Annotated in this window: 54 protein-coding genes and 1 riboswitch (1 of these 55 running past the window's edge); of the genes, 43 read left to right on the top strand and 11 right to left on the bottom strand. The window is 40.7% G+C overall.

The window, feature by feature from the left end; genetic code table 11:
* Positions 1 to 321, bottom strand: the 5' portion of a protein-coding gene (locus ACTU7M_RS05820; protein ID WP_443473445.1) for a transporter substrate-binding domain-containing protein. The gene continues 465 nt to the left of window position 1, outside the view; only the first 321 of its 786 coding nucleotides appear in the window; the start codon lies at positions 319 to 321; its stop codon lies off the left edge, out of view.
* A gap of 258 nt (positions 322 to 579) precedes the next feature.
* Here ACTU7M_RS05820 and ACTU7M_RS05815 point away from each other — a divergent pair, with 258 nt between their 5' ends.
* Positions 580 to 2,307 carry a phospho-sugar mutase gene (locus ACTU7M_RS05815; protein ID WP_443473444.1) on the top strand — a complete coding sequence of 576 codons (1,728 nt, stop codon included), beginning with the start codon at positions 580 to 582 and terminating at the stop codon, positions 2,305 to 2,307.
* Positions 2,308 to 2,352: 45 nt separating this feature from the next.
* Here the strand turns inward: ACTU7M_RS05815 and ACTU7M_RS05810 are convergent, their stop codons facing one another.
* From ACTU7M_RS05810 to ACTU7M_RS05795, 4 genes are read right to left on the bottom strand one after another with little or no spacing between them, the layout of a single operon-like run.
* On the bottom strand, positions 2,353 to 3,018 hold the full coding sequence (locus ACTU7M_RS05810; RefSeq protein WP_443473592.1) for an ABC transporter permease: 666 nt from the start codon (positions 3,016 to 3,018) through the stop codon (positions 2,353 to 2,355).
* Entirely contained in the window at positions 3,015 to 3,971 is a 957-nt protein-coding gene (locus tag ACTU7M_RS05805; protein ID WP_443473443.1) for an osmoprotectant ABC transporter substrate-binding protein, read from the bottom strand. The genes ACTU7M_RS05810 and ACTU7M_RS05805 overlap by 4 nt, the downstream gene beginning before the upstream one ends.
* Positions 3,968 to 4,609, bottom strand: coding sequence for an ABC transporter permease (locus tag ACTU7M_RS05800; RefSeq protein ID WP_443473442.1), 642 nt, complete (start codon positions 4,607 to 4,609; stop codon positions 3,968 to 3,970). The genes ACTU7M_RS05805 and ACTU7M_RS05800 overlap by 4 nt, the downstream gene beginning before the upstream one ends.
* Complete coding sequence (locus ACTU7M_RS05795; RefSeq protein WP_443473441.1) at positions 4,609 to 5,808, bottom strand: betaine/proline/choline family ABC transporter ATP-binding protein; 1,200 nt, start codon at positions 5,806 to 5,808, stop codon at positions 4,609 to 4,611. The genes ACTU7M_RS05800 and ACTU7M_RS05795 overlap by 1 nt, the downstream gene beginning before the upstream one ends.
* A 312-nt stretch (positions 5,809 to 6,120) precedes the next feature.
* Here ACTU7M_RS05795 and rapZ point away from each other — a divergent pair, with 312 nt between their 5' ends.
* The 3 genes from rapZ to whiA are packed head-to-tail and all read left to right on the top strand — an operon-like array spanning position 6,121 to position 8,991.
* On the top strand, positions 6,121 to 7,011 hold the full coding sequence (gene rapZ / locus ACTU7M_RS05790) for an RNase adapter RapZ (protein WP_443473440.1): 891 nt from the start codon (positions 6,121 to 6,123) through the stop codon (positions 7,009 to 7,011).
* Positions 7,008 to 8,015, top strand: coding sequence for a gluconeogenesis factor YvcK family protein (locus ACTU7M_RS05785; protein WP_443473439.1), 1,008 nt, complete (start codon positions 7,008 to 7,010; stop codon positions 8,013 to 8,015). Before rapZ ends, ACTU7M_RS05785 begins: the two co-directional genes overlap by 4 nt.
* Positions 8,016 to 8,049: 34 nt before the next feature.
* Positions 8,050 to 8,991 carry a DNA-binding protein WhiA gene (gene whiA / locus ACTU7M_RS05780; protein WP_443473438.1) on the top strand — a complete coding sequence of 314 codons (942 nt, stop codon included), beginning with the start codon at positions 8,050 to 8,052 and terminating at the stop codon, positions 8,989 to 8,991.
* A 141-nt stretch (positions 8,992 to 9,132) separates the two neighbouring features.
* Here whiA and ACTU7M_RS05775 read toward each other — a convergent pair whose 3' ends face one another.
* A complete protein-coding gene (locus ACTU7M_RS05775) occupies positions 9,133 to 9,519 on the bottom strand; it encodes a single-stranded DNA-binding protein (RefSeq protein ID WP_443473437.1) in 387 nt (128 codons plus the stop codon).
* A gap of 159 nt (positions 9,520 to 9,678) precedes the next feature.
* Between ACTU7M_RS05775 and ACTU7M_RS05770 the strand changes: the two genes are divergently transcribed.
* On the top strand, positions 9,679 to 10,407 hold the full coding sequence (locus ACTU7M_RS05770) for a response regulator transcription factor (RefSeq protein ID WP_443473436.1): 729 nt from the start codon (positions 9,679 to 9,681) through the stop codon (positions 10,405 to 10,407).
* Positions 10,404 to 11,813: an ATP-binding protein gene (locus tag ACTU7M_RS05765; protein ID WP_443473435.1), complete on the top strand. Its 1,410-nt coding sequence runs from the start codon at positions 10,404 to 10,406 to the stop codon at positions 11,811 to 11,813. Before ACTU7M_RS05770 ends, ACTU7M_RS05765 begins: the two co-directional genes overlap by 4 nt.
* Positions 11,814 to 11,861: 48 nt before the next feature.
* On the opposite strand, the gene ACTU7M_RS05760 is transcribed toward ACTU7M_RS05765, so the two are convergent.
* The gene (locus ACTU7M_RS05760; protein WP_443473591.1) at positions 11,862 to 14,045 is read right to left on the bottom strand and encodes an LTA synthase family protein; all 2,184 of its coding nucleotides are present in this window, start codon (positions 14,043 to 14,045) and stop codon (positions 11,862 to 11,864) included.
* 192 nt (positions 14,046 to 14,237) lie between these two features.
* Here ACTU7M_RS05760 and ACTU7M_RS05755 point away from each other — a divergent pair, with 192 nt between their 5' ends.
* Positions 14,238 to 15,425, top strand: coding sequence for a class I SAM-dependent methyltransferase (locus ACTU7M_RS05755; protein WP_443473434.1), 1,188 nt, complete (start codon positions 14,238 to 14,240; stop codon positions 15,423 to 15,425).
* Here ACTU7M_RS05755 and ACTU7M_RS05750 read toward each other — a convergent pair.
* Positions 15,422 to 16,678 (bottom strand): NAD(P)/FAD-dependent oxidoreductase, encoded by a 1,257-nt coding sequence (locus ACTU7M_RS05750; RefSeq protein WP_443473433.1) that lies wholly within the window; start codon positions 16,676 to 16,678, stop codon positions 15,422 to 15,424. The two genes, ACTU7M_RS05755 and ACTU7M_RS05750, sit on opposite strands and share 4 nt — an antisense overlap.
* Before the next feature lie 111 nt (positions 16,679 to 16,789).
* Between ACTU7M_RS05750 and ACTU7M_RS05745 the strand changes: the two genes are divergently transcribed.
* The 28 genes from ACTU7M_RS05745 to ACTU7M_RS05610 all read left to right on the top strand — a co-directional run bounded on the left by ACTU7M_RS05745 (position 16,790) and on the right by ACTU7M_RS05610 (position 47,203).
* On the top strand, positions 16,790 to 17,263 hold the full coding sequence (locus ACTU7M_RS05745; RefSeq protein ID WP_443473432.1) for a hypothetical protein: 474 nt from the start codon (positions 16,790 to 16,792) through the stop codon (positions 17,261 to 17,263).
* 80 nt (positions 17,264 to 17,343) lie between these two features.
* A complete protein-coding gene (locus tag ACTU7M_RS05740; RefSeq protein ID WP_443473431.1) occupies positions 17,344 to 18,045 on the top strand; it encodes an ABC transporter ATP-binding protein in 702 nt (233 codons plus the stop codon).
* A 13-nt stretch (positions 18,046 to 18,058) separates the two neighbouring features.
* Positions 18,059 to 21,832: an FtsX-like permease family protein gene (locus ACTU7M_RS05735; protein WP_443473430.1), complete on the top strand. Its 3,774-nt coding sequence runs from the start codon at positions 18,059 to 18,061 to the stop codon at positions 21,830 to 21,832.
* A gap of 266 nt (positions 21,833 to 22,098) precedes the next feature.
* Positions 22,099 to 23,274, top strand: a complete 1,176-nt coding sequence (locus ACTU7M_RS05730) for an ABC transporter substrate-binding protein (RefSeq protein WP_443473429.1) — start codon at positions 22,099 to 22,101, stop codon at positions 23,272 to 23,274.
* A 68-nt stretch (positions 23,275 to 23,342) separates the two neighbouring features.
* Positions 23,343 to 24,221 carry a branched-chain amino acid ABC transporter permease gene (locus tag ACTU7M_RS05725; protein ID WP_443473428.1) on the top strand — a complete coding sequence of 293 codons (879 nt, stop codon included), beginning with the start codon at positions 23,343 to 23,345 and terminating at the stop codon, positions 24,219 to 24,221.
* Positions 24,222 to 24,230: 9 nt separating this feature from the next.
* A complete protein-coding gene (locus ACTU7M_RS05720) occupies positions 24,231 to 25,199 on the top strand; it encodes a branched-chain amino acid ABC transporter permease (RefSeq protein WP_443473590.1) in 969 nt (322 codons plus the stop codon).
* Complete coding sequence (locus ACTU7M_RS05715) at positions 25,196 to 25,969, top strand: ABC transporter ATP-binding protein (protein WP_443473427.1); 774 nt, start codon at positions 25,196 to 25,198, stop codon at positions 25,967 to 25,969. The genes ACTU7M_RS05720 and ACTU7M_RS05715 overlap by 4 nt, the downstream gene beginning before the upstream one ends.
* A gap of 2 nt (positions 25,970 to 25,971) precedes the next feature.
* A complete protein-coding gene (locus ACTU7M_RS05710) occupies positions 25,972 to 26,676 on the top strand; it encodes an ABC transporter ATP-binding protein (protein WP_443473426.1) in 705 nt (234 codons plus the stop codon).
* A gap of 3 nt (positions 26,677 to 26,679) precedes the next feature.
* Positions 26,680 to 27,333, top strand: coding sequence for a CBS and ACT domain-containing protein (locus tag ACTU7M_RS05705; RefSeq protein ID WP_443473425.1), 654 nt, complete (start codon positions 26,680 to 26,682; stop codon positions 27,331 to 27,333).
* 146 nt (positions 27,334 to 27,479) lie between these two features.
* Positions 27,480 to 28,031: a hypothetical protein gene (locus ACTU7M_RS05700; protein ID WP_443473424.1), complete on the top strand. Its 552-nt coding sequence runs from the start codon at positions 27,480 to 27,482 to the stop codon at positions 28,029 to 28,031.
* Between the two features lie 153 nt (positions 28,032 to 28,184).
* Positions 28,185 to 28,718: a hypothetical protein gene (locus ACTU7M_RS05695; protein ID WP_443473423.1), complete on the top strand. Its 534-nt coding sequence runs from the start codon at positions 28,185 to 28,187 to the stop codon at positions 28,716 to 28,718.
* An 81-nt stretch (positions 28,719 to 28,799) separates the two neighbouring features.
* On the top strand, positions 28,800 to 29,678 hold the full coding sequence (locus tag ACTU7M_RS05690; RefSeq protein WP_443473422.1) for a M15 family metallopeptidase: 879 nt from the start codon (positions 28,800 to 28,802) through the stop codon (positions 29,676 to 29,678).
* Between the two features lie 22 nt (positions 29,679 to 29,700).
* The gene (locus ACTU7M_RS05685; RefSeq protein ID WP_443473421.1) at positions 29,701 to 30,336 is read left to right on the top strand and encodes a glycoside hydrolase family 73 protein; all 636 of its coding nucleotides are present in this window, start codon (positions 29,701 to 29,703) and stop codon (positions 30,334 to 30,336) included.
* 30 nt (positions 30,337 to 30,366) lie between these two features.
* The gene (locus ACTU7M_RS05680; RefSeq protein ID WP_443473420.1) at positions 30,367 to 31,398 is read left to right on the top strand and encodes an ATP-grasp domain-containing protein; all 1,032 of its coding nucleotides are present in this window, start codon (positions 30,367 to 30,369) and stop codon (positions 31,396 to 31,398) included.
* 255 nt (positions 31,399 to 31,653) lie between these two features.
* Positions 31,654 to 33,930: a DNA helicase PcrA gene (pcrA, locus tag ACTU7M_RS05675; protein WP_443473419.1), complete on the top strand. Its 2,277-nt coding sequence runs from the start codon at positions 31,654 to 31,656 to the stop codon at positions 33,928 to 33,930.
* Between the two features lie 15 nt (positions 33,931 to 33,945).
* Positions 33,946 to 35,982 (top strand): NAD-dependent DNA ligase LigA, encoded by a 2,037-nt coding sequence (ligA, locus tag ACTU7M_RS05670; RefSeq protein ID WP_443473418.1) that lies wholly within the window; start codon positions 33,946 to 33,948, stop codon positions 35,980 to 35,982.
* On the top strand, positions 35,969 to 37,105 hold the full coding sequence (locus tag ACTU7M_RS05665) for a CamS family sex pheromone protein (protein WP_443473417.1): 1,137 nt from the start codon (positions 35,969 to 35,971) through the stop codon (positions 37,103 to 37,105). The genes ligA and ACTU7M_RS05665 overlap by 14 nt, the downstream gene beginning before the upstream one ends.
* 75 nt (positions 37,106 to 37,180) lie before the next feature.
* Entirely contained in the window at positions 37,181 to 37,486 is a 306-nt protein-coding gene (gene gatC, locus ACTU7M_RS05660) for an Asp-tRNA(Asn)/Glu-tRNA(Gln) amidotransferase subunit GatC (protein WP_443473416.1), read from the top strand.
* Positions 37,483 to 38,937: an Asp-tRNA(Asn)/Glu-tRNA(Gln) amidotransferase subunit GatA gene (gene gatA / locus ACTU7M_RS05655; RefSeq protein ID WP_443473415.1), complete on the top strand. Its 1,455-nt coding sequence runs from the start codon at positions 37,483 to 37,485 to the stop codon at positions 38,935 to 38,937. Before gatC ends, gatA begins: the two co-directional genes overlap by 4 nt.
* 12 nt (positions 38,938 to 38,949) lie before the next feature.
* A complete protein-coding gene (gatB, locus tag ACTU7M_RS05650) occupies positions 38,950 to 40,380 on the top strand; it encodes an Asp-tRNA(Asn)/Glu-tRNA(Gln) amidotransferase subunit GatB (protein ID WP_443473414.1) in 1,431 nt (476 codons plus the stop codon).
* Between the two features lie 475 nt (positions 40,381 to 40,855).
* A complete protein-coding gene (locus ACTU7M_RS05645; RefSeq protein ID WP_443473413.1) occupies positions 40,856 to 41,839 on the top strand; it encodes a diacylglycerol kinase family lipid kinase in 984 nt (327 codons plus the stop codon).
* 468 nt (positions 41,840 to 42,307) lie between these two features.
* Entirely contained in the window at positions 42,308 to 43,174 is an 867-nt protein-coding gene (locus ACTU7M_RS05640; protein ID WP_443473412.1) for an AraC family transcriptional regulator, read from the top strand.
* The gene (locus tag ACTU7M_RS05635) at positions 43,164 to 44,342 is read left to right on the top strand and encodes a Gfo/Idh/MocA family protein (RefSeq protein ID WP_443473411.1); all 1,179 of its coding nucleotides are present in this window, start codon (positions 43,164 to 43,166) and stop codon (positions 44,340 to 44,342) included. Before ACTU7M_RS05640 ends, ACTU7M_RS05635 begins: the two co-directional genes overlap by 11 nt.
* A gap of 24 nt (positions 44,343 to 44,366) precedes the next feature.
* The gene (locus ACTU7M_RS05630) at positions 44,367 to 45,224 is read left to right on the top strand and encodes a sugar phosphate isomerase/epimerase family protein (protein WP_443473410.1); all 858 of its coding nucleotides are present in this window, start codon (positions 44,367 to 44,369) and stop codon (positions 45,222 to 45,224) included.
* 170 nt (positions 45,225 to 45,394) lie between these two features.
* The gene (locus ACTU7M_RS05625; protein WP_443473409.1) at positions 45,395 to 45,910 is read left to right on the top strand and encodes a CarD family transcriptional regulator; all 516 of its coding nucleotides are present in this window, start codon (positions 45,395 to 45,397) and stop codon (positions 45,908 to 45,910) included.
* A gap of 92 nt (positions 45,911 to 46,002) precedes the next feature.
* On the top strand, positions 46,003 to 46,428 hold the full coding sequence (locus tag ACTU7M_RS05620; RefSeq protein WP_443473408.1) for a hypothetical protein: 426 nt from the start codon (positions 46,003 to 46,005) through the stop codon (positions 46,426 to 46,428).
* The gene (locus ACTU7M_RS05615; protein WP_443473407.1) at positions 46,425 to 46,901 is read left to right on the top strand and encodes a ribonuclease domain-containing protein; all 477 of its coding nucleotides are present in this window, start codon (positions 46,425 to 46,427) and stop codon (positions 46,899 to 46,901) included. The genes ACTU7M_RS05620 and ACTU7M_RS05615 overlap by 4 nt, the downstream gene beginning before the upstream one ends.
* A 2-nt stretch (positions 46,902 to 46,903) precedes the next feature.
* The gene (locus ACTU7M_RS05610) at positions 46,904 to 47,203 is read left to right on the top strand and encodes a barstar family protein (RefSeq protein WP_443473406.1); all 300 of its coding nucleotides are present in this window, start codon (positions 46,904 to 46,906) and stop codon (positions 47,201 to 47,203) included.
* Here the strand turns inward: ACTU7M_RS05610 and ACTU7M_RS05605 are convergent.
* The gene (locus ACTU7M_RS05605; RefSeq protein ID WP_443473405.1) at positions 47,200 to 47,631 is read right to left on the bottom strand and encodes a DUF2188 domain-containing protein; all 432 of its coding nucleotides are present in this window, start codon (positions 47,629 to 47,631) and stop codon (positions 47,200 to 47,202) included. The two genes, ACTU7M_RS05610 and ACTU7M_RS05605, sit on opposite strands and share 4 nt — an antisense overlap.
* 231 nt (positions 47,632 to 47,862) lie before the next feature.
* On the opposite strand from ACTU7M_RS05605, the gene argS reads away from it, so the two are divergent.
* From argS to ACTU7M_RS05590, 3 genes are all read left to right on the top strand, one after another.
* A complete protein-coding gene (argS, locus tag ACTU7M_RS05600; RefSeq protein WP_443473404.1) occupies positions 47,863 to 49,554 on the top strand; it encodes an arginine--tRNA ligase in 1,692 nt (563 codons plus the stop codon).
* A 64-nt stretch (positions 49,555 to 49,618) separates the two neighbouring features.
* Entirely contained in the window at positions 49,619 to 50,656 is a 1,038-nt protein-coding gene (locus tag ACTU7M_RS05595; RefSeq protein WP_443473403.1) for a D-alanyl-D-alanine carboxypeptidase family protein, read from the top strand.
* The gene (locus ACTU7M_RS05590) at positions 50,640 to 50,870 is read left to right on the top strand and encodes a helix-turn-helix domain-containing protein (RefSeq protein WP_443473402.1); all 231 of its coding nucleotides are present in this window, start codon (positions 50,640 to 50,642) and stop codon (positions 50,868 to 50,870) included. The genes ACTU7M_RS05595 and ACTU7M_RS05590 overlap by 17 nt, the downstream gene beginning before the upstream one ends.
* A 49-nt stretch (positions 50,871 to 50,919) precedes the next feature.
* Here ACTU7M_RS05590 and ACTU7M_RS05585 read toward each other — a convergent pair whose 3' ends face one another.
* Complete coding sequence (locus ACTU7M_RS05585) at positions 50,920 to 51,516, bottom strand: CAP domain-containing protein (RefSeq protein WP_443473401.1); 597 nt, start codon at positions 51,514 to 51,516, stop codon at positions 50,920 to 50,922.
* 130 nt (positions 51,517 to 51,646) lie between these two features.
* Between ACTU7M_RS05585 and ACTU7M_RS05580 the strand changes: the two genes are divergently transcribed.
* From ACTU7M_RS05580 to ACTU7M_RS05560, 5 genes are all read left to right on the top strand, one after another.
* Positions 51,647 to 52,129, top strand: a complete 483-nt coding sequence (locus ACTU7M_RS05580; protein WP_443473400.1) for a GyrI-like domain-containing protein — start codon at positions 51,647 to 51,649, stop codon at positions 52,127 to 52,129.
* On the top strand, positions 52,113 to 53,477 hold the full coding sequence (locus tag ACTU7M_RS05575; RefSeq protein ID WP_443473399.1) for an MATE family efflux transporter: 1,365 nt from the start codon (positions 52,113 to 52,115) through the stop codon (positions 53,475 to 53,477). Before ACTU7M_RS05580 ends, ACTU7M_RS05575 begins: the two co-directional genes overlap by 17 nt.
* On the top strand, positions 53,458 to 54,510 hold the full coding sequence (locus ACTU7M_RS05570; protein ID WP_443473398.1) for a YeiH family protein: 1,053 nt from the start codon (positions 53,458 to 53,460) through the stop codon (positions 54,508 to 54,510). Before ACTU7M_RS05575 ends, ACTU7M_RS05570 begins: the two co-directional genes overlap by 20 nt.
* Positions 54,511 to 54,607: 97 nt before the next feature.
* On the top strand, positions 54,608 to 55,330 hold the full coding sequence (locus ACTU7M_RS05565; RefSeq protein WP_443473397.1) for a hypothetical protein: 723 nt from the start codon (positions 54,608 to 54,610) through the stop codon (positions 55,328 to 55,330).
* 46 nt (positions 55,331 to 55,376) lie between these two features.
* Positions 55,377 to 55,522, top strand: a riboswitch (Lysine riboswitch).
* An 85-nt stretch (positions 55,523 to 55,607) separates the two neighbouring features.
* A complete protein-coding gene (locus tag ACTU7M_RS05560) occupies positions 55,608 to 56,999 on the top strand; it encodes a YfcC family protein (protein WP_443473396.1) in 1,392 nt (463 codons plus the stop codon).
* Between the two features lie 222 nt (positions 57,000 to 57,221).
* Here ACTU7M_RS05560 and ACTU7M_RS05555 read toward each other — a convergent pair whose 3' ends face one another.
* Positions 57,222 to 57,614, bottom strand: coding sequence for an RNA-guided endonuclease InsQ/TnpB family protein (locus tag ACTU7M_RS05555; RefSeq protein WP_443473589.1), 393 nt, complete (start codon positions 57,612 to 57,614; stop codon positions 57,222 to 57,224).
* Positions 57,615 to 57,671 lie beyond the last annotated feature (57 nt).

Below are 57,671 nucleotides of genomic sequence, written 5' to 3'. Positions count from 1 at the left end.
CGACATACCTGCGATAACGCCATCCACTTGGCCAGCTTCCAAAGCAGTCACAGAAGCGTTAAAGCCTAGTGTCCGTAATTCGTAATCAAAACCTTGATCTTCAGCAATAGCTGCCAAAAGATCGATATCGATCCCTACGAAATCACCATTGTCGTCCTCAAACTCAAATGGCGCAAAAGTTGTGTCTGTTCCAATAACGTATGTTTGGGAATCAGCATTCGATCCAGATTCATCAGTGGCAGTATCGTCAGAACCACATGCGACTAAAAACGAAGTTGTTAGTGCAAAGGCAGCAAGTCCAAATATTTTTTTATGTTTCATAAAATCCCTCCTGAAGGTAAGGTGTGTCACCTATTGTTACACGTTCAAGACGCTCGAAATAGGTGTTTTCTTGTTTCTAAAGAATACCACCGCATTTTCACCGTGTCAATGTAATGAGAGGCTGGAACGAAAATTATTTTAATGTAATTCTAACATACAATGTAACAAAATGTAACATATGCGATTTTGGAACTGCCTATCGAAGAATATAAAAAGAATGATATAATATAAGAAAAGTGAATTGATGGGGGTATTGAAATGAGTTACATGCAAACTTATGAAGTATGGAAATCACATAAAGATTTGGATTCACAATTACGAATAGACTTAACCCGACTTGATGGCAATGATGACGAAATAAAGGATGCTTTTTATTCGCCGCTGGAATTTGGCACAGCAGGGATGCGTGGCGTTCTCGGTGCTGGAATCAATCGCATGAATATTTACACAGTGCGCCAAGCAACTGAAGGGTTAGCACGCTTGATGGAATCAAAGGGTGAAGAAGAAAAAAAACGTGGGGTAGCAATTGCCTATGATTCAAGACGGATGTCCCCTGAGTTCGCTATGGAATCTGCAAAAACATTGGCAGCCCATGGTATTCCAGCTTATGTTTTCGAATCATTACGTCCCACTCCTGAATTATCTTTCGCAGTACGTCATCTTAACACCTTAACAGGAATTATGATTACTGCTAGTCACAACCCAGCGGAATATAATGGTTATAAAGTTTACGGTGAAGACGGTGGGCAAATGCCACCGGATGATGCAGCAGCATTGACAGACTACATCCGCGCTATTGAATCACCATTGGATGTTGCGGTTATGAGTGATGAAGAATTAGAAGCGTCTGGTTTATTGCATATGATTGGCGAAGAAGTCGATCACGTTTATTTGGAAGAAGTTAAAGCTGTTACGGTGAACCCTGAACTTATCGCTGAGATGAGTAAAGAGATGTCATTGGTGTTTACACCTCTACATGGTACAGGAAAAATGTTGGGCGAACGTGCCTTGAAAAACGCTGGTTTTGAAAACTTTACTTTAGTCCCTGAACAAGCGGATCCAGATTCAGATTTCCCAACTGTAAAATCACCTAACCCTGAAGATGCGGGAGCGTTTGAATATGCAGAAAAATTAGGAAAAGAAATCGGTGCTGATATTTTGGTAGCGACGGATCCGGATGCAGACCGTCTAGGAGCAGCTGTCCGCAAGAGCGATGGAACGTATGAAGTGCTTACAGGAAATCAAATCGCTTCCTTAATGGTCAACTACCTATTATTGGCTAAAAAAGAAGCAAACCAATTACCGGAAAATTCAGTTGTGTTGAAATCCATCGTATCCAGTGAATTCCCAACGGTTATTGCTGAATCATATGGCGTAAAGATGATTGATGTCCTGACTGGATTCAAATTTATTGCTGAGAAGATTAAACAGTATGAAGAAGATGGAAGCCAAACCTTCCAATTTGGTTTTGAAGAAAGCTATGGCTATTTGGTAAAACCATTTGTACGTGATAAAGACGCGATTCAAGCATTGGTACTGTTGGCTGAAGTAGCAGCCTATTATAAGAAAAAAGGCCAAACACTTTATGATGGCCTTGTGGAATTATTTGAACAGCATGGTTTCTACAAAGAAAATACTATTTCTGTCACAATGAGTGGTATAACAGGTGCTGAAAAAATTAAAGCATTGATGGCAAAATTCCGCGAAAATCCACCAACGGAATTCGCTGGTTTCCACGTGACGCAAACAGAAGACTTCCAAATGCGTACAACAACATTCCAGGATGGCTCTACTGAAGCAATTGAGATGCCAAGTTCAAACGTATTGAAATATACCTTGGAGGACGGCAGTTGGATAGCAATACGTCCAAGTGGAACAGAACCGAAAATCAAGTTCTACATCGGAGCGAAGGCAACGGACCAAGGAGCGGTTGACACGAAGGTAGGTCAATTCGAAGCAACGATTAAGGAACTTACACAAGTATAAAAAAGAAAAATCCATTACGGCCGATTGAGGTCGTAATGGATTTTTTTATCTATTCGATAGACGTCTGGAAGGATCTAAACGTTTTTCTAAATATTCTAAAACCAAGTCCGTAATAATTGCCATTAAAGCTGTTGGAATGGCGCCGGCTAATATAATCGCACCACCATCAGTTGCATTGACACCACGCGTAATGATGTCACCAAGTCCACCGGCACCGATAAAAGTTCCGATTGAGGTGACTCCGATACCAACGACCAGGGCATTCCGAATGCCAGCCATGATGACTGAAAGAGAAAGTGGTAATTCAACCATCGTGGTCAGTTGCATACGTGTCATGCCCATCCCTTTACCTGTATCAAGTAAGGATGCATCCACACTACGAACCCCGGTATATGTGTTTTTGATGATAGGTAAAAGAGAATATAAAAATACCGTGGCTATGACTGTATCGGCACCTAAACCCAAACCCAACATTAAAATTGAGAGTAAAGCCAAAGATGGAATCGTTTGGATAACATTGGCAATTCCAACAACCCATTCAGCCAGCTTACCTCGCTTCGATATAACAAATCCAAGCGGGATACCGATCAACGCAGCAAAAAGTACCCCATAAATGGAGATTAAGAAGTGGCGCCAAAATTGACTAAGCACATACATCCCATTTTCGGAAAAATAAAAAATGAGTTGCTCTAAAGTATTCATTTCATTCATTGCCATAATTCTCGCTCCTTCAGGGGTGTGATGTCTTTTTCTTCGAAGTAATTATTTTCTTCCAAGAATTGATAGGCCGCTCTTTGGGGCTCGATTAAGTTATTATCCACTTCGTAATTCAGTTGTTGCATTGTTTCGTCCGTCAGGATATCTTGCATGCGTAATAGAACAGTTTCAAGTTCTGGATACTGCTCCAGAATATCTTGGGATGCAACGGGGCTAGCGTCGTATGGTGGAAACAAATGCAAGTCGTCCTCCAGTACAACGAGGTCATAACTCGCAATCCGGCCGTCAGTGGAGTAACCAAGAACCACATCCATCGAGCCTGCCTCTAATGCGTCGTACACCAACCCAATTTGCATGGGGTAAACCGTACCGAAATCGAAACCGTACAAATCCCGGAAGGCATCGTACCCGTCGCCTTCACGTTCCATCCATGAGTTATCAACTCCAGCGGTTAAACTTTCTGCATGTTGTGCTAAATCACTTACTTTCGTTACGTTATATTCTTTTGAAAAATCCTTTGTTACCAAAAATGCGTAAGTATTCGCAAAGCCAAAACTTGGGAACCATACTTGATTAAATTTTTCATCAAAGCCTTTTACAACTGTTTCGAAAGCAAGGTCAGGGTCTGTAATGGGGTCCATTCCAAGTTCGCCAGTTAAAGACGTGCCCGTGTATCTTACAGCCGAAACATTAGCATCACCGCCCATGAGAGCTTGATGATTCAGGGTTGATGAACCTAGATTGTTAACAAGGCCAATGGAGGCATCAGGGATATAATGTGTGACCATTCCTTCAACTAAATAAGCCAATAGTTGCATTTCTGTCGTGGACCCACCTGTTATGATAATTCCTTCATCGGAGTAGGTTGCACCAAGACCGGGCAAAGTACATGCCGATAGAAAAAGGACCAACAAAGGCACTAAAAAATATTTTTTTATTTTATTCATGCTGCCGCTCCTTTCGTTGATGTTGTCTTAGGAGAGACGACTGTTTCAAGTTTTCCAAGAATAAAATCAGTAAGAAGAGCAAGAAGAGTAACGGGAATCGTTCCCCAAATAATCATTTCTTGATCATATACATTAAGTCCGTTAAAAATAAAATCTCCCAGTCCTCCCGCACCAATATATGAAGCAAGTGTAGCCCATGCTACAACATACACACCCGACAAACGAATACCGGACATAATAACTGGAGCCGAGAGAGGTAACTTCACATTGAAAGTTTGCTGTCTTTGTGTCATCCCCATACCTTTTGCGGCATCCACAATATTCGCATTGACATTGTTTATACCAATAAAGGTATTACGTAAAATCGGAAGCAGAGAATAAATAAATAAAGCCACGATAGCCGGTAACTTCCCAACGCCAAAAATTGGAATCATTAGCGCAAGTAGTGCTAGAGAAGGAACCGTTTGAAGAATTGATACAAAACCTATGACATAACGCGAGGCTTTCTCAAACCGTGTCAGCAAAATTCCTAAAGGAACTGCTACGATAGTCCCTAAAATCAAAGCAACAAACGAAATGAGAAAATGTTCGCCAATTTTAAAAAGTAGTTCAGAGCCATTACTTTGTAAAAATGCCATTACCTGTTCAACTCCTTCGTATCAGTTTCTGTAGTAGCGCTGATAGAAGTTGTTTCCATTACTTCTTCGATTTCTTCGAGATTGGCATCACGCCAAATGGAATCGTAAACCATATCTACAGTTGATGCCCGGGTAATTAAACCAAGTAGATGATCGTCTTCATCCACAACGGGAATGTTTTTGTAACCAAGAATCAAAATTCTTTGCAAGGCATCACGTACGAGCGTACCCGCGCGCACGAACATGACTTCTTCCATAACCTCACCAATTGTTACATCACGACGACGGTTACTTTCAATATTTTCAACGGTCAGCATACCTAAGAGACGATTATCTTCGTCAACGATGAATAGGGTGTCCACGCGGGCTGTCCGCATCACTCTTATCGCCTGTCCTAATGATTCTTCCGGTGTTATCGTGATGACACGCGGGTTCATAATTTGTTCGACCGTACGTAAATTTGTTTGTGCTTGTGTGAGTCGTGTTTCACCAATGAAGTCTTCGACAAATTCATTTGCTGGATGTGCCAAAATATTATCCGGCGTATCAAACTGAACGACCTTGCCATCTTGCATAACAACGATACGATCGGCTAATTTCAATGCCTCATCCATGTCGTGTGTTACGAAAACAACGGTTTTACCCATTTCTTGTTGGAGATGTTTGACTAATTCTTGTAAGGCATCACGTGTAATAGGGTCTAATGCGCCAAATGGTTCGTCCATCAGAATAATATCTTGATTAGCAGCTAAAGCCCGAATAACGCCAATCCGTTGTTGTTGACCGCCCGAAAGTTCAGAGGGATAACGATTCAGGAAATCACGCGGTAAGTCTACCTTGTCGATCAAGTTTTCCGCTGTTTCGCGCTGCTTCTCTACTGGCCATTCTAGCAATTTGGGAACCAAAACAATATTCTCGTAAATGGTCATGTGTGGCATCAAACCGATTTGTTGGATGACATACCCAATTTTCCGGCGCAATTCTACAGCGTTCATTTTTTGTATGTTTTCCCCGTTAATAAGAATTTCTCCCGAGGTAGGGTTGATCATTCGGTTAATCATCCGCATAGAGGTTGTCTTCCCACTACCGCTTGTACCGATAAAGACAATAAATTCACCTTTTTTAAAAGACAGAGAAATATCATCAACGGCTTTCTTCCCGTTCGGGTATAGTTTAGTTACATTTCTAAATTCAATCATATGTATCCCCCTGTAATTTTATTTTGAACAATTCGCTTTTATTAGTATTGCAATTATAATGTGAGATTGCAAAATAACAGGTTGGAAATAGAGTAGAGATAGGCGCTTCCAATCTTGTTACAGTTAGGTTCTCGCAAAATTATAAAAAACATTCCTCTGCTATAACATAATTTTAAAACGGTTATCAATATAGTTACTCGGTTTACATATTTGGACAAAGAACTCTATGCGTGTGCGCTTTCTTTAGTAGCTTGTATTCGATACGCCCGGCATGTTATAATAAGTCGAATATATAAAAGGGGGGGCGCATATATGGCTGATACATTAGAACTTGTAATTATTACAGGCATGAGTGGTGCTGGGAAAACTGTTGTTTTACAAACGTTTGAGGATTTGGGGTATTTCTGTGTTGATAATATGCCACCGAGTTTGCTGCCAAAATTTTGGGAGCTGGTAAAAGAGTCTGGCAAAATTACAAAAGTCTGTTTAGTCATTGATTTGCGGTCCAGGGCATTCTTTGATGAGATTTTATCGGGAATAGGCAATCTGGATAATACCTCGTTTGTGACAACGAAGACGATTTACCTGGATGCTTCCGACGATGCACTTGTTTCACGTTACAAAGAAACGCGCCGGAATCATCCACTATCCCAAGAATCCGGAACGGTCATGGAAGGGATCCAGAAAGAACGGGAATTATTGGCGAATATACGCAGTCGTGCCCAATGGGTTGTGGACACCAGTCGAACAACACCGCGCCAACTTCGCGAATTAATCCTGGAACGATTCCAAAACGAGGAGCAACAACTCTTCCATATTGAAGTGGTATCTTTCGGATTTAAATATAGTGCACCTATTGATGCGGATATTATCATGGATGTGCGGTTCTTGCCGAACCCACACTATATTGATGAATTACGACCTTTGACGGGATTGGATAAACCCGTTTATGATTACGTGATGCAACAACCTGAAACTGAAGCTTTTTATCGCAAGTTTATTGATTTACTGGATACTATTACGCCGGGATATAAGCGTGAAGGGAAATCCAGCTTGACAATCGCAATCGGATGTACCGGTGGACAACACCGTTCAGTCGCATTGTCTGAACGTGTCGCTGCTCATTTGAAAAATGATGGTTATCCAGTGAATATCTCCCATCGAGATAAGGATAAACGGAAAGAGACGGTCAATCGCTCATGAGTACAAACACAAAAACAAAAAAACGGCAAAAGAAAATCGTTGTTATCGGTGGTGGGACCGGTTTGCCGGTTATTTTGAAAAACCTTAAACAATATAATGTTGATTTGACTGCTATTGTAACAGTGGCGGATGATGGCGGAAGTAGTGGGGTGATTCGAGATTACGTCAACATTATCCCGCCTGGTGATATTCGTAACTGTATGATTGCTTTATCAGATGCACCGGATATTTACAAAGACATCTTCCAGTATCGTTTTGACTCAAATGATGACTTCTTCTCAGGGCATGCGATTGGAAACTTGATCATCGCTGCTTTGGCTGAAATGAAGGGCAATGTTTTTGATGCAGTTCGCTTATTGTCGGTGATGATGCATGTAAAAGGCAGAATTTATGCAGCGGCAGAAGAGCCACTGACACTATACGCACAGTATGAAGATGGCACTTCCGCCAAAGGTGAATCCGTAATTGGCAGAAATCGAAAACCAATCGATTATGTCTATGTGAAACCTTTAGATGAGACCCAGGAAGCACACGCTGCAAGAGATGTTATTAAAAGTATTGAAGAAGCAGATATAATCTTGATTGGTCCTGGTAGCCTCTATACCAGTATTTTACCTAACTTAATGATTAAAGATTTGGGACAGGCTGTCTTGAATTCAACGGCTGAAATTGTATATATTTGTAACATTATGACCCAGCTCGGAGAGACAGAAAACTTTTCTGATGCTGATCACGTTAAAGTACTCCATAAACATCTTGGGAAATCTTTCATCAATACTGTTTTGGTGAATACAGAACGCGTTCCCGACGCTGTATTAAATCAGCAAGCAGATGAGGAATACTTACTGCAGGTTACCCACGACTTTAAAGCATTGCGAGAGGAAAGTTGCCGGGTTATTTCTGCCGATTTTCTTAACTTAAAAGAAGGCGGCGTGTACCATGATGGTGATAAAGTGGCCCGCGAAATCATGAATTTAAGTTCTAGTATGCCCTCACAAAATTAAAAAATACGCTCATCAGAAGAAAGGAGGATGTTTCATGTCATATGCTTCTGATGTCAAAAAAGAATTGACCCAGTTAGAAGTCCACCGTGAACATGCCAAGGCAGAATTAACAGCCTTAATTCGGATGAGTGGTTCAGTAAGTATCTATAATCAGAAAATGATTTTGAATATTCAGTCTGAGAATGCGGCAATAGCCAGACGAATGTACTCTTTACTAAAAGACCACTATCGTGTGGAAGGGGAACTATTGGTTCGCCGGAAGATGAAACTAAAGAAAAATAATATTTACATCGTTCGCTTAAAACAAAATGTCCAGGAACTGCTAAAGGATTTAGATATTTTTGACGGTCTATCCTTTACCACAAAGGTTTCTGAAGAAATCATAAATAATGAGCAAAAAGAACGCTCTTATTTGCGTGGTGCTTTTCTGGCAGGTGGTTCTGTGAATAGTCCGGAAACAAGCCGCTATCATTTAGAGATTTATTCTAACTATGAGGATCACAATAAAGACATATGCGAAATGATGAACCATTTCGATTTAAATGCACGAACCATTGATCGTCGAAATGGATTTATCACGTATTTGAAGGAAGCCGAAAAGATAGCAGATTTCTTGGCGATGGTCGGGGCGCATAACGCCATGATGAAATTCGAGGATGTCCGGATAATTCGTGATATGCGGAATTCAGTTAACCGTTTGGTGAATTGTGAAAATGCAAATATGAATAAAACCATCGATGCGGCATCTAAACAAATTCAAAACATCGAATTTATCGAACAAACGGTAGGTCTTGATAAATTGCCTGGAAAGCTGCAAGAAATTGCGCTCTTAAGACTGGAAAATCCTGATGTGAGCTTGAAGGAACTTGGCGAAATGGTTCCGAGTGGAGTAATATCCAAATCAGGAATCAACCATCGTATCCGTAAAATTAATGAATACGCGGATAAACTCAGAAATAAAGAAGTCATGATTTAATACATAATAAAACGAGTCGGTGAGGTAACCGACTCGTTTTTGTATGCCCTGTTGTATTGAAAGGAGGTTTGGACACACAGATTGAATATATTTGGTTCACTTGCTAGGAGGATGATAAAGAAACGGAATAGTACTGGAAAGCTAAAAGGGCATGTCGGCGGGTTCGGCAGAGTTTGTGACAAGGGGCGAGTTTGTCACGTTTTCGACCGTTTTTTTGGCTTCCATGAAATATAAATCTTCGACCAACATTTCGACTACGTAAACAGTTTGGTCTTGTTTGTTTACGTATGAACGGGAAACCATTCGACCGGTGACGCCGAGTTGATTTCCTTTGGCACAATAATCGCGCAGTAACAGTGCTGTTTTGTCCCAGAATACAACAGGGATGAAGTCGGCAATCACTTGGCCATTTTCACTTTTACGTGGATTTTTGACGGCAAGGGTATTGTTACACACAATGCTGCCGTGACCAATTTCCTGTAGCTCAACATTCCGGACAAGACGTCCTATCAAAGATACTTGATTCATGCTATCTCTCCTTTCTATATATATATAAGCAAAAAAAGTGAAAAAGCTTTTTTTTCATTAATAAAATTCATAATAAATTCAAAATAATTTGCTATTATGACATAAAATGGTCACAATTAAATAAAAATACCCATGGAAGTGAAGAAGGAAGGTGCCACCATGAAGATACTGATGATTGAAGATAATGAATCAGTCTGCGAAATGATGAGTATGTTTTTTGAAAAAGAGAATTGGAAACCTGCATTCAGTGGGGATGGAAAAGAAGGGTTGGATCTTTTTCTGGCCTCTAAAGATTATTGGGATATGATTATTCTCGATTTGAATCTACCAAGTATGGATGGTATGCAAGTTTGTCGTGAAATTCGAAAAATTTCTATGCATGTGCCTATTATTATGCTAACGGCTCGTGATTCTGAAAGTGACCAAGTAATCGGTCTGGAAATTGGAGCGGATGAATATGTGACAAAGCCATTCAGTCCCTTGACCCTGATGGCACGAATCAAAGCCCTTTATCGTCGTTCGCGATTGGGTAGTTCTTTGGATTCTCAAGGAGACGAGCGTTTTGATATTCATACGGGTCATATCAAAATCAGCACGCGTACACGCGAGGCTTTTTACAATGGAAATGAAATAGAAAGTTTGACTCCTAAAGAGTTTGAAATATTTGCTTTATTGGCCGGCCATCCACGTCAAGTATTTTCCAGAGACCACTTGTTGACCAGTATCTGGGAAGATCCGTTTTTTGGCGATGAGCGCACCATCGATGCGCACATAAAAAAACTACGGCAAAAAATAGAAGCCGTCGGACCACAAGTTATTCATACTGTTTGGGGCGTAGGTTATAAATTTGACGATAACCTCTCCAGCCAAGAGGAGAAAAAACAGTGAAATATCTATATAAACAGATGCTGGCTTTTTTTCTGGTTATACTGGTTACCATTCTGACCGCTGGTATGATATTTGTGCGTTTTTTAGTAACGAACATTTACGAAGAAAAAGAAGAACAACTTTTTGGTTATGCTGAAGCGGTTATTGATGAAAATATGACACTAAGGGAAGTCGAAAATGGCATTGATATGATTTCGAATCAAGATGTTATTCTGGCAATGTACAATAGTAAAGATGAATTAATTTATCCAGTGGGAGAAAGAAACTATTCCAGTGGATTAGGCGAAGAGGAATTGCTGAGGCTACAAAAAGGCGAACGTATTTCTCTGTCAGAACGGGATCGGGGTTTCATGAATGAAGACATGTCAATTGTGACAGTATATTTGCCTTTATTTAAATCAATCACGGGTGAGTTTTCTGGATTTGTCGCCGTGGCTTCTCCAATCAGCGGTATTCAAAAGGATATTACAAATGTCCGTCAAGGAATCCAATGGGCCATTCTTTTATCGGGAGCAATTGCAATCTTGTTCAGTATCGGGTTTGCTAATTATTTATCCAGACGTATTATCCGGATGCGAAGAGCAACCAAGGAAATCACGCAAGGTAATTTCGAGATTCATCTGGATGATTTTGGCCGTGATGAATTCGATTCTTTATCAGGTGACTTTAACACCATGGTTGATTCCTTGAAAGCTTCACAAATCGAAATAGAGCGACAGGAAAATCTACGCCGCCAATTTATGATGGATGTCGCGCATGAGATGCGGACGCCCCTGACAACGATAAACGGCATTCTTGAAGGCTGGGAGCATGATATGATTCCGGAGCATAGCCGCAAACGCAGTATCGAAATTATGCACAATGAGAGCCGTCGAATGATTCGAATGGTAAACGAGAATTTGGATTATGAAAAAATACGTTCTGAACAAGTGATGTTGGTGAAGCAACAGATTCCATGTCTGGAAACACTAAAAGCCATCAAGGACCAACTCTCAGCTAAAGCAGCTACCAAAGGGAACACAATCCATGTTTCAGTCTCCTCTGCGACCTTAACCGTCTATGCAGATTACGATCGTTTTATTCAAATTGTTGTGAATTTAACGAACAATGCCATTCAATTTACCGAAAATGGTGAGATTAGCCTGACAGCCAACGCTGGATATGACTGCACAATCATCAAAGTGAGCGATACTGGAATGGGTATGGCAAAAGAAGAAATTCCCGCTATCTGGGAAAGGTTTTATAAAGCTGATCAATCCCGTAAAAATAATAAATATGGTGAATCGGGGATAGGTTTGGCAATTGTGAAATCTTTGGTTGATAATCATGAGGGAGAAATTACGGTTGAGAGTGAACTGGGGATTGGCACAGTTTTCACCATCAAATTGCCGAATAAAAATGACTAAACTAAAAAAGTGACTTGCGGCGGAAAAATCCTAAGCAAGTCACTTTTTTTAGTTTTGTTGTTTTGTATCTTCAGCTGCTGCTTCATTTTCACGGGACTCCGCCAGAGGCTCATCAACGAGTTGGTTGCCCGGTAACTCCGGTGCATCCGTTTGATAAAGCGGCACGGTCGAAACATTATCCTTTTCAGAAATCAAAGAAGTACTTTTAATGCCCATTTCAGCTAAATCTGCTTGTAGTTGAGCTGGTGAATTGAGATAACTAATCTGACTCTTATCCACGCGTTCAAAGTTAGCGGGGGTGTAAAAACGTAATAAATCGCCATTTAAAATTTGATCGGAAATATAAAGTTGCTGTTGACCGGCTTCCCGGATTGCTGCAATTTCGTTATACAGTTCTGGTGTTAATTCTTCATCAACAAAAATATTTCTACCTGTAACAGTTTCATATACATTTGTACCGAGGCTAACATACTCAGGTGTAATAACATTGCCATTTCTGAACACAACTACGTCGTCGCGTTCTTTTGACAATAAATCTTGACCGACCTGGATATGAGATTTTGTATCGATGCCCAACAAATGCAAGACTGTTGGCAAGACATCCACTTGACCGCCATAAGTATCATTGATGCCGCCAGTTCCAATTCCTGGAACATGGACAATGAATGGCACGCGTTGAACCATGGCATTATGATAATCACCCCACAGATTTGGATTTCTGCCAATAAGGGGTGCTAGGGTCCGATTACGCGAATTTGAAATTCCGAAATGATCGCCGTAAAGCACGAAAACTGTATTGTCATAGAGGCCGCTGTCCTTCATGTACTGGAAGAATTCAGCCAGTGCCTCATCGGCATAATGAACAGTATTGAAATAACCGTTGATGGTGTCGTCACTTGTATCCGGAATGTCGAATACGGTATTCATCTCGTCTGCCGGGAACGGGAAGTGATTAGAAACAGTAATGAATTTTGAGTAAAAAGGTTGTTCCATTTGTTCCAAGTATTGAACGGATTCCTGGAAGAATAATTTATCCTTCAAGCCATATTCAAGCGAATTTTCCGGAGTCAGTGTATAACTTGTTTCAGAACTGAAGAAATAATCATAACCCATTGATTTATAAACATTATCACGGTCCCAGAATGAACCAACGTTACCGTGGAAAACGGCACTCGAATAGCCTAAACTTTTAAGGATTTGTGGACCGGCCTGGAAGGTATTATCAGATCCAAGCTGTGTAAATGCAGAACCTTGTGGTAACCCAAATAGGGAGTTATCCAGTAAAAGTTCGGCATCGCTCGTTTTACCTTGAGCGGTTTGGTGGAAAAAGTTAGAGAAACTATATGAATCAGCGCTATGATAGAGTTCATTCAAGAAAGGCGTTACCGCACTCACTTCGCCACTTTCTTCGCGCATTTCCAAATCAATCAAAAACTGTTGCATACTTTCAAGATGAATGTAAACAACATTACGTCCCTCAGCTTGACCGAAAGTATCAGGATTGGGACTGGCAAAATGTGAATCCACATAATCCAGTACCGGTGCCATATCAGAACTATCAGCGCTGGCGCGAACAGAGTTCGCTTTAGCTGTTTGTACACCATCATAGAGGGTATACACATTAACACCCAAATACTTTACAATGTAATTACGGTCAAAAGTCCGTGTCAAGAGTTGTGGTCGGTCAATCTCCGCTAGGCTAAGATTGGCAAAAAATATTAACAGGGCAGTAACCAAGGTACCAACAGCCAGCCGTTTCTTGATTTGCGGTTCCTGGGTCAGTATGGAACGTTTTTTACGGTAGAGATAAGTAACAGCAAAGAAATCTACCCAATAAAAAATATCATGCCATGAAAACATTTCGAAAACACCAGGTCCTAAACCATTCATCATGGCGGAAGAACCCATAATCGTCTTCACGGTGATGAAATCAGAAAACTCACGGTAATACAAGATATTGGAAAAAAGTAAGAGTGAGTTTAGGAAGTATAGTACCAATAAAGCCCTATAACGGCTTTTAGAATTTGAGAAAAAGAGCGATAAACCAAAAATAAATAGGGTACTGGCAATAGGATTTATTAATAGTAGGAAGTGTTGATAGACGCCTTCCACACCTAATGAAAATTCAATATTGTATGCGAGATATGTTTTTAGCCAAAATAGAACGACGGCAATTGATAAGAAACCAAAATTTTCTCGTATGGTCTCTTTTATTTTTTGAAACAAAGAGATCCCTCCTTAAGGGGTTTTCGTGGTAAGATATCCTTTTCATTTGGATATGTAAATTTGTAGGTTTAATTGTAAAATATATGTAAATTCGTATACGTATTATACGCATACCGTTTTTTATAGTCAAATGAATTCAGTATAAATGAAGAGAAATTTAATCATTATTCGAACAAAAAAATGAAAGTAGGAATAAACATGGATAAAAAACGTATCCTTACCGTTTCAGAGAAAGCAGTGCCCCATATCAAGAAAGGTGATCCACTATTATCACCGATCAGCTTTGAAGAAGAATTAGAATTTACCGAAGGTGAACAAGTTCAGATTGTTTCACCTGTGGGCCAATTTTTAGGTGAAGCTTATTTGGCGAAACAAAACAAAGGAATAGGCTGGATTTATTCATTTGAACAAGGGACAGATTTTGATTCTGCTTTTTTCCTGAATCAATTTAATCAAGCGCTCAAAAAACGCCAGGCATTACTTGATAGTGATGACACGGATGCGTTCCGTTTGTTCAACGCAGAAGGGGATGGCATCCCGGGATTATCTATTGATTATTATGCCGGTTTTGCGGTTATATCTTGGTACAGTGAAGGTATCTACCATTATAAAGAACAAATTATTTCAGCTTTCCAGGAAATCTTCCTGTTTGTAAAAGGGGTTTATGAAAAACGTCGTTACCAACAGGATGACGCCAAAGCGAGCGGCTTTGTTTATGGTGAAAAAGCGCCTTCCCCACATTATGTAAGAGAAAATAATGTTTTGTATGCTACATATTTGGATGAAGGATGGATGACTGGTATCTTCCTGGATCAACGTCATGTGCGCCGCGATTTAATGCAAACATACGCACCGGGAAAAACCGTTTTAAATACCTTCAGTTATACCGGCGCTTTTTCCGTCGCTGCTGCGATGGGTGGCGCATCCCACACGACAAGTGTAGATGTGGCTAATCGATCATTGGAAAAAACCCGTGAACAATTTGAAATAAATGGCATGGATCCAGCTGAGCATAAAATCCATGTTATGGACGTTTTTGATTACATCCAATACGCAAAACGAAAAGCCATGACTTTTGATGTCATCGTTGTGGACCCGCCAAGTTTTGCGCGTACAAAAAAACGTACTTTCTCTGTGTTGAAAGATTATGGCACTATGATTGAAGACTTGATTGATATATCTGCTGATAAGGGAATATTCATCCTTTCAAGTAACGCTGCCACTTACAAACGCAAAAAATTCCGGAGCGACCTGGAGAAGGCCTTCCGGAACAAAGGAATCGATTATTCTATTGTAAAAGAGTACGGTTTGCCGGAAGACTTTGCAACTGCAACAGGAAGTCCGACAAGTAACTATTTAAAAGTATTCGTTATTCAAAAACATTAATCGGTAGCCGCGTGCATGCCGGCAGCATGGCCGGTTACAAAAGCACCGGTAATGTTATAGCCACCTGTATAGCCGTTGTAATCCAGTAATTCACCGCAGAAGTAGAGACCTTGCTGGCATTTACTTTCCATTGTTTTTGGATTTACTTCTTTTGTTGAAACACCGCCGCCGGTTACAAAGGCTTTATCAAGAGGCAACGTTCCGTCCGCCATGAAGGTGAATGCTTTACTAAATTGTGCAAATGCTTTAATATCTTTTGGCTGGAGTGACTTTAATGTCTGATCTGGATCGATGCCTGCCTGTTCAAGACCGAACAGCAAGTACCGTTCAGGCATTAAGTCTTTCCAGCCATTTTTTACGTTCTTGTCTGGCGTTTCGCGGATTAACCGCTGCAAATCCTGTTCGACTTGGCCGAGGCTGCTATTTGGAAAAACATCCAATGCCATCATTACTTCGTCTACCTTGTCGCGCTTTTTAGTTTGATGGATAAACATTGAACACCGTAATGCCGCCGGGCCCGATACGCCAAAATGCGTGAAAATCATATCCATTTGGTGGCTGACTACGGTCTTGCCTTTTTTATTCCGAACGCTTAAAGCCACATCACGTAAGGATAGTCCTTTCAAAACACGTGAGACAATAAATGGTTCCGAAGACGTAATCGGTGCTTCCGTCGGGTAAAGCTCTGTGATTGTATGACCAACCTGTTTGGCGAAACGGTAGCCATCACCTGTGGAACCTGTACGCGAGTAGGTTTTTCCACCTGTTGCCAAAACCACACTGTCTGCCGGTATGACTGTTCCGTCATCCAAGGTCACTCCTGTAATTTTTCCGTTTTCATAATTCAATTTTGAGACGGTTACTTTCGTTTGGACGTTAACGTTTCTTCTCTTCAATTCATCTATGAAAGCTTCTAGAATAGTACGTGCCTTATCTGTTACGGGAAACATCCGGCCGTGATCTTCTTCCTTCAGTGCAATCCCGCGTGATGTAAAGTAGTGCATAATATCATATTGACTGAATTGATCGAAAGCACTATGTAAAAAGCGACCATTCCCGGGAATATGCGCAATAATTTCATCTTCCGGACGATTGTTGGTTACATTACATCTACCCCCACCGGTCAATATCAATTTTTTTCCTAAGTTGGGGTTTTTTTCCAATAAAGTGACAGACGCACCGTATTCTGCAGCAGTGGAAGCAGCCATTAACCCACTGGATCCGCCACCAATAACAATTACTTTTTTACTCATATTATTTAAAAACTCCTCAATTTCTTTGTTTATATATATTTTAACACCGATAGCGCACTAAATTATAGTATAATAACATTAACTAATAAAGAAGCAAAGGAGAAACTCTAAATGGATTTTACTAAAATAGTTGCTTTAAACCGCCCGACCGAAAATTTGGTAACGGTTGAACTGACGGACGCACAAATCGAAGCCATCATTGTAGCTGGCTTAGCTGCACCGATTCCAGAAGAACTTTACAACAAATTCCACATTACTTTTTACTCTGAGGAAGAAAATAAAAAAGGTCCGGTTAATATAGTTGTTTCACTTAAAGACGGTGAAGAATTGGAAAGTAGTAAATATTTGTTCGCTGGAATGATTATGGCGCAAATGCAATTAGCAACAACCAATTTATTGCTCGGCTATCAATTCATTACCGATGAAGCAGGATTTATCAAACTTTCAACACCAGAGAAGAAACAAGAAATCGGTATTCCAGATAATTACACACCTATTCAGCAATTGCGTGTGGGTTACCCCGAACATAAAGTGGACACCAGAGAAATGCATGGCTTATCTACATTGATGGAGCGCTTTGGCTAATAGATAAATATAAAAAAGGAAGCATCACCAACAATTTCATTGTAGTGATGCTTTATTTTTAATCAGAGGTGGTGACTGAGATGGCTTATATCTCTTTACAGGATGTCAGTAAATATTATCAAATGGGTGAAACTAAAATAAAAGCCAATGATGGCATTTCGTTCGATATTGAAAAAGGTGAATTTGTCGTTATCCTGGGGCCATCGGGAGCTGGTAAATCGACCGTTTTGAATATATTAGGTGGTATGGACCAAGCAAGCGAGGGACGTATCATGGTGGATGGAACCAATATAGCGACGTTCTCGAGGAAGCAATTGACGAACTACCGCCGTCTTGATGTCGGCTTTGTCTTCCAATTTTATAATCTCGTACCAAATTTAACCGCTCGGGAAAATGTGGAGCTGGCTGCTCAAATTACCAATCGTGCTCTTGATGCAGCAGTGGTATTGGCGGATGTGGGGTTAACTGACCGCTTAAGTAACTTTCCAGCCCAATTATCGGGTGGCGAACAACAACGGGTTGCGATTGCCCGCGCAATTGCCAAACAACCGAAGTTATTGTTGTGTGATGAACCGACGGGAGCGCTCGATTATGAAACCGGGAAACAAGTTCTGAAGTTGCTTCAGGACACATGCCGGGATACTGGGACAACCGTTGTGGTTATTACCCATAATCAAGCCATTGCACCAATGGCAAATCGTGTCATTGAAATTAATAATGCTAAAGTTCGTGCCATCCGTGAAAATAAAAACCCTTTGCCAGTTTCTGACATTGAATGGTAAGGGGTTGGACAGGATGAATAAAAAAGCACTTTGGAAAGATATCTGGAAGGGCATCTGGAATAATAAAGCGCGTTTTTTGGCATTACTCGCGATTATTATATTAGGTACCGGTTTTTTTGGGGGAATCAGTGCAACGGGGCCCAATATGTTAAACACCGCAGAAGGCTATTATAGTGAAAACAAACTTTTTGATTTAAAAGTTCTTTCTACATACGGTATCGAAACAGAAGACCTTGATTCATTGAAAGAGGTGGAAGATATTGAAATTCACCCTGCGCAGTCATTCGACGCAACAATGGATGGGTATGAATATATCCTCCGTCTTTACGGACATGATGACGCGGGTGAAGTAAATGAATATGCCGTCGTATCTGGTCGGCTGCCCGAAAAAACGGGTGAAATTGCACTGGATGCCGAAATGAAAAACTTTAATCAGACACTCTCAATAGGAGAAAGTGTGACTTTCAGTTTTGAAACACCAGACGAAGAAGCACCCGCTTTAACTAATCAAACGTATAAAGTCGTCGGGTTCGTGAATTCCCCACTATTTATCGAAAAAATAAGTCGAGGAAATACACAAACAGGTAAAGGGACGCTGGACGGTTTTGGTGTGGTTTCTGCTGAAGATATCCAAGGGGACTTGTATAGTGAGGTTTACCTCACTTTTGAAGGAGAACAATCTGCCTACACAGATAACTATCAAAAGATAGTAGATAAAAAAACAGAAGAAGTCGAATTAGCTTTAAATGGTCGGCCATTGGAAAGGATCAACGAAATCCGTTCCGAAGGTCGTCAGGAAATTTTTAAGGCAGAAGAAGCGCTCGCCGATGCAAAAGCTGAAATTGAAAAGGCTGAGGGTGAATTGGCCTCTGCCCGTATGAAACTTGATGAGGCTTGGCAAACGTATGAGGCGAATTTGGAGACTTTTGAAGCTGAGATGAACGCGGCTGAGACGGAAATCAATCGCCAACAAGCTGTTTTAGATACCGGCTATACGCAATACTACCAAGGTTTGTCAGAATGGGAGGCAGGCACGGACCAATATGCGGCTGCTAAGGCTGCTTGGGAAATCCAGCGCCAAGCGTTATTAAGGCAACTGGATACGGCAGTTACCTTAGAAGGGATTGTCCAAAATCCAATTCCTACTCCTGAAGGTGAGGCTTTAGTAGCCAAAGTCCAGCAATTGTTGGATGCTGAAACACAGGTTAATGATGCCCGAGCACAATTGGACCGTCTTGCTGCCTCTTTTCAGACGCAAGAAGAAAATCTACGCGCTGAAGAGGCTGAACTTCAAACAGCAGAAACACAACTGAGCGATGCTAGTTTAGCCATCCAATCACAAAAAGAGGTCCTTGCTGTTCACCAAAACCAATTGAACTATGTTCAGCAACAGCTTCAAATTCCTTACGAAAATTTGACTGATGAAGATAAGGAACGGATGCGCAGTGAAGTTGAAGGGCAAGGGAATCAGACGTTAGTCTATCAACCGTTCTTGCAATATATAAACGGTGAAGTCCCGGCTGCTGAATTTAACGCAGTTATTGAACAAGAACAAGCACTCCAGACAAGTCTTGCGACGGGCATTCAAGAGCAGGAAGCTAAATTGGCTGAAGAGAGTGCGCGTATTCAACAGGCTAAAGCGACATTGATTGAACAAGGTCAGCAACTGGAAGCTGCGAAACGTTCTTATACCAATAATGTGCAAATATTAGAAATCCGCTCTCAGGAATTGCAACGCGCCAAAAATACACTCTTGGCTGAAGTGCAATCTTCATTGCAAGCGATTCAAGGGCAAATAAATGCGGCTGATAATCAATTTATGGAACAAGCAAATGCACTGGCATCCTCTCATGCAGAACTGGAAGCTGCGAAACGTGAGCTTGATGCTGGTCAGGCTGAACTTTCTAATGGAAAGAATCGCTTGGCAACGGAACGGGCGGAAGGTGAAAGCCAGTTAAGAGATGCCCGAAAACAGATTGAAGCAAGGGAAGCCGAATACGCTGAAGGAATGACAGCGTTTGAAGCTGAGAAGGAATCAGCAGAAGCTGAAATCCAAAAAGCTGAAACAGAATTATTGAAAGCCCGTAGTGATTTACAAGCCTTGGATGAACCGGTTTATTTTGTCCAAGATCGAACGAACAATCCAGGCTATGAGGGATATGGTGATAATGCCAAACGTATTTCTTCAATTGCGGAAGTTTTCCCGGTCTTTTTCTTCCTGATTGCCGCGTTGATCAGTTTTACGACCATGACTCGGATGGTGGATGAGCAACGCACGCAAATTGGTACCCTTAAAGGCCTAGGTTACAGCAATTTTGATATATCCCTTAAATTCTTGGTTTATGCAGCAAGTGCTGGGATAATTGGAACTGTATCGGGACTTTTACTCGGTTATTGGTTGTTCCCAACCCTGATTTACAATGCTTACAGTTCCCTGTACAATTTGCCGGATATTCAATTAAACCAATATCCTTCCTATACAGGGATTGCCGTCATTGTTGCCCTTTTATGCACAGTGGGTCCTGCTGGGTTGGCAAGCTATCGCACGTTGATTGAAACGCCAGCCTCCATCATGCGTCCCAAAGCACCCAAACAGGGGAAACGGGTCTTGCTTGAACGTATTCCCGTTATCTGGAATCGCCTTAACTTCAATGCCAAAATAACAATCCGCAACTTGGTGCGTTATAAAGTCCGCAATTCCATTACCGTAATAGGTGTAGCCGGATGTATGGCATTAATCTTGACCGGTTTTGCTCTCAGTAATTCAATTTCCGGTCTGGCAGAAACGCAATTTTCTGAAGTTATGAAATATGATGCTGTGGTCGCATTGAAACCAGATCGGACCCGTTCTGATTTGCAGAGTTATGAGGAAGTGAGAAATGATTTTTCTGAAGTCGCCTCTCATCTGTACACATTGCAGGAGACATATAAAGCGGAAAGAGCGGGGATAACAACTCAGGATGTGAATGTATTTGTTCCTGAGGGGACTGATTCCTTGGAAGAATTCGTTCGCTTGAAAGAACGAAACAGTAACGAAGCACATGTTTTAAATGATGAAGGGGCGATTATATCTGAAAAACTGGCTGACTTGATGGCTGTGGAACCGGGTGATGAAATTATCATCCATGACGAAGAAGAAATGACCTATCGTATTCCAATTGCTTCAGTGACAGAAAATTATACAGGACATTACCTCTACCTTTCGCGTAATTTATATCAATCGGTATTTTCAGAAGCATTCGTGCCGAACAGTGATTTGCTGGTTATTGATAATGGTGGAGCATGGGAAGCTGAATTTGCCGAAAATGCAATGGGGAACGAAAATGTCGCGTTAGTGACCTATATGTCAGTCATTCATGAAGCATTCGGGGACACATTGGAAAGCTTGGATGTTATTACGTTGGTATTAATCATTTCCGCAGCGGCCTTGGCATTTGTGGTTTTGTACAATTTGACCAACATCAATGTTTCCGAACGAATCAGGGAACTTTCTACCATTAAAGTATTGGGATTTTTCGATATGGAAGTTAGTTTATATGTCTACCGTGAAACGTTTATATTAACGATTATCGGTATTTTACTCGGGTTTGGAATGGGGAATATTTTAGCGACCGTCCTTCTCAAAATGGTCGAAGTTGATTTTATGCTATTTCCCATCACGATAGCTCCCATCAGTTATTTTTATTCAACAGTTTTAACCCTTGTATTTTCAATTATTGTCATGATGATCATGCATGTAAAATTAAAACAAGTAGATATGATTGAAGCGCTCAAGAGCGTTGAATGATGAATAAACCGGCAATTTCTAGAGAATAAATAGAAAGGCCGGTTTTTTTATTTGGTAATAAAATAAGCTGATAAGTACTCTGCCAGCAATGGAAGCGAGACCACAAAAAGGGATGATCAAAACGTATTTTTTTTTTCAAAAAACGGGTTGCTTAAATTGTCAGAATATTCTATACTATAAACATTAAAATTTAAGGAGAAAATCTCCTGTGTGAATGAAGAGAAGCATTGGATAGTATAAATGAATTTAAGCGGAGGGGATTTTTAATGAAGAAGAAGTATTGGTTGGGATTGTCATCTATGTTGCTTTTGGCTGCTTGTGGTAATGGTGCTGGGGAAGACGCATCATCCGATGGCGCAGCAGGCGGAGATGGGTCCGGCGTAGTAATCGGTGGTAACTTCGAATTATCAGGTGGCGCTGGGGCTTACGGAACTCCAATGAGCAATGGTGTAGAGCTTGCTATTGAACAAAAAAATGCAGACGGCGGCGTATTGGACGATGACGTAACATACAAAGTTTACGACAATACTTCTGTTGCTCAAGAAGCTGCATCTGTTGCAACACGTTTAGCTACAGAAGACAAAGTAACAGCAATCATTGGACCTGCAACAACAGGAGATGCAAACGCACAAACACCGGTCGTTGATCGTGCGGGTGTTCCAGCTGTTTTACCTGCAGCAACAGGTGACATGGTTACAATGAAGGATGATGAAACAGTATGGGAATATATTTTCCGTGTTTGTTTCCAGGATTCATTCCAAGGAGAAGTGTTAGCTAACTTTGCTGAAAACGAATTAGGGGCTAAAAAAGCTGTTATTCTTCAAGACAATTCAACAGACTATGCTGTTGGACTGACTGAATCCTTCAAGGGTGTCTTCACAGGCGAAATTGTAGCAGAAGAAAACTTCTCAGACGGTGATACAGACTTTAATGCAATCCTTACAAATATCCGCGACAAAGATTTTGATGTCATCTTTATCCCAGGTTATTATGAAGAAGCTGGTTTGTTGATTAAACAAGCACGTGAAATGGGTATTACACAACCAATTTTGGGACCAGATGGTTTTGCAAACTCCACATTGGTTGAACTGGCTGGCGCTGATAATGTAGACGATGTATTTTACGCAGGTCACTTTACACCAAATAGTGAAGACCAAAAAGTAAAAGACTTCTTGGCTGCCTATGAAGAAAAATTTGGTGTGGAAGCCGATTCCTTCGCAGCATTGGCATATGACGCGGCCAACCTTGTACTGCAAGCAGTTGAAACTGCTGGCTCTACAGATTCAAAAGCTGTAACAGAGGCAATTGCATCAACTACTGATTTTGAAGGGGTAACAGGAACATTCTCATTGGATGAAAACCACAACCCAGTTAAGAGTACTTTTGTTATCGAATTGCAAGACGGTGAAGAGGCTGGAAATACAGTCGTAGCACCACAATAATAATGTAGGAGGCTAGACATCTGTCTCGCCTCCTTTCAGACTTTTTAGAAAGCAAAGAGGTGTAAGATATGGAAAGCTTTATCCAGCAGATGGTAAACGGAATCTCACTGGGAAGCATTTATGCGCTCATCGCCCTCGGTTATACGATGGTTTACGGTATTATCAAATTGATTAACTTTGCCCACGGTGATATTTATATGGTAGGGGCCTTTATCGGCTACGGCATGATCCAAAATGTCGGGTTGGGATTAGTTCCAGCCCTTGTTATTTCGATGATCTTGTGTGCAATTTTAGGAGTAGTGATTGAAAAAATTGCCTATCGTCCTTTGCGTGGAGCAACACGGATTGCAGCCTTGATCACAGCAATTGGGGTTTCTTATTTACTCCAAAATTTAATGATTTACTTTATGGGACCAGAACGTCGAGCATTCCCGACAGCATTGGAAACACGTATTTTTAGGTTGGGCACGGTGCAAATTAATTCACAACAATTAGTGATCATCGCAACAACGATTATTTTGATGATTGCTTTGCAGATTATCGTTAAATATACAACGATGGGTAAAGCGATGCGTGCTGTTAGTACGGATCAAGATGCGGCTCAACTAATGGGAATCAACGTTGATAATGTTATTTCTTTTACATTTGTAATGGGCTCCGCACTTGCAGGAGCGGCAGGCGTGTTGGTTGGTATTTATTATAACTCCATTGATCCATTGATGGGTGTGACACCAGGGCTAAAAGCTTTCGTAGCTGCAGTTTTCGGCGGAATTGGTATTATCCCGGGTGCCATGTTGGGTGGTTATTTAATTGGTATCATCGAAACAATGGTCAGTGCTTATGGTGGTTCAATGTTTAAGGATGCGGTCGTTTACTTGATCTTGATTATTATCTTGATTGTAAAACCATCCGGTATCCTTGGCAAAAACGTAAAAGAGAAAGTGTAGGTGACGCAGATGAAACAGTTCAATAAATATAACTTAGGCTGGTTCCTGCTGATTGCCGTCAGTGGTATTGCACTATTTTTTGGTGTCAGTTCCGGCCTGATTTCAACTTTCCAACAAATTACTTTAATGACTATTTTAATTAACATTATTTTGGCAATCGGGTTAAACCTTGTCATCGGTTTTTCAGGGCAGTTCTCCCTTGGACATGCCGGTTTTATGGCTATTGGTGCTTATAGTGGTGCTGTAGTCAGCAAGTATATCGATGGCTTGGCTGGCTTTTTCGTGGGTATATTGGTGGGGATGGTTATCGCGATGCTTGTTGCGATGATAGTTGGGATCCCAACGCTTCGTCTAAAAGGAGATTACCTGGCAATCGCAACACTGGGAGTTGCGGAAATCATTCGTATATTAATCATTAATATGCCTGATTTAACCAATGGAGCCAGAGGGATTAGCGGTATTTCTTTCCCGTTCGAATCCAATTTAAGCTTCATTATGGTGACTTTTGCCTTTGTTATTGTGACAACCATTGTCATTGTGAACTACATCAAGAGTAGCCCTGGTCGTGCAACGATATCTATTCGAGAAGATGAAATCGCGGCAGAATCAATGGGAATCAATACAACCCTTTATAAAGTGATTGCGTTTATGTTGGGAGCAATGACTGCCAGCATCGCGGGAAACTTGTACGCAACGTTCTTTAGTGTTATCAACCCAGCAGACTTTACATTCCAAAAATCCATCGATATTTTGATTATCGTTGTATTTGGTGGAATTGGTAGTGTGACTGGAACGGTCGTTGCTGCAGTTGTTTTAGGTTTACTTAATACCGTATTACAATCGGCAGGACAACTGCGGATGGTATTTTATGCGATTGCCTTAATCGCTATCATGGTATTCCGCCCAGGTGGATTGCTTGGAAACAAAGAGTTTACAATTTCAGGAATTTTGGATCGTAAGAAAGGGGTGGAGAAATGAGTTTATTGGAAGTGACAGATTTAACTAAAAACTTTGGTGGTCTTGCGGCTCTTTCTAACGTCAATTTCCACCTTGAAAGTAATGAATTAGTTGGTTTGATTGGACCGAATGGTGCTGGTAAAACAACGTTTTTCAACCTTTTAACGGGTGTTTATGTTCCATCTGAAGGGGATATTCTCCTGGAAACAGATGGAGTAAAAACCAAATTAAATGGAAAAAAACCTTATGTCATAACAGACTTAGGATTAGCACGGACTTTCCAGAATATTCGTTTGTTTAAAGATTTGACGGTTATCGAAAATGTTATGATTGCTTTGCATAGTAAAAGTGGTATCGGAACGCTGCACAGTATCTTCCGTACTCCCAAATATTATGATAATGATCGCAAATTACGTGAAGAGGCAGTAGAACTTCTTAAAATTTTTAATCTTGAAAATAAATTGGAAACATTGGCACGTAATCTGCCTTACGGTGAACAACGTCGTTTGGAAATAGTACGGGCCTTGGCAACACAACCGAAAATCCTGTTTTTAGATGAACCGGCTGCGGGAATGAATCCACAGGAAACAGCAGAGTTAACAGGACTAATTAAACAGATTCAACAGCAATTCAAAATCACTGTCGTTTTAATCGAACACGATATGTCATTGGTTATGAATGTTTGCGAACGTATCTATTGTTTGGAGTACGGCCGTTTAATTGCGGAAGGTACACCTGAAGAAATCCAAAAAAATCCAGCTGTTATTAAAGCATACTTGGGAGGCGAGTAATCATGCTGAAAGTTAAAAATCTATCTGTCAATTATGGCATGATTCAAGCCGTGAAAGATATCTCTTTTGAGGTTAATGAAGGAGAAATTGTTTCACTCATCGGTGCCAATGGCGCTGGGAAAACAACAATCTTGCGAACTATTTCCGGACTTGTACGTCCGGCTTCCGGTCAGATCGAATATCTGGGAACCGACATTGCTAAGGATGCACCACGGAAAATCGTTGAAAAAGGATTGATTCAGGTTCCGGAAGGACGTCATGTTTTCAAGGGCCTAACGGTTCAAGAAAACTTGGATCTGGGTAGTTTTACGCGGAAAGACAAAGCAAATATCAACGCGGATCTGGAACATGTTTTTGAACGATTCCCCATTTTGGCAGAACGTAAAAATCAAGACGCGGCCACTCTTTCTGGTGGTGAACAACAAATGTTGGCAATGGGGCGGGCATTGATGTCCAAACCGAAATTGTTGTTACTGGATGAGCCTTCAATGGGATTGGCCCCAATCTTTATTAAAGAGATTTTCCGTATTATTCAAGATATTCAAAAACAAGGAACGACTATTTTGTTGATTGAACAAAATGCTAAAGTTGCTTTGCAAATTTCTGATCGCGGCTATGTTTTGGAAACGGGTAAAGTTGTCCTAACCGATACAGGTGAGAAGTTATTGCAAAGTGATGCAGTTCAAAAAGCCTATCTAGGAGGGTAATGCATGGATGTAAATAGCTATATGTCAAAAGATTTAATAACGATTGATCCAGGTACAAAAATTTTGGATGCACTTGATTTAATGAAAAAGCACAACATTCACCGTCTGCCTGTTGTTGAAGGGAATCGCTTGATCGGTTTGGTCACTGAGGGAATCGTTAGCCGTAATACACCATCAACCATGACAAGTTTGGATATGCGTGAAGTAACGTATTTGTTGAATAGAACGAGCGCCAAGGATATCATGGAAAAGAACGTAATTACGATACATAAAGATGCTTTGTTGGAAGAAGCGGCCGTTAGCATGCGGAAAAATGCGATTAGTGTTTTGCCGGTTGTTGAAGGAGAAAATAACTTGGTCGGCATTATTACCGAAAAAGATATTTTGGATGCTTTTGTTGATGTTCTTGGCTTCTATACACCTGGCGTTCGTGTAGTCATCAATATTCCCGAAGACCGTAAAGGTGTTTTGGAGGAAGTCACAGACTTCTTTGCGGAAGCAGAAATTAATATCCAGCAAATTGCGGTCTATCGCAAAGATCGCATACAAGTGGTTATCCAAGTTGATAGTACGGATGTTGATGGTATTAAATCCCATTTAGAAGCGCAAGGGTTTGAAGTGGGTTCCATTATGTATAAAGATAATCAAGTCAAATAGTGCAAAGAAGCCAGGCGCCTGCTTGGTTTTTTTGTATACATAATCAAAGTATTCATCTATTCTCTCGAAAGAAGGATTGGCTATTTCCTTGTGATAAGGTAAACTAGAAGCTTACTCTATGAACTGGGAAATGAGATGTGGGTACGATGGAAACAAAGATCTATTTACTTTTGACGGACACGGGGAGCCTGTTGTCGCAGACGATTAAACAATTCACTAAACAAAAATACAACCATTGTTCTTTAGCGTTTGATTTAGAGCTAGATCAGACCTACAGTTTTGGGCGGAAGCAGCCATGGAATCCTCTTAACGGAGGATTTGTACAGGAGGATGTCCATTCTGACTTTTTCATGTCCAGCGATTGTGCGCTTTATTCATTGATCGTGACTGATGAACAAAAAAATAAAATGATCCGGTTTATCGAAAAGACAAAACAACAAGAGAATGAAATGAAATATAACTTTTTAGGCTTGGTTGCAGCAAATTTGGAAATTGAATGGCAAAGGGAATACCATTATTTCTGTTCAGAATTCGTTGCCACTACCTTGACTGAAGGGGGCGTATTTTTTCCTTCAAAGCCTTTGTCCTTTATCGCGCCTTATGATTTGATAGACGCCTTGCCATTAGAGCTTATCTTTGAGGGTACTGTTTATGAATACATCCAAATGACTAAAGGAATATGGTTAGCAACAATATAAGAAGCTTGGTGCATGGGTGCACCAAGCTTTTTTTGCCCCTTTTTTTAGTCATAGAAAACCCTTTACTTTTTTTTGTATAAAGCTATATTATAGTGTTGTGTTACACGTATTAAGTGTATAATAGAACTATCTTAGACTAAAGGAGGCTTTCTCATGAATCAAGCACTAACAGCAATTGTTTTACACGCAATTAAAGAACAGTATGTGAGCGAAAAAGCATTTTATTCTGGTCAATTAGGTATTTCTTCTCAAAGTTGGGATCGATGGAAAAAAGGTGAGCACGGTTTGAGGCCGGACAATATGAATATTGTTTCGCGTCTGTTTACAGACTACGAGTGGATGCTCGTACAAAAAGTCTCCCGCAATGCAGATATTTTGCCGGAGGTTTCTGAGAATCCTGTCCGTGAGTATCAATTTTTGAAATATCAAGTGGCTAAAAAATGGCTGCAAACTGGCTTGGCAACCATTACTTGGAAAAGTAGTGAAAATCATGAGCATGATGAAGGTCACCGTAAACCGGCAACCACGACTTTACGTCTAGAAGCAAGTTATGATTTCTGGAGTTACAAGGATATTCTGGATTTACGTCTACCAAGTGTCATCCGTTACCAAATCGAATCACAAAAAGTGGATTTGTTGGAATGGATGGCAGAGAACGACCCAGACAGTATCGAAGCAATGAAGTAAAAAAATAAATACTAAATGAGTGACTATGTTTTGTGATAAGATAGGGAATGAAAATTCTGTCCAAGAAAGGTCTCTTTTATAATGATGAACAATAATTCGAAAAATAAAAAAATACTTGCAACGTTGGCTCTTTCAGGTTTTACTATCTTTAGTTTGAGTGCTTGTGGTCTGGTGTCAAACACACCTGACAAGCAAGAATCTTCGTCCGAAATTATCAGCCAATTGGAGTCACATTCTGAATCATTACCGGGTTCACAAGTAACCGAATCTTCTGAAAACCCCAAGGCAAGTGAAATAGAAGCTTTGGAAAGCAAATTAGTTAAAACACCGGATGTCCATTCTTCGGATTGGAATTTGATTTTAGTCAATCAAGCCAATCAACTAACGGAAGATCTTGATTTCGAACCTTATACCGCTTCGAGTGGTGAAGTGATGGATGCGCGTGTGGCCGAAGATTTCGAACGAATGATTGCAGATGGCGAGGCACAAGGCCTACAGTTTATTTTTGAATCAGGTTATCGCTCTTATGCATACCAAGAACAAATATACAATAATGTTTACAATGGCCATATTAATAATGGCTATTCTGAAGCAGATGCGCAGGCAATGACTGAAGATTTTATTGCTGTTCCTGGAACAAGTGAGCATATGACGGGATTGGCTCTTGATATTACAGAGCCAAGTATCCACCATCTGGAGAACGGACTCATTACCGAGTTTGAAAATACACAGGAAGGACAATGGCTACACCAAAATGCATCTGATTATGGTTTTATTTTACGGTATCCACGAGGTAAAGAAGGCATTATTGATGTGAATTATGAATCTTGGCATTTTCGTTATGTCGGGCAAGAAAATGCGCAATATATAACTGAGAACGATTTAGCACTGGAAGAATATATTGCAATTTTGAAGAATAACGAAGCGATTCGTCAGCAAATAAGCGAACTATCAGAATAGCTCATTGTTGGGGGAGCAGAGAATGGCGATAATGAAATGGAATAAACAGTCAAAACGAAGAGTACGACAAATAAAACAAAAGGTAATTGGTTTCTTATTTGCCTGTACCGTGATTTTTATGGCGGGATATTCAATTAATGAGAGCTACTCTTCTTCAAACGGGGCGCATCCAGAAGCCTTGACGCTCGAGAAGGAACAAGCATTCATCCAACTGATTTTGCCGGTATCGCAAACGATGTATGAAATTTACGGTATCAGGCCCAGTGTCAGTATTGCCCAAGCAATTTTAGAATCGGATTGGGGCGAAAGTGAACTGGCAGCGAAATACAACAATCTTTACGGCAGAAAAACCAGTGATATAAATAATGCCGTATTAATGGAAACGAGTGAGTTTACAGATGGTGAGTGGGTCATTATTTCTGATTATTTTAAGGTATACCCTGATGTGACGGAATCCATCGAAGATCATGCAAAGTTGATGGTAGAGGGAACCGACTGGAATCCTGAGTTGTATCATCCAGTTATTGAAGCCCAGACTTATCAAGAAGCTTCCCAAGCGTTACGACAGTCGGGCTATGCAACGGACCCTGATTATCCGCAAAAACTGGTTGAAATTATTGAACGTTATGAACTCTATAAATATGATGTTCCAAGATAACCCGGAACGGTAAAATAAGGTGGTAAGGCAATGGTAACAATTAATCTACCTGGACAAACGATAGGCATCATAGGCAAAGGGAAGATGACAGAACGTCTTCAAGTAGCAGCGGAAGAACGCGGCTACCTTACTGCACTTTTTTCAAATGAAAAAGATGCGGACCTATTGGATTTTGCAAACAAAGCGAATCTCTTGGTCTTTGAATCCGAAACGGTCGAGACTGATGAGCTTGAGGCTCTGCAAAAGTATATAGAAATCCCCCAACTATCTGAAGCGATTTCCGTTACGCAAGACCGTTTGATTGAAAAAGTGTTTTTGGAATCATTGAATATTAATGTCGTTCCTTACGCCACCATTACGTCTGTCGAAGATTTAAAAGACGCCATCGGAAGCATTGGTTTTCCTTGTGTTTTAAAACCAATCCGGGTAGAAAAGAATCAGCCCAGTAACGTGATGCTTTATAGCGAGGAAGATTTTGGGAAAACCGAGCCATTATTACGCACCGGCACGTGTATCCTGGATGCTTGGGTTCCCTATGACCAAGAACTGGCGGTCTCCTTCGTCAGCGGCAAAAATGGGCAACTCGAAGCTTTTCCGGTTGTTGAAACAATTTATCAAAAACATCATCTGCAAGGAATTATTGCCCCTGCTCAAATTGAACCAGAGATGAGTCAAGCACTTGTAGCGATTGGTAAAAGCATAACTGAGGCAATGGCTCTTTGTGGAATTATCACCACTGAATTTTTGGTAACTGCTGTCGGTACGATTTATGTAAAACGAGTAACGACTGGGGTTCAAAAAATACTGGATTATACTCTGGATGGGACGAATATTAATCAATACGAACTGTTTATTCGCGCCATTTGCGGATTGCCAATTCCACCAGTAAAGCTCATCCAACCCGTTGTTTCTTATTTAGTTAAACCGCATGCTAAGGATTTGATGTTTAATCAAATCATGGTACAAGGTGAATGGTATTTACGAACCATAGATTCAGGCTGGTTAATCACTGCAATGAATGAAACATGGGAAACGATGATAGCATCTTTTCAAGCGGAGTAAATTTACAAAAATTTTACATGCTTTTTACGCGGAATCAATATGTACGGGTTATATTATAGGTACCCAAACCCTTCAATGGTTTCCCACAATAACCATTATTAAATACTCTCTGCCAATTTCGGCAGGGGGTATTTTTTTATTCATGAATAAGCTTAAAAACCCTTTAAAATCCAAAGATTTTCAATACGTTTCATTGATGATGAAGCTGTAAAATGATAGACTAGAGCATGATGCTTATGGAGAGAATAAGGAAGGATGGCAGATGTGCAAGAACATAAATTACTTAAAGGTATGAACCCTAAACAAAAAGAAGCTGTTCTGGCTACTGAAGGGCCATTATTGATTATGGCCGGAGCCGGAAGTGGGAAGACACGCGTCCTCACACACCGGATGGCTTATTTACTGCAAGAAAAACTCGTAAATCCCTGGAACATTTTAGCCATCACCTTTACAAATAAAGCTGCTAAAGAAATGAAAGAGCGGGTTACCCGTCTTGTTGGAACAGCTGGGAATGACATGTGGGTATCCACTTTCCACGCGATGTGTGTGCGTATTTTACGTCGGGAAGCTGAACAGATTGGTTATTCCCGTAATTTCACGATTTGCGATCAAAGTGAAACAGAAACGTTGATGAAACGCATCGTCAAGGACAAAAATCTGGATTCAAAAAAATTCGAACCGCGTGCGATTCTTGGCAAAATCTCTGGTGCAAAAAATGAATTGTTGACACCTAAAGAATATGCCAACATGACGGGAAATTATTTCGATAATATCGTGGCTGAGTGTTATGAGGCCTACCAACGTCATTTAAAAAATGCGCAATCGATGGACTTTGATGACTTAATTATGTTGACCGTTCAATTATTTGAAGATTACCCCGACACATTGGCGTACTACCAAAATAAATTCCATTACATCCATGTGGATGAATATCAGGATACAAACTACGCACAATACAAATTGGTCCAATTACTGGCCCAGAAATTCCAAAACATCTGTGTGGTAGGAGATGCGGATCAAAGCATTTATGGCTGGCGGGGCGCGGATATGTCCAATATCATGAATTTTGAAAAAGATTATCCCAAAGCCCAAGTTGTCCTTTTGGAACAAAATTATCGTTCTACTAAGACGATTCTGAAAGCGGCAAACGGAGTCATTAAAAATAACAATAATCGTAAAGATAAAAAGTTATGGACTGAAAATGTGGAAGGTGAGAAAATCACGTATTACCGCGCCCAATCTGAACATGATGAGGCCCGTTACATTGTCGGTACCATGCAGCAACAAGTTCGTGATAAAGGACGGAAATATGGTGATTTCGCTATTTTATACCGGACGAATGCCCAGTCACGGGTCATTGAAGATACATTGGTTAAATCAAATATCCGTTACAAAATGGTTGGGGGCCGTAAGTTCTACGATCGTAAAGAGATTAAAGACGTCATGGCCTATTTGCGCCTGATTTCCAACCCGGCTGATGATTTAAGTTTTAACCGAATCATCAATGTTCCAAAACGTGGAATCGGAGGCGTCAGTTTGCAAAAACTGTATGATTTCGCAGATATTTATGATTATTCCTATCTGGATGCAGCCAAAAATGTTAGCTTATCACCTTTAACAGGCAAAGCTGCGACTGAAACGGGTAAATTCGCTAAAATGATGACCGATTTGCAGAAGATGGTTGAATTCCTCTCTGTTACAGAAATAGTAGAAGAAATGTTGAAACAGACCGGTTACCTTGAAAGTTTGAAACAAGAAAATACGCTAGAGGCAGAAACGCGTATCGATAACATCAATGAATTCCTCTCGGTAACGCAAGAATTTGACAAGCAATCAGGAGGCGAGAGCGATTTAATAAGCTTCCTGACTGATTTGGCCTTGGTTTCCGACTTGGACCAGGTTGAAGAAGAACCACAAGCCGAAGTGACATTGATGACGATGCATGCGGCTAAAGGACTTGAATTCCCAGTCGTCTTCATTATCGGCGTGGAAGAAGGAGTTTTCCCATCTTACCGTTCCTTGATGGAAGAATCGGAGATGGAAGAAGAACGTCGCTTAGCTTATGTTGGGATTACGCGTGCGGAGCAGGAACTATTCATTACCAATGCATACAGTCGTTTATTGTATGGTCGTACTCAGAATAATCCTCCGTCTCGTTTCCTGGAAGAGATGGATGCTGATGTTTTGGAATACGCAAATGGTTCTGGTAAATCAGCGGCAACAACTGTACAATCACAATCTGTTCCATCTGCCAACACTTACCGCCAACGGTGGAAAAATGACCGTTATGACCGTGCCTTTTCGCAACCACAAGCAGCACCGGAAACAACACAAACCGTTGCTCAAGCTGGAAACAGTGGGGCTGATAAATTGGGCTGGAAAGTAGGCGACAAAGCGACCCACAAGAAATGGGGAACGGGGATCGTTGTTCAAACCACAGGCGAGGGCGACGGACTGCAATTGGACATTGCCTTTAAGGATATCGGTATCAAGCGGTTATTGGCGTCCTTTGCACCCATTGAAAAAGAATAGAGAGGGCTGGGAAACATGTCTAAAATAACCTTAGCAGAGTCAGAAGAACGCGCACGTTATCTTCGGGACCAATTAAATAGATTTGGCTACGAGTATTATGTCCTGGATGCACCGACTGTTTCTGATCAAGAATATGATCAGCTCTACCATGAACTTGTTGCCATTGAAACGGCCTATCCCGAATTAATTGTTTCAGAATCGCCAACGCAACGTGTGGGGGGGAAACTCTTATCTGGGTTTGAAAAAGTGGCCCATGACGTTCCAATGCTAAGTTTGGGAAACGCATTTAGTCTGGAAGATTTAGAAAATTTCGACCAGCGTATTCGCAAACTGACCGATAAACCATTCACGTATACTTGCGAACTGAAAATCGACGGCTTGGCCATCTCCTTAAAATACGAAAAAGGTATCTTCAAGCGTGGAGCAACGCGTGGGGATGGTACAATCGGTGAGGAAATCACTCAAAATTTGCGAACCATCAAAGCGATTCCGTTAAGACTACGAGAACCTGTAACCTTTGAGGTCCGGGGTGAGTGTTATATGCCAAAAAGTGCCTTCGCAAAATTAAACGAAGACCGGGATGAAAAAGGCTTGGAGATTTTTGCCAATCCCCGTAATGCTGCAGCTGGTTCCATTCGCCAACTCGATTCAAAAATTACGGCCGGTCGTAATTTAAATGTCTTTTTGTATGGTGCCGCTAATTTTGATGAACTGGCTGTGAAGACACAATCAGAGTTGTTGACGAAACTTTCAGAAATCGGATTACGAACAAACACGCTGCGACAAGAATGTGAAACCATTGAAGAAGTGTGGGCGTTTATTGAAGCAATGAGAGAAAAACGTCTCACGTTGCCATATGATATCGACGGCGTTGTTATTAAAGTGGATGATTTCGCTACGCAGGAAGAAATTGGCTACACTGTCAAAGCCCCGCGGTGGGCAATTGCTTATAAATTTCCAGCAGAGGAACAAGAAACCATCCTTCGTGATATTGAATGGACGGTTGGCCGTACCGGTGTAGTCACTCCAACGGCTATCATGGATCCTGTTTTTATTGCCGGTTCAACTGTTCAACGGGCAAGTTTGCATAATGTCGATTTGGTGAAAGAAAAAGATGTCCGCATCGGAGACACTGTTTTAATTCACAAAGCCGGAGATATCATTCCAGAAATTATTTCTGTCAATCTTGACAAACGGTCAGAAGACAGCGAACCTTACACCATCCCGACTAATTGTCCGGCGTGTGATAGCCACTTGGCACATTTGGAAGACGAGGTGGCCTTGCGATGTTTGAACCCACAGTGTCCTGCTCAAATGAAAGAAGGCTTGTCTCACTTTGTATCCCGTAATGCGATGAATATAACGGGGCTTGGTGTGCGCGTAGTGAGTCAAATGTATGAAAAAGGTTTAGTAAAAGACGTTGCTGGTTTGTATACATTGACTATGGATGATTTGTTGCAACTCGACAAAATAAAAGAAAAATCAGCGAATAATATTCTGAGTGCCATTGATAAAAGTCGAGAAAATTCCCTTGAACGCTTGATATTTGGTTTAGGCATCCGTAATGTTGGTGCCAAAGCAGCCAAAATGCTGGCGGAGGAATTTGAAACGATTGAGCGCTTGATGGCAGCTTCCAAGGAAGACATTGATGCCATTGAAGGATTTGGGGAAACGATTGCCGATAGTGTCGTGCAATTTTTCGCATTGCCTGAAGTCGCAGTATTGATTGAAGAATTCCGGGAAAATGGCGTCAATTTAATTTACAAAGGACCAAAGAAAGCCGCTGTCATTGAAAATGATTCGATTTGGCAAGGAAAAACAGTCGTATTGACTGGTAAATTGACCACCTATACACGTCCGGAAGCAACAGAAATGATTGAACGCCTGGGTGGAAAGGTGACCGGAAGTGTTTCGAAAAACACAGACTGGTTGATTGCTGGGGAAGATGCCGGCAGTAAGTTGACGAAAGCACAGTCACTGAATATTCCCGTTTGGACAGAAGCCGAAATGGTGCGTCACTTAGAAAGTAGTGGAACGAATGAAAATGAATAAACCGAGATGGAAAATGGGTGTGTTGCTGGCGAGCCTGGGCTTGTTAGCGGCCTGTACAGATTTGGAAAAATCAAGTGAACAAACACCGCAGACAAACAACAATCTGGTGCCAGTTGAAACGACAACCAATCAGCTCTCTAATGCTTATTATCGTGCGCTGATTGTGGATGGAACTTATAAGTCCAGTCAAAACCGCGGGGTGAGTCTGGAGTTGAATTCCACTGTAAACATGAAAGACTTTGAATCCGGCTTGCTGGATGTCGCACGCAGTGTGTTCTCAACGGACACGTATTATTTCCAGGAAGGCCAAGTTATTACTGAAGAAGTAGCACAAAGTTGGTTAGGTCGGAAAACAGAAGACAACCCAGATGGTTTGAATCCAACCGGAAATGATTCTGATGATCCTAAAACACGAGTTCCTAAATATTTATCACAAATCGTTGAACAGGATTATCTGGTTCAAACTGAAAAAGGTTTTGAATTAGGCGGTATTGCAATTGGCTTGGCGATGAACCAAATCGATTACTATACGACAAAAGATGAAAAAGATCGTATTTATACACATGAACAAGAACTTGATATCGCTAAAATTGAAGAAAATGCTAAAAAGTACGGGAACCAGATTGTAAGAAGATTGCGACAAGAAGAAGGTTTAGAATCGATTCCCATCGTAGTTGGTATTTTTATCCAATCACCTCAAGATAGTTTAGCAGGTGGGGTCTATAAGTTTGAAGGGTTGTCCCAGGAAGGAAATAGCGTGGATGAATGGGTGGAGCGTAAGGAAGAGAAAATTCTGTTTCCTTCTAACGAGGAATCAGAAGACGCTTCTCACTTTGCGAACTTCAAAAATGAAATCCAAAGTTTCTTCCCCAATTTAAGTGGGGTGACCGGTATAGGTCGTTATAATAATAGCCAACTCCAAAGTTTGGAAATTAATATCATGACCCAATTCTACGGTGAAACGGAAATCATCGCCTTTACGCAACATATTACCGATGCTGCAAGCCAATACTTGCCACAAGATGCGCAAATAGAAATAAAGGTGGAATCAATCGATGGGATTGAATCCTTTGTAGCCAGAGATAACGGTTCTCAGAACTTTACCTATCATATCTTTGATTAATCATTAAAGAACGTGTTCGAAACGCGTTAAATATGCTAAAATTGATAGACGAGAAAATGGAAAGAAGGGGAAACAATGGCAATTAGTGAAGAAGAAGTACGCCATGTAGCAAAACTGGCTAAACTTGAATTTAAACCAGAAGAAATTGCACACTTTACCGAACAAATGAGCGATATTTTGGATATGGTTGAACAACTGAATAGCGTTGATACAACAGATGTTCCAGTAACAACACATGGTGTAGTGTTGAAGAACGTGATGCGTCCAGACGTGGCTGAACCAGGAACTGATCGTGACTTACTGTTCAAAAATGTTAAAACAGCGGAAGGTGGCATGATTCAAGTGCCGGCAATTTTAGATAATGAGGTGGAGGGCGCATGAGTAAATATACTGAAACATTGAAAAGCCTTCACGAAGGGTTAGTAAATAAACAATTTTCTTCTGTTGAACTAACCAAAGAAGCATTCAAACGTATTGCGGAAACTGACTCAAAAGTTGAAGCATTCCTTGCTTTGAACGAAGCAGAAGCATTAAAACAAGCAGAAGCTGCAGACGCGCGTGGTTATTCAGACGGCAATGTTCTGAACGGTATTCCCTTGGGGATCAAAGATAACATTGTTACTGAAGGGTTAACAACAACAGCTGCTAGCCATATGTTGGAAGATTTTGTTCCGATTTATGACGCAACGGTTGTAGCAAAATTGAAGGAAGCCGGTGCGGTCAATGTCGGTAAACTGAACATGGACGAATTTGCTATGGGTGGTTCTACCGAAACGTCTTACTTCAAGAAAACAAAAAATGCTTGGGACTTGAGCAAAGTTCCTGGTGGTTCTTCCGGTGGTTCAGCAGCAGCTGTAGCTTCCGGTCAAATCCTGGGTTCTTTAGGAACAGATACGGGTGGATCGATCCGTCAACCAGCTGCCTTTAACGGTATCGTTGGTATGAAACCGACATATGGTCGTGTTTCTCGTTACGGTTTAATCGCATTCTCTTCAAGCTTGGACCAAATCGGACCATTCTCACGCACGGTAACCGATAATGCATTGCTATTGGAAACAATCAGTGGTTATGACAAACGTGATTCCACAAGTGCGAAACTTGAAGTTCCTAAATTCAGCGCAAACTTGAACGGTAAAGTAGCAGGCATGAGAGTAGCATTGCCAAAAGAATACTTCCAAGAAGGTGTAAATGCTGAAATTCAAGATGCAGTTCGCAAAGCGGCTGCACAATTTGAAGAAATGGGCGCAACCGTTGAAGAAGTAAGTTTGCCAACACTATCTTATGGTATTCCAGCTTACTACATTATTGCTTCATCAGAAGCATCTTCTAACTTACAACGTTTCGATGGTATCCGTTACGGTCACCGTGCTGACGATGTTAACTCATTGGAAGATATCTATGTGAAGAGCCGTTCTGAAGGTTTCGGTATGGAAGTAAAACGCCGTATCATGTTAGGAACTTTCTCACTAAGTGCAGGTTTCTACGATGCTTATTTCAAGAAAGCGGGTCAAGTACGTACGTTAATTAAACGCGACTTTGAGCGCATTTTCAGCGAGTACGACTTTATCTTGGGACCTACAACAACGACAACAGCATTTGATTTAGGCTCAAAGAGCGACAACCCGCTTGAAATGTACATGTCCGACTTATTGACTGTTACAATCAACCTAGCTGGTGTTCCTGCCATTTCTGTACCAGGCGGATTCTCCCAAGAAGGTTTGCCAATCGGTATCCAATTGATTGGTAACTACTTCGAAGAAGCAAAACTTTACCAAGCAGCATTTGCCCTCGAACAAGCAAATGACTATCATGCGAAACACCCAAACTTGTAGGAGGCGACAGAGATGAATTACGAAACAGTCATCGGACTTGAGGTCCACGTAGAATTAAAAACTGAATCAAAAATGTTCTCCCCATCTCCAGCACACTTTGGGGCAGAACCAAACTCAAACACAAACGTTATCGACTGGGGTTACCCAGGCGTTTTACCAGTTATCAATGAAGGTGCCATTGAATTCGGTATGAAAGCTGCTTTAGCTTTGAACTGTGAAATCAACCGCGAAACGCATTTTGACCGTAAAAACTACTTCTACCCAGATAATCCAAAAGCATATCAAATTTCGCAATTGGATCGTCCAATCGGCTACAATGGCTGGATTGAAATCGAAGTAGAAGGTAAAAAGAAAAAAATCCGCATCGAACGTGTCCACTTGGAAGAAGATGCTGGTAAAAACACGCACGGTTCCGACGGTTACTCTTATGTCGATTTGAACCGTCAAGGAACACCTTTGATCGAGATCGTTTCCGAAGCAGATATGCGTTCACCTGAAGAAGCATACGCATACTTGGAAGCAATCCGTGAGATCATCATGTATACAGGCGTTTCCGACGTGAAGATGGAAGAAGGTTCAATGCGTTGCGACGCGAACATTTCAATCCGTCCTTACGGCCAAGAAAAATTCGGTACAAAGACAGAGTTGAAAAACTTGAACTCCTTCAACTTTGTTCGCCGTGGTCTTGCATTTGAAGAAAAACGTCAAGCACGCGTATTGAACGCAGGTGGCGTGATTCAACAAGAAACACGTCGTATCGATGAAACAACGGGCGAAACAATTTTGATGCGTGTTAAAGAAGGGGAAAGTGATTACCGTTACTTCCCAGAACCAGACCTTCCAGAATTGGAAATTTCTGAAGAATGGATCGAAAAAGTACGCGCAGAATTGCCAGCAATGCCAAAAGAACGTCGTCAAAAATATGTATCTGAATATGATTTACCGGAGTATGATGCCATGGTATTGACGCTATCAAAAGAAATGTCTGATTTCTTTGAAGCAACAATTGCGGCTGGTGGCGATCCAAAACAAGCTTCAAACTGGTTGATGGGTGAAGTATCTGCTTACTTGAACAGCGAAAAAGTTGAGTTGGCAGAAACGAAACTAACGCCAGAAAACTTGGCAGGCATGATTACCTTGATTGAAGATGGTACAATCAGCTCGAAAATTGCCAAAAAAGTATTCCGTCTTTTGGCAACAAAAGGTGGCAATGCTAAAGAAGTTGTTGAAAAAGAAGGCTTGATTCAAATGTCTGATCCAAGCGCATTGTTACCAATCATCAATAGCGTATTGGATGCTAATCAACAATCAATCGATGACTTCAAGGCAGGTAAAGATCGTGCTAAAGGATTCTTGGTAGGTCAAATTATGAAACAAACAAAAGGCCAAGCGAACCCGGGTATGGTTAACAAACTGTTGGCTGAAGAATTAGGCAAGAGATAATTTAAAAGGATGACTGAGCGTGCTCAGTCATCCTTTTTTGGTTCTTGGTTATCTGGTGTTGGTGAAGGAAATGCCCTTCGGCCTGCGTGTTTGCTTGTGTACTGCCGTGGGACCGCCCCGAGCCTGTAGTCTCCGGGCTTGCAAGCCTCAAAGGGACCGTAGACGCTGAAGCATCAACGGTCCCTACTTTCGCATTGCATCCTGGACACGGCCACAAGCAACCCCACCGTCCTTCGGGATTTCCGCGAAGAATACCTACCAACACTATAAATAATAGAACCTCTTTTTTTGTACACGCGATTGGACATAACTATTAATTTTCCCGTAATTTAAAATCATCAGTAGGCACTAAAATAAGGAAAACCATTTTGTTTCCTACGATGGGCTCCTTGTGTGTCAATCATTCTCCAATATGTTATAATAGCCAACGTATCTGATTGTAGAAAGTAGATAGTTGAAAGTAGGGCAATCATAGATGAGAGCTAGAGTCATATATAATCCGTCTTCAGGACGGGAACAATTAAAAAAGAATATGTTGGATATCCTCGAAATATTGGAAGATGCGGGCTATGAAGCCAGTGCTTTTCCTACAAAACCAGAACCCAATTCGGCCGCAAATGAAGCGAGGCGTGCGGCGTTAAATGGGTTTGATTTAATCGTTGCAGCAGGTGGGGATGGAACGGTTAATGATGTCATTAACGGTATCGCAGGCCTACCAAAACGTCCAAAAGTGGGTATCATTCCAGCGGGAACGACCAACGATTATGCACGCGCATTGAAAATACCACGCAACAATTTATTGGATGCTGCTCGGGTTATCGCAGCGGGCAATGTGATTCCAATGGATATTGGGCAAGCAAACGATCAATACTTTGTAAACATTGCAGCCGGTGGTTATTTAACGGATTTAACCTACCAAGTTCCGGCAAAATTAAAAACGGCGTTCGGCTATTTAGCCTATCTAGTAAAAGGGGCGGAATTGTTACCAAGTGTTCGTCCTATCCATATGCATATTGAATATGAAGGCGGGGAGTACGACGGAACCGCATCGATGTTTTTTGTAGCAATGACAAATTCCACTGGTGGATTTGAAATGCTCGATCCCAATATCATGTTAGGGGATGGGAAGTTCTCGTTATTCGTTATAAAAACAGCCAATATATTTGAAATACTTCAAATCATTGCAGCCGTTTTGAATGGTGGCAAGCACATCGATCATCCACAAGTCCTTTACGCAAAAACGAATTTTGTTAAAGTACGTTCACGGGATGGCCATCGTTTGATGTTGAACCTTGATGGCGAATACGGTGGCGATGCCCCCGTAACCTTTACAAATCATCAACAACACATCAATATCATTGGTAATTATTTTGAACCTATTGGTGAACTTGAACCACAAGAGCCAAGAGATGCCTTTATGGAAACCGTGAATCAGCTTGAAGAAGAAAATGAACAATAAGACAAAGGCACCACTCGATAATTGAGTGGTGCCTTTGTGTATATTGTTAATTCCATGCAACTCATTCTCCCGCTAAATATCCCCAGAATGTGGAAAAGGGTATTTTCTTTTTTGGAGTTGATAGGAGTCTATCAAACAGAAACCGGTTCCCTATATGACGTTAAAGGTTTGTGAAAAAAGTTCTAAAATTTTAGTATAGTCAATATAGGGATAAACACCAAGAATAACAAGAATAATATTATCGTTAAATTAGTTAATCTGATATATATTGTTAATAATAGCAATTTTTTTTGGCTTTAAAATAACTAAACAGGCGCAATTTAGTTATTTTAGGCCCGATTATTACCATGTTTTGACAAAAAACACATTTTGAGTCAAACTTAAGGCAAAAGAAAACAGGAATAGTCATGGTTATGAAAACGGTTAACGTATATAATGATGACAGGACGTTGAAAGGGGAAGTCGACTTTGGATAATTTATTGGTTGGCACCAGGATAAAGGGAATTACTTATGAATTGGATTTCAACACCCATGATTCCAATGAGTTGGTATTACTGCATGGAGGGAATTGTCGTTTCCTGGTTGGAAATCAATTCTATTATCTGCAACCAGGTAACTTACTGATGCTCGATGGTAACGTTGTACACAAAGCCTATGTTTTTGGTGATCCCCTAGCATATGAACGCTCTGTTTTGAAATTTAAGACAGAATGGATTCAACCATTATTACAGGAATTGCATGTTGAAGAGGTATTAAACTTATTCAATGAGAGTAAGAATGGTTTGATTCGTCATTTTCCAAAGAAAGGCGAAGCAATCATTGAAGGCATGTTTCGTGATATCGAAAACCTTTGGGTGGAAGAAGGAAGAAACCTTTCTTCTATTGAAGAAGCTAAAATCAAAATGATGGTTGCGCAACTTCTCATTTACATGTACGAGTCAAAAAGTACGCGTGTTCATAAAGAAGACACACAACGGGATGAAAAAACGAAAATGGTAGAAAAGATTTCGAATTACTTATTTTCTAATTTTCATCATTCAATAACGATTGATGATGTGGCACATGAAGTAGGGTTGACAAAATCATATATGTCACATTTGTTTAAGGACATTACTGGTAATACAGTAATGAATTACTTAATGAATTATCGGCTTTCCCAAGCCCGTAACTACTTAATAGAAAGACCTAATGAACCTATTCGGGAAATATCAGTGGATTGCGGGTTCAAAAGCGAAGCGCATTTTAGTCGCTTTTTCAAAAAAAATATTGGTGTAACACCTAGTGAATATCGAAAAAATATAATAGAACAAGGAGAATCGGAAAATGGTAGATAAAGTTAAATTAGGAATTATTGGATATGGGGCAGAAGGTGGCATGTACGCAAACTTCTTCAAAACACAAGATGAGCGTTTGAATTCAGATTTGATTGAGTTGGTTGCAATTTGTGACAACGACCCAGTTAAAAAGGAAAAAGTTGCTGAGGATTTCCCTGGCCTACCATTTTTTGATAACTATTTAGACTTACTTGATTCAGGACTTGTTAATGCGATCGTTACCACTGTTCCTCATTACGATCACTGTGTAATGGGTATTGATGCATTGAATCGTGGCATTCACCTATTGGGGGAAAAACCAGCGGGTGTTTATACAAAAGAAGTTAAACGTTTGATTGAAACAGCAGAAAAAAATCCAGAAACAACATTTGCTATCTTCTTTAACCAACGTACAAATCCATTGTACCGTCGCGTTAAACAATTAATGGAAGAAGGCGCTATCGGTGAATTGCAACGTGCGACATGGATCATTACGACTTGGTGGCGTCCACAAGGTTATTACAACCAAAGCAGCTGGCGTGCAACTTGGGGCGGAGAAGGCGGCGGCGTTCTTGTAAACCAAGCACCTCACCAATTAGACTTGTTGCAATGGATTTGTGGAAAACCTGAAAAAGTATTTGCTAAAATGAAATACGGTGCAGGCCGTGATATCGTGGTAGAAAACGAAGTGAATGCATTGCTTGACTTCGGTAATGGCGCAACTGGTTCATTCATTACTTGTACAAATGACTTGACTGGTACAGACCGTCTTGAAATCTTCGGTTCAAAAGGAAAAATCGTTGTGGAAGGATCCAAGAAATTGATCGTCACACAACTGGTTAAACCTGAAGAAGAATTGTCTGAAAACATGGCAATGGAAGACGTTATGAAACTTTTCATGGGCCAATTGAATGCAGATGAAATGTACTCTGTTACAACAGAAGAATTCCAACAAAAAATGGGTGATCAACATATCGAAGTATTCAACAACTTCGCAAGCCATATTGTCAATGGAACTGAATTGTTGGCACCAGGTTCTGAAGGGATTAATGGTGTACGCTTGGCTAACTCCATGCATTTATCAGAATGGTTAGGTAAAGAAGTTGAATACGATCATGATTCAGATTTATACTTGGAAGAATTGAATAAACGCATTGCAGAAGAAGGAAAATTCGAAACAAGAGCATAATGATAATCGGAGGGACTAGAAAACATGGCTAAAATTGGTGTTCAAGCTTCAACGGTAAAAGAACAAATTAAAGAAATCGGCATTTATGAAACAATGAAGAGACTCTCTGAAATTGGTTACAATTCCATTGAAATTTCTCAAGTCGATACTACTCCTGAAAACATTGCGGCAATCCAAAAAGCTACAAAAGACTTTGGAATGGAAATTGCGTCCATGTCAGCATCTTTGGAACCACAAAAAGAAGGTGCGGAATCATTAACTACTGACTACGACAAAATCGTTGCTGATTGTAAAGCAGTCGGGGCAGACTTATTGCGGATTGGTATGCTACCTATGCCGGCAATGGCAAGTTTGGAAAAAGTATTGGAATTTTGTGAAAAAGTAAATGAAGTAACGCAAAAATTAAAAGAAGATGGCATTACGCTTTACTATCACAACCACCATGTTGAGTTCCGTAAGTACGATGGAAAAACACTGCTGGATATCATTCGTGAAAAAGCACCATTGTTGGGCTTTGAATTGGATGTTCACTGGATTCAACGCGGTGGGGCAAACCCATTGGAAGTCATCCGGGATTATAAAGGGAAAGTGGAATTGATTCACTTGAAAGATTACCGTGTCGGTGCTATTCCGCAAGAGGCTGTGGATGCTCTTTTCAAAGGAGAAATGGATCCGTTTATGCATGCCTTCACTAACTTGATAGAATTTGCTGAGTTAGGAACTGGAACAATGCCTTTGAAAGAAATCATTGAAGAATCCTTGTCCTCAGGCGTTCGCTACTTGCTGGTTGAACAAGATGATACATACGGAGTCGATCCATTTGAAAGTTTGAAAATTTCCTATGATCACTTGATTGAATTGGGTTACTCAGAATTATTCTAAAATTTAACCCCTCTGGAGAAAACAGCTTCTCCAGAGGGGTTTTTGTGTATGAAATGAGGAAGCTTACTAAAAATCAACAAACATGGTATAATGTGTATATAAGATTTTGAAATGAGAGGCGGAGAATCCGGCTCTTGTTATTATTTTCAAATCTATAAGGAGGAATACCATTGTATCAAGTTAATGATTATGTTGTTTATGGTAATGAAGGCGTGTGCCAGATTGAGGCAATTGAGATGCTTGATTTTACGAAATCAGGAAATGAAAGAGCCTACTATGTCCTTCAGCCAGTCTCTCGGAATGGTAAAGTTTATACGCCAGTTGATACGAAAGTCTTTATGCGACCCGTTATTTCGAAAGAAACAGCAGAAGCTTTAATTACACAAATTCCTTTGATTAAAGCTGAAACAGGGGGCCCTACAAACGCGGCAATTTTGAAGAATAAATACACTGAGACACTCCAAGAAAATAATTGCGAAGACCTCGTTCAGTTAATTAAATCTATTTATCAAAAAGGCGTTATAGCGCAAGAAAAAAATAAAAAAATGGGCCAAACCGACAAGTTCTTCCTACGTAAAGCTGAAGACTTGCTCTATGGTGAGCTTGCAGTTGTTTTTGATATGTCGACAGGTAGAGTACGCGAGTACGTCGAAAATAAAGTAGAAGCTATTATCGAAAGTAAATAATTATATAACTGTCTCAAATTTCAATTGTGAAATATGAGCAGTTTTTTTGTTATACTAGATAATATTGAAAAAAGAAAAAAGGAAGTAGTATAATGAACAAATTTATGCAGTGGTTTCAAAATATCATGCGCCAATCCAATGGCATTGATGATTTATCAACTTTTTTATTAAAAACAGGATCGATAATTGGGGTGCTTGGGTTCTTATTCAGTAATCGTATTATCATTTGGATAGGATTTATTCTCATTATCTTGATGTACATCCGTACTTTCATGAAAGACAAACAAAAATTTTACCAACACAATCGCAAATATCACGAAATACGAAATAAAATCATCAACTATTTCAATGGGCAACGTAATCTTGCCGAGCGTAAGCACAAGCGATTTAATCAACGAAAAACGCACCGTTTCTACAAATGTCCAAAGTGTGGGCAAAAAATACGTGTTCCCAAAGGTAAAGGGAAGATTGCCATTACATGTCCGTCCTGTTCTGAAAGGTTTGTGAAGAAGACGTGAAGAAATTAAAAAAATTCTCGTTTTGGGCCTTTCTTTTATTCCTGTTAACAGCCTGTACAAGCGTTGGACTAATTGAAGAAAGCGTCCAAACTGAATCAAGTACTCCAGCTGTTGCTGAAACGGTTATTTACGAAGAATGGTACTCCAGTAAAGAGGAAGTCGCTGAATACATTTATCTTTATGAAGAACTGCCCCCTAATTATCTAACCAAGAATGAAGCGCGGGAACTGGGTTGGGATAATGCTAAAGGAAACTTATGGGAAGTAGCGGAAGGGATGTCAATCGGAGGCGATTATTTCGGGAACCGTGAAGGACTGTTACCTGAGGAGTCCGGTCGCGATTATTATGAGGCAGATATTAATTATCAAGGTGGCTATCGTAATGCAGAGCGTATTGTGTTTTCAAATGATGGTTTGATCTATTATACCGATGATCATTATGAATCATTTGAACATTTATATGGGGAGGAGTAGACATGAAAAATATTCTTTTGGACGGGCGCGAGTTTGTTGACAAAGCAACGACTCATACAATCCTGAAAGATAAGTTGGAACTCCCGGAATATTATGGTAGAAACCTGGATGCCTTATGGGATAGCCTATCGACCAACTTTTCAGAAAAAGTGATTACAATCCAAGATCCTATTTTGATAGAAAAAAACCTCGGACGCTACGGCAAGGCTCTATTACGCTTGTTCGATGAATTGAATGAAGCCAATGATGCAATAACAATTGTGTATGCCTATACCTTCAATGAAAAAGAGACAGAATTCTAGGATTCTGTCTCTTTTTTGGTGTGGGATATTACTTTCGTATCGCGTTTATCAGCGATTTCTTTTGCCCGCTTTTCCGCTTCCTGTTTGGTCGGAAAAGTTTCCGAGGCTCGCTCTGCACCTTCAGTTTTTATTTCCCAATGCTCTTTGTCGGACACGTAACGTACATGTACATCTTTTTCAATATACTCGGGTCCCTTGTTATTATGATTTGTTTTATGGTCTTTTAAATCTTTATTCTTGAGCTTTCTTTTTTCGGAGGTGGTGGCATCTGCCACCCATTTCTTGGCTTGTGCAGTGGCAATAGGGATGGCATCTTCATCTTTGTACCCGTCTTCCAACATCGCATTAGCAATATCAATGGCTTTTCGTCTGGTGTCTGCATCTAAGTTTTTCCAACTATCGGGATAATCCTTTTCAGTCCAGGGCATTATCATCCACTCCTTTAGTCAATTGTAAAAGAAACTGTATCCAGATGCCATTTTTTTGCAAGAAGCAATGGACTTTCCTGACTTTTCTTGCTATATTAGTATGGATACAGAGCCGTTTTTTATTCTTATTCAAGTATTACAGTTATTCATTTTAGAGGACAACGAACCAACGTCTCTCTTTGCAGGGGCAAAGGGGGATGTTTTTTTAATGAAAAAAAAGGGAGCATAACAATGGATTTAAAAAAATTAGTCGCAACCGAACTACATGGTCATGTTGCTGAACACTTAAGTGAACAAGAAGTATTGGATTTGTTGGAAAAACCTAAACATTCAGAACATGGGGATATTGCTTTCCCAGCTTTTTCTTTGGCGAAGGTTTTCCGCAAAGCACCGCAAATGATCGCAACAGAATTAGCAGAAAAAATAAATAATCCGGCTATCGCAAAAGTGGAACCAGTTGGTCCTTACTTAAACTTCTTCTTAAATAAAGATTTAATCAGTGCCGAAATATTGAAAGAAATTACGGATGAAAAAAGTGCTTTTGGTAATTCAGATTTCGGAAAAGGACAAAATGTTCCGATTGATATGTCTTCACCAAACATAGCGAAACCAATGTCAATGGGACACTTGCGTTCTACGGTAATCGGTAATGCATTGGCAAACATTGTTGAAAAAGTTGGCTTTAAGCCCATTAAAATCAATCACTTAGGTGACTGGGGAACACAATTCGGTAAATTGATTGTCGCTTATAAAAAATGGGGCGATAAAGAAAAAGTTGAGCAAGATCCAATTGCTGAGCTCTTGAAACTTTACGTTCATTTCCATGAAGTTGCTGAAGAACAACCTGAGTTGGAAGATGAAGCACGTGCATGGTTCAAAAAATTAGAAGATGGCGATGAAGAAGCAACTGAGTTGTGGACACGTTTCCGCTCTGAATCTTTGAAAGAATTCATGAACGTTTATGACATGCTTGAAATCGAATTTGATTCATTCAATGGTGAAGCATTCTATAACGATAAAATGGATGAAGTTGTCGAATTGTTGGAAGAAAAAGGTATTTTGACTCAAGATCGTGGCGCCACGATTGTCGATTTGGAAAAGTACAACTTGAATCCAGCCTTGATTAAAAAATCAGATGGAGCTACTTTGTATATTACCCGTGATTTGGCAGCGGCAATTTATCGTAAACGTACATATGATTTTGCACTCTCTTTATATGCGGTAGGGAATGAACAGTCTAACCACTTTAAACAATTGAAAGCCGTGTTGAAGGAAATGGGCTATGATTGGGCTGAAAATATGCACCATATCCCATTTGGTTTGATTACCCAAGGTGGTAAAAAACTATCCACACGTAAAGGGAAAGTAATCTTGTTGGAAGAAGTTTTAAACGAGGCAACTTCCTTGGCTTTGGAACAAATCAACTTAAAGAACCCAACTTTGGAAAATAAAGAAGAAGTTGCTAAACAAGTTGGTATCGGTGCTGTTGTTTTCCACGATTTGAAAAATGATCGTCTGAATAACTTTGACTTTATTCTTGAAGAAGTTGTGCAATTCGAAGGTGAAACCGGTCCTTATGTTCAATACACAAATGCCCGTGCATTAAGTATCCTGCGTAAAGCTGATGTCGAACTAGATTTAAATGCTTCACTTAATTTATCTGATGACTATGCATGGGATGTATTGAAATTAATCAACAGCTTCCCTGACATTGTCATGACTGCTTTTGAAAAATTCGAACCATCCGTAATTGCGAAATATTCATTGCATTTGTCACAGGCGTTTAACCGCTACTATGCAAACACCAAAGTATTAGTAGAAGATGATGCCCGTAATGCCCGTCTTGTACTGGTTAAAGCAACAAGTGTTGTTTTGCAAGAGAGCTTACGTTTACTGGGCGTAAAAGCGCCTGATAGAATGTAAATAAGAGGAGATAGACTGCTTATGAAGTAGTCTATTTCTTTTAGTAGAAAGGAGGGGAAGACCAATGAAACGAAATAGAAAAAAGAAAAAGCGGAAATTACGTTTTGTCCGATATACGATTATGAGTTTAGTGGTGATTAGTACCTATTCGTTTTATCAAAAAATAGAGCCAATCGGTTTTATAAATTCGGGTAATTTAATTGAAAAAGAAGATGTTAAAGAACCATCATTACCAGAAACCGTGATTCCAGAAATCAACCGCAATCGGGTAGATTTGTCTAAAACAAATAGTCCCAACGTAATCTTGCTTGATTTTCAAACCGGTGAGACAGTAGCCGAAAAAGCAAGTAGTGAAATAGTCTTCCCTGCTTCCTTAACTAAAATTATGACGGTGGCTGTAGCACTGGATTATTTGACGGATTTTGATCAAGAAATCATCATGCAGGAAGAATATTTCGAAGGTTTATTTGAAGCCCGTGCTTCAATCAGTGGATTCGAGGCAGGAGAAAAAACGACCGTTCGAGAATTATTATACGGTGCTATTTTACCATCAGGAGCAGATGCTTGCTTGGCTTTGGCCTATCTCATTGCAGGGTCCGAGGCGGATTATGTCGCTTTGATGAATCAAAAAGCCATTGAATTAGGAATGACTCGCACACACTATGCGAATGCCACGGGATTGCATGATCCGGAAAATATTTCCAGTGTCGCAGATATCGCCAAACTTGTTCTAACTGCTCTGCAAAATTCCACCTTTTATGAAGTGTTTACTACCTTGCAACATGAGGTGCCTGCCACCAATTATAATAATGAAGGCTTTATCATGAACAGTACCATCTTTAATCCTTTGCTGAAGCTACCTGAACTAAAAGGGTTAATGATTGGTGGGAAGACCGGCTTTACGGAACAAGCGGGTCTCTGCCTGGCTTCCCTAGCACAAATTGATGGTAAGAAATATGTCTTGGTGACGGCAGGGGCGGACGCGATACCTGATTTCCCAGTTGACCAAGACCGTCATATTGAGGAGCCGTTGCATATTCAGGACGCTGCCAATATATATCGCCAGCTGGCGGAAGGGGTAGACCATGTATTTGACAATTGAACAAACCGCGGATTATTTGGATTTACCCGTAAGTGAAATTATTCGCCTTATGCGCGAAAAACAAATCCGCTATTTAAAAGTCGATGACGAGATATTCATTTATCGCGAACAGTTTAATCTTTTCCTGAAGGAAATAGAAAAACAGAAGCGGGCGCGTGATGAATATCTGGAAACGCCAATCCCGGAAGATCCTGATATAAAAGATGAAGACTAAGAAGTGAGTAGACAAAAAGGCCAGGACGCGGTCCTGGCCTTTCGATTTATCAAAATGGTGTTCCGAAAATTTGCACGAGATAAAACATCTCACCATCATAATGGACACCAACGCCTATTTCAGTAAACCCAGGCTCAATCATGTTCTGATAATGGCCTTCGCTTTCCACCCATCCCTCAAATAAGAAAGAAGCCATTTCGGTATCCGTACCATGATAAGTTCCCATTGCCAGGTTTTCACCAGCCATTTGGTATTCATAAACACCCTGCAAAACGGTATGGAAAGGATCTTCATTGGGGCGAGTGTGGGAAAAACTTTGTTCTGTTTCTAAAGCACGGGTGTCAGCCGCTTGAATCAGCATCTCATTTTGCGTAAGCTGGCCGACACCTTGTTCACGACGTAAGTCATTGGTAAGGTGGAAAATTGTATCCCGGATTAGTTCGATATCAATTTCTGCAGGTGCTTCGATGGGGGTGCGCATGAAGGAAGAGTTCGAGAGTGGTTCTTCTTGTTGGATTTCCTCAACCGTTAAAATCTCGTTCAATTTGGGGATGAGCTTGTCTTGTATAAAACCTGTATCAAACACATACCAAGCAAGCAAAAAAAGCACTAACAGGGTCACTATTCGTCTAAAGCCGCGCCGCATTTTATCATCCCCTTTTCAATGATTATATCAAAGAGCTTTTCCAGTCCCTAGCAAAATCAATTGATAGAGCTTATTGTTGAAATATGCTATGCTTTGGTTGGAAAAATGGAAGAGAAAGGAGGAGACTAAAATGCCCAGAATCAGCGATTGGCTTGTGATAGAACGTCCCCAAATAGCGAGTTTAGTTGTCCGGTCTACCGTTCCCTTAAAAGAATTGAAAAGTGAAATGGCAGAAGCACGTGAAAAACTCATCGCGTATTTTAATCTTATTGATGCTCATCCTGCCGGCGACTTTTTTGTGACCTATCATTCATTTTCCAAGAAAGACGTAGACATGGAAGCGGGGTACCCCACTTTTGAAAGGATGGCTGGTGAAGAAGAAATTACAACTTCCGAAAAAGTAGCGGGTTTGTACCTCTCTTGTATTCATCAAGGACCTCACAATAAGATTCCCCACGTATATCGTGAGATGGATGAATGGTTAAAAGAGAATCATTTTGAAACAACAGGGGAGTCAGAAGAAATATATTTGAATGAAGGGGTTCAAGAGGAGTTGTTATTGACACAAATCTTGATTCCTATTTTGGAGGATGTAAATGGAGAAAGAGAATAAAATGGGTACGATGCCCATTGGTCGCTTACTAATTAAAATGTCAGTACCAGTCATGATTTCGATGTTGGTACAAGCCTTATACAACATTGTTGACAGTATGTTTGTTGCCCAAATCAGTGAAGAAGCCTTGACGGGAGTAACCTTGGCATTCCCAATCCAAAACCTGATGATTGCAATTTCAGGTGGAGCAGGGGTTGGGATCAATGCCTTGGTTTCTCGTCGTTTAGGGCAAAAGAATCCAGAAGGTGCAGGAATCACTGCCGGTAACGGTTTATTTTTAAATATCATGCATTCATTAATATTTTTGATTGCCGGACTGTTCCTGGTACCGGCATTCTTTAATGCCCAAACAAGTAATCCCGAAATTATCGCGCACGGAACCGATTATTTGCGCATTGTATCAATTTTTAGTTTTGGTAGCTTCATGCAAATAACCTTTGAACGTTTTCTACAATCAACGGGATTGACTTTCTACTCGATGATTTCGCAAGCTGCCGGCGCCATTATTAATATCGTTTTAGACCCTATCATGATTTTTGGTTGGTTTGGCCTCCCTGCTATGGGAACAGCCGGGGCAGCTTGGGCAACGGTTATTGGTCAAGTTTTCAGTGCTTTGATTGGGTTTTATTTCCACCTAAAATATAACCATGAAATTAAATTATCATTGAAGAGTTTCAAGCCCAAAATGGCAATCATTAAAGAGATTTACTCTGTTGGTGTTCCGTCCATGATCATGATGTCAGTTGGTTCTTTATTGAATATTGCCATGAATAATATTTTGATTGGTTTCAGTTCAACGGCTACAGCCGTTTATGGCGTTTATTTCCGACTACAAAGTTTTGTGTTCATGCCTGTTTTTGGGATGAACAATGGAATGGTGCCGATTATCGGTTATAACCTGGGTGCACGTAAACCTGATCGGATAAAAGAAGCAATCGGATTGGCCATTCGTTATGCATCAATCATAATGATTACGGGATTTATTGTTTTTCAGGTGTTTCCCGAATTTTTACTGGGACTTTTTAATGCTTCCCCGCAAATGATTGAAATTGGGAAACCAGCTTTACGTATTATCAGTATTCACTTCATTTTAGCCGGTGCCAGTATTGTACTGGGTTCTGTTTTCCAGGCTTTCGGTTTAGGGAAATATAGTTTGGTTATTTCGATGATTCGTCAACTTGTATTACTATTACCAATTGCCTATTTGATGTCTTTAACAGGTAACATCAACAATATTTGGTGGGCATTCCTTATTTCCGAAATAGCCGCACTGTTATTGGGCATTCGTTACATGAAATTTGTTAACAAGCACTATATAGAACCACTTTATGGAGATGAAAAATTCTGAACAAGGGGATGTAAAAGTTAATATGACTGATGCTAATAAAAACTTTCGAGGAATTGTTCTATCTGCAGGAATTGCTACTGTTGCTTATGTGGTCAGTGCAATTCTTCCTTCCGGAATTCTGGGAGGAACCCTAATTGCGCTGCTGTTGGGAATGTTGTTAAATCCATTCGTTGCCCGCACAGATGGTTATGACAATGGTATAAATTGGACCGCTAAAAAAGTTTTGCGTGCAGGTATTATTCTGGCCGGGATTACGCTAAGTTTTTCCCAAGTTATCGAAGCAGGGAAATATGCGCTGGTTTTGATGATGTTCACTTTACTTACTGCTTTTGGAGTGGGCTATATTTGTAAAAAAGTATTCAAGATCAATTGGAAGTTGGCCAGTCTCCTTTCAATAAGTACGGCAATCTGTGGGGGAACAGCAGTAGCAACATTGGGCCCAACCATTCACGCTAAAAACCGTGACATCGCTTATGCAATATCGGCTACTTTTATTTTTGATATGCTGACAGTCATTGCATTTCCTTGGATTGGCCAAATGCTGGGACTGAGTGATACAGCGTATGGGCTTTGGATTGGGACGGCTGTAAATGATACCTCATCGGTCGTTGCGGCTGGATATGCTTTTTCCGAAGCAGCAGGTGTATTGGCGACTGTCGTAAAACTGACGAGAACTTTATTTATCGTCCCGATTGTTCTCATTTTTTCATGGATTTATGCCAAGAAAGAAACGCCATCGCAAGCAGCAGAAAAAGTGAGTGTCCGGAAGATTTTCCCTTGGTTTATAATGGGATTCTTGGCAGTTGTGGGAATTAGAAGTACAGGAATGTTGCCAGATTCCACTATTGCTGTCATTTCTTTCCTATCAAAATTCTTTTTATCCATGGCCTTGGCTGCTATCGGATTGAAAACAAGTTTCAAAGAAATTGCCGGGGTGGGAATCAAGCCCATGGTCGCGGGTGTCATCATTGATGTTTCAGTAGTTATTGTCTCATTATTTGCCCAAGCAGGCATTTTGCGCTATATGAATTAAAAAAACTGTCCTTTAGGGCAGTTTTTATTTTTGGAGATAAGATTAGGAATTAATCCAGTTATCGCATAAAATATAGGAAACGAGGCGGGGGGATTGAATGAAGAGTGAAAATTTAATGGCTGAACTAATGAAAGTACCTGGAATTGTTGGGATTGTATCGGGTGAAGCATTCCCGGACTCGGATCATGAACTTTGTTTGTATTATGAAGAATCGTTAGACTGGGACACAATAAATGAGATATTGGATAAGGATCAAAGTGCAGAAATTGGTCCCCTCTGGAGAAATTACGCACGTGTAGAAACAGCCATCGCTGATTGTTTGGAAGGACGTATCACCATTGATTATCGATCAGGACATCCTCACGGTTTCGTCAGTACGATTTATGCAGCAGAAATTTACGACAGCCAGATTCTATGGGAAAGTAGTAATAAGCCCTTATCAGCAATGAAGAAAAGACTCGAAGTTTACCCATCCAAATTGAAAACAGAAATAATCGACCATTTTATGTTCGAAGCAACTTATTCAATGGAGAATGCTGTTAAAGCAGCCGCTCGCGGTGATATTCATTATACTCTGGGTTGCTTCTTCCGAACGGTAAGCAGTTGGAATCAGGTGTTATTTGCCTTGAATCAGCGTTACTTGATAAATGAGGAAGGCGCTACAAAGAAGATAAAAAAATTGCCGATTAAGCCTGAGTACTATTTAGTTCGTACAGAACAAGCCTATACTTACTTTGCTTCTCACAACCCGGTATTAGGATTTGATGAGTATAAGCGTATTCATAATGAACTAAAAAAAATAGTTGCACAAAACCATTGATATTCACCATCATGATGCGGTACTATTGAATGTGATAATTTGAGTCGATTTTGAAAGAGGATGCGAAAATAAAGAGTAGGAAACGAAAGGGATTTTCGCCGAAGTATCAGCCTGATGCTGGGGTACATTCTAATAGGATGTACACTGTCTAATAAACAAGCCCATTGTTTATTTTGGAGAACTTTCATTATTGCGGGCAGAAGGACCCTTCGAAAGCCTTTTGCTATTCGGAGGGTATTTTTGTTTCTCGGCTTAATTAAAAAAAGGAGAGAACACAATGGAAAAAAAGAGATTTTCGTTTAAGATTCCCCACACTTACGTCCTTTTAATTGGCGTTATGTTGGTTATGGCAATCTTAACCTGGATTGTACCGGCTGGACAATTTGAAAGGATTGAACAAGCAGGACGAACAATTGCAGTACCCGGTTCATGGCACGCTGTGGCTTCAAACCCACAAGGATTTTTTGAAATCATCAATTCGATTCCGCGTGGTTTAACTGATTCGGCAGAGATTTCATTCTTCATCTTTTTGATTGGTGGCGCATTTACTGTCATCAATGAAACAGGTACGGTTGAAGCATTGATTTATAAACTTTCCCAAAAACTAAACGGAAGAGAGAGTTTGGTAATTCCGGTCTTCCTGATGGTGTTTGGTATCGCAGGCGCGACACTTGGTTTTTCTGAAGAAACAATTGTATTTATACCAATGGGTATTTCCTTGGCATGGGCGCTAGGATTTGATGCAATTGTAGGGATGAGTATTATTGCCTCGGGAGCGGCCATCGGCTTTAGTGCCGGCTTCTTGAATCCATTTGCAGTTGGGATTGCACAAGGGATTGCGGAACTACCTACTTTTTCTGGAATGGGAATGCGAATCGCATTGTTCATAGTTTTATGGATTATTACATCTGTATACATTATGCGTTATGCCAACATGGTTAAAAAAGACCCAACCAAGAGTTTTGTTTACAACGAATTTGATCAAGAGCATAAAGTTGAGAAAACAGATTTCGTTGAAATGGAAAGACGTCACATTATGGTTGGCTTGATTTTCTTGGCAGGCATCTTGGCCATTGCTTTTGGGGTCATTCAATACGGGTGGTATATTCAAGAAATCGGGGCAATTTTCATGATTACCGGTGTTATTGGTGGTTTTGCTTATGGTTATGGACCAAGTAAAATTGCCGATTTGTTTGTAATAGGTGCGAAAGATATGGTCTTTGCTGCACTAATTGTTGGTGTGGCACGTTCAATTGTAATCGTTATGGAAGATGGCATGATTATTGATACAATCGTTAACTTCTTGGCAGGAACCGTTGAAGGGTTGCCTGGTGCGCTGGCGGCAGTCGCTATGTACGTCATCCAAATCATTATCAACTTCATTATCCCTTCTGGATCCGGACAAGCAGCGGCAACCATGCCAATCATGGTGCCACTTGCGGATGCTGTGGGTATTACTAGACAAACAGCCGTTATGGCTTATCAACTAGGGGCAGGCTTCATGGATTCCATTATGCTGACATCAGGTGTTTTGATGGCGCAACTATCCATTGCCAAAATCCCTTATAGTAAATGGGTGCGCTACTTAGGCCCGCTTATGATTATTTGGTTGTTAGTAGGGGTAGTCTTCTTGGTGATTGCCTACTACACAAACTACGGACCGTTTTAATAAAGAGTAATAAAAACGTCACGTTTCCATTCACTGGAACGTGACGTTTTTTATGTTTTCTGCATGAAATAGGTTATCCCCAATGAAGTTGTGCATAACTCAAGCGTGAACTACTCGGGCATGAATGCCCGAGCTTCTGGGAACAACGCTGCCTTACCCGATGGGTTTCCAACGGGCAGCGGGTACGTCTCTTGACCAGAGCCAGTCCCTGGCTCGTGCCGTTTACCGTCCGGCGGACGCTTTGGCAAGGATATTCCTTGCAGCATTGATATCCCGGTCGTGATGCGCGTGGCATCCCGGACAGGTCCATTCGCGGATGTGGAGCGGCTTCTTTCCGTCCGGACGCCCGCAGGCAGAACAATCCTGGCTCGTGTAAGACGCGTTAACCAGGACCAGGTTCTTTCCATACCACGCGCACTTGTATGCCAGCATGGACTTGATTATCGCCCAGCTGGCGTCCGCGATGGAGCGGGAAAGTTTCCGGTTCTTCATCATGTTTTGGGTGCGTAAATCCTCCAGGACGATAGTGTCGTAGTTTTGGACGAGATGGGTCGTGTACTTGTGCAGATAATCGTTGCGCTGATTCCGGATTTTGCGGTTGTACTTCGCGACCATCTCTTTCGCCTTCTGGACGTTGCGGAAGGACGACAGTTCCAACTCTTCTCCGGTCGT

The organism is Jeotgalibaca sp. A122 (assembly GCF_052266715.1).
Taxonomy (GTDB): domain Bacteria; phylum Bacillota; class Bacilli; order Lactobacillales; family Aerococcaceae; genus Jeotgalibaca.
This window is presented reverse-complemented; position numbering and strand designations above follow the sequence as displayed.

Coding starts and splice junctions, on each gene's coding strand:
- ACTU7M_RS05730 (WP_443473429.1), top strand. CDS start 22,099: ATGAAGAAGAAGTATTGGTTGGGATTGTCATCTATGTTGCTTTTGGCT.
- ACTU7M_RS05700 (WP_443473424.1), top strand. CDS start 27,480: ATGGAAACAAAGATCTATTTACTTTTGACGGACACGGGGAGCCTGTTG.
- ACTU7M_RS05770 (WP_443473436.1), top strand. CDS start 9,679: ATGAAGATACTGATGATTGAAGATAATGAATCAGTCTGCGAAATGATG.
- ACTU7M_RS05735 (WP_443473430.1), top strand. CDS start 18,059: ATGAATAAAAAAGCACTTTGGAAAGATATCTGGAAGGGCATCTGGAAT.
- ACTU7M_RS05715 (WP_443473427.1), top strand. CDS start 25,196: ATGAGTTTATTGGAAGTGACAGATTTAACTAAAAACTTTGGTGGTCTT.
- ACTU7M_RS05565 (WP_443473397.1), top strand. CDS start 54,608: ATGAAGAGTGAAAATTTAATGGCTGAACTAATGAAAGTACCTGGAATT.
- ACTU7M_RS05775 (WP_443473437.1), bottom strand. CDS start 9,519: ATGAATCAAGTATCTTTGATAGGACGTCTTGTCCGGAATGTTGAGCTA.
- gatC (WP_443473416.1), top strand. CDS start 37,181: ATGGCAATTAGTGAAGAAGAAGTACGCCATGTAGCAAAACTGGCTAAA.
- ACTU7M_RS05750 (WP_443473433.1), bottom strand. CDS start 16,678: ATGAGTAAAAAAGTAATTGTTATTGGTGGCGGATCCAGTGGGTTAATG.
- ACTU7M_RS05575 (WP_443473399.1), top strand. CDS start 52,113: ATGGAGAAAGAGAATAAAATGGGTACGATGCCCATTGGTCGCTTACTA.
- ligA (WP_443473418.1), top strand. CDS start 33,946: ATGTCTAAAATAACCTTAGCAGAGTCAGAAGAACGCGCACGTTATCTT.
- ACTU7M_RS05585 (WP_443473401.1), bottom strand. CDS start 51,516: ATGCGGCGCGGCTTTAGACGAATAGTGACCCTGTTAGTGCTTTTTTTG.
- gatA (WP_443473415.1), top strand. CDS start 37,483: ATGAGTAAATATACTGAAACATTGAAAAGCCTTCACGAAGGGTTAGTA.
- ACTU7M_RS05755 (WP_443473434.1), top strand. CDS start 14,238: ATGGATAAAAAACGTATCCTTACCGTTTCAGAGAAAGCAGTGCCCCAT.
- ACTU7M_RS05630 (WP_443473410.1), top strand. CDS start 44,367: ATGGCTAAAATTGGTGTTCAAGCTTCAACGGTAAAAGAACAAATTAAA.
- ACTU7M_RS05710 (WP_443473426.1), top strand. CDS start 25,972: ATGCTGAAAGTTAAAAATCTATCTGTCAATTATGGCATGATTCAAGCC.
- ACTU7M_RS05570 (WP_443473398.1), top strand. CDS start 53,458: ATGGAGATGAAAAATTCTGAACAAGGGGATGTAAAAGTTAATATGACT.
- ACTU7M_RS05705 (WP_443473425.1), top strand. CDS start 26,680: ATGGATGTAAATAGCTATATGTCAAAAGATTTAATAACGATTGATCCA.
- ACTU7M_RS05620 (WP_443473408.1), top strand. CDS start 46,003: ATGAACAAATTTATGCAGTGGTTTCAAAATATCATGCGCCAATCCAAT.
- ACTU7M_RS05555 (WP_443473589.1), bottom strand. CDS start 57,614: ATGGTCGCGAAGTACAACCGCAAAATCCGGAATCAGCGCAACGATTAT.
- ACTU7M_RS05745 (WP_443473432.1), top strand. CDS start 16,790: ATGGATTTTACTAAAATAGTTGCTTTAAACCGCCCGACCGAAAATTTG.
- ACTU7M_RS05795 (WP_443473441.1), bottom strand. CDS start 5,808: ATGATTGAATTTAGAAATGTAACTAAACTATACCCGAACGGGAAGAAA.
- ACTU7M_RS05580 (WP_443473400.1), top strand. CDS start 51,647: ATGCCCAGAATCAGCGATTGGCTTGTGATAGAACGTCCCCAAATAGCG.
- ACTU7M_RS05665 (WP_443473417.1), top strand. CDS start 35,969: ATGAAAATGAATAAACCGAGATGGAAAATGGGTGTGTTGCTGGCGAGC.
- gatB (WP_443473414.1), top strand. CDS start 38,950: ATGAATTACGAAACAGTCATCGGACTTGAGGTCCACGTAGAATTAAAA.
- whiA (WP_443473438.1), top strand. CDS start 8,050: ATGTCATATGCTTCTGATGTCAAAAAAGAATTGACCCAGTTAGAAGTC.
- ACTU7M_RS05560 (WP_443473396.1), top strand. CDS start 55,608: ATGGAAAAAAAGAGATTTTCGTTTAAGATTCCCCACACTTACGTCCTT.
- ACTU7M_RS05805 (WP_443473443.1), bottom strand. CDS start 3,971: ATGAATAAAATAAAAAAATATTTTTTAGTGCCTTTGTTGGTCCTTTTT.
- ACTU7M_RS05590 (WP_443473402.1), top strand. CDS start 50,640: ATGTATTTGACAATTGAACAAACCGCGGATTATTTGGATTTACCCGTA.
- ACTU7M_RS05695 (WP_443473423.1), top strand. CDS start 28,185: ATGAATCAAGCACTAACAGCAATTGTTTTACACGCAATTAAAGAACAG.
- ACTU7M_RS05595 (WP_443473403.1), top strand. CDS start 49,619: ATGAAACGAAATAGAAAAAAGAAAAAGCGGAAATTACGTTTTGTCCGA.
- ACTU7M_RS05635 (WP_443473411.1), top strand. CDS start 43,164: ATGGTAGATAAAGTTAAATTAGGAATTATTGGATATGGGGCAGAAGGT.
- ACTU7M_RS05800 (WP_443473442.1), bottom strand. CDS start 4,609: ATGGCATTTTTACAAAGTAATGGCTCTGAACTACTTTTTAAAATTGGC.
- ACTU7M_RS05690 (WP_443473422.1), top strand. CDS start 28,800: ATGATGAACAATAATTCGAAAAATAAAAAAATACTTGCAACGTTGGCT.
- ACTU7M_RS05610 (WP_443473406.1), top strand. CDS start 46,904: ATGAAAAATATTCTTTTGGACGGGCGCGAGTTTGTTGACAAAGCAACG.
- rapZ (WP_443473440.1), top strand. CDS start 6,121: ATGGCTGATACATTAGAACTTGTAATTATTACAGGCATGAGTGGTGCT.
- ACTU7M_RS05645 (WP_443473413.1), top strand. CDS start 40,856: ATGAGAGCTAGAGTCATATATAATCCGTCTTCAGGACGGGAACAATTA.
- ACTU7M_RS05740 (WP_443473431.1), top strand. CDS start 17,344: ATGGCTTATATCTCTTTACAGGATGTCAGTAAATATTATCAAATGGGT.
- argS (WP_443473404.1), top strand. CDS start 47,863: ATGGATTTAAAAAAATTAGTCGCAACCGAACTACATGGTCATGTTGCT.
- ACTU7M_RS05785 (WP_443473439.1), top strand. CDS start 7,008: ATGAGTACAAACACAAAAACAAAAAAACGGCAAAAGAAAATCGTTGTT.
- ACTU7M_RS05680 (WP_443473420.1), top strand. CDS start 30,367: ATGGTAACAATTAATCTACCTGGACAAACGATAGGCATCATAGGCAAA.
- ACTU7M_RS05720 (WP_443473590.1), top strand. CDS start 24,231: ATGAAACAGTTCAATAAATATAACTTAGGCTGGTTCCTGCTGATTGCC.
- ACTU7M_RS05685 (WP_443473421.1), top strand. CDS start 29,701: ATGGCGATAATGAAATGGAATAAACAGTCAAAACGAAGAGTACGACAA.
- ACTU7M_RS05725 (WP_443473428.1), top strand. CDS start 23,343: ATGGAAAGCTTTATCCAGCAGATGGTAAACGGAATCTCACTGGGAAGC.
- ACTU7M_RS05815 (WP_443473444.1), top strand. CDS start 580: ATGAGTTACATGCAAACTTATGAAGTATGGAAATCACATAAAGATTTG.
- pcrA (WP_443473419.1), top strand. CDS start 31,654: ATGGCAGATGTGCAAGAACATAAATTACTTAAAGGTATGAACCCTAAA.
- ACTU7M_RS05605 (WP_443473405.1), bottom strand. CDS start 47,631: ATGCCCTGGACTGAAAAGGATTATCCCGATAGTTGGAAAAACTTAGAT.
- ACTU7M_RS05810 (WP_443473592.1), bottom strand. CDS start 3,018: ATGAATGAAATGAATACTTTAGAGCAACTCATTTTTTATTTTTCCGAA.